The 57,671-nt window shown below is 54.5% G+C and carries 57 protein-coding genes (1 of these 57 running past the window's edge); all 57 read right to left on the reverse strand.

The annotated features are described in order from the left end of the window. Window positions 1–101 precede the first annotated feature (101 nt). Window positions 102–1,409: a competence/damage-inducible protein A gene (locus tag XYCOK13_RS06910; RefSeq protein ID WP_213411159.1), complete on the reverse strand. Its 1,308-nt coding sequence runs from the start codon at window positions 1,407–1,409 to the stop codon at window positions 102–104. A gap of 505 nt (window positions 1,410–1,914) precedes the next feature. Beyond that, complete coding sequence (locus XYCOK13_RS06915) at window positions 1,915–2,121, reverse strand: hypothetical protein (RefSeq protein ID WP_213411160.1); 207 nt, start codon at window positions 2,119–2,121, stop codon at window positions 1,915–1,917. Window positions 2,122–2,335: 214 nt separating this feature from the next. Next, the gene (gene pgsA / locus XYCOK13_RS06920; RefSeq protein ID WP_213411161.1) at window positions 2,336–2,956 is read right to left on the reverse strand and encodes a CDP-diacylglycerol--glycerol-3-phosphate 3-phosphatidyltransferase; all 621 of its coding nucleotides are present in this window, start codon (window positions 2,954–2,956) and stop codon (window positions 2,336–2,338) included. After that, entirely contained in the window at window positions 2,953–4,284 is a 1,332-nt protein-coding gene (gene rimO, locus XYCOK13_RS06925; protein ID WP_213411162.1) for a 30S ribosomal protein S12 methylthiotransferase RimO, read from the reverse strand. Before rimO ends, pgsA begins: the two co-directional genes overlap by 4 nt. A 97-nt stretch (window positions 4,285–4,381) precedes the next feature. Next, on the reverse strand, window positions 4,382–4,873 hold the full coding sequence (locus tag XYCOK13_RS06930) for a YajQ family cyclic di-GMP-binding protein (RefSeq protein WP_213411163.1): 492 nt from the start codon (window positions 4,871–4,873) through the stop codon (window positions 4,382–4,384). A 137-nt stretch (window positions 4,874–5,010) separates the two neighbouring features. Beyond that, a complete protein-coding gene (locus XYCOK13_RS06935; protein ID WP_213411164.1) occupies window positions 5,011–5,178 on the reverse strand; it encodes a hypothetical protein in 168 nt (55 codons plus the stop codon). Between the two features lie 74 nt (window positions 5,179–5,252). Further along, complete coding sequence (locus XYCOK13_RS06940; RefSeq protein WP_213411165.1) at window positions 5,253–6,128, reverse strand: helix-turn-helix domain-containing protein; 876 nt, start codon at window positions 6,126–6,128, stop codon at window positions 5,253–5,255. A gap of 46 nt (window positions 6,129–6,174) precedes the next feature. Next, window positions 6,175–6,918, reverse strand: coding sequence for a DUF3388 domain-containing protein (locus XYCOK13_RS06945; protein ID WP_244865056.1), 744 nt, complete (start codon window positions 6,916–6,918; stop codon window positions 6,175–6,177). Between the two features lie 226 nt (window positions 6,919–7,144). Continuing rightward, window positions 7,145–7,396, reverse strand: coding sequence for a DUF3243 domain-containing protein (locus tag XYCOK13_RS06950; protein WP_213411167.1), 252 nt, complete (start codon window positions 7,394–7,396; stop codon window positions 7,145–7,147). A gap of 80 nt (window positions 7,397–7,476) precedes the next feature. After that, window positions 7,477–8,226: an elongation factor P 5-aminopentanone reductase gene (gene ymfI / locus XYCOK13_RS06955; RefSeq protein ID WP_244865049.1), complete on the reverse strand. Its 750-nt coding sequence runs from the start codon at window positions 8,224–8,226 to the stop codon at window positions 7,477–7,479. After that, window positions 8,223–9,533 carry an EF-P 5-aminopentanol modification-associated protein YfmH gene (gene yfmH / locus XYCOK13_RS06960; RefSeq protein ID WP_213411168.1) on the reverse strand — a complete coding sequence of 437 codons (1,311 nt, stop codon included), beginning with the start codon at window positions 9,531–9,533 and terminating at the stop codon, window positions 8,223–8,225. Before yfmH ends, ymfI begins: the two co-directional genes overlap by 4 nt. Then, on the reverse strand, window positions 9,514–10,824 hold the full coding sequence (gene yfmF, locus XYCOK13_RS06965; RefSeq protein WP_244865050.1) for an EF-P 5-aminopentanol modification-associated protein YfmF: 1,311 nt from the start codon (window positions 10,822–10,824) through the stop codon (window positions 9,514–9,516). The genes yfmH and yfmF overlap by 20 nt, the downstream gene beginning before the upstream one ends. 379 nt (window positions 10,825–11,203) lie before the next feature. After that, on the reverse strand, window positions 11,204–11,971 hold the full coding sequence (gene sleB, locus XYCOK13_RS06970; protein WP_213411170.1) for a spore cortex-lytic enzyme: 768 nt from the start codon (window positions 11,969–11,971) through the stop codon (window positions 11,204–11,206). A gap of 192 nt (window positions 11,972–12,163) precedes the next feature. Further along, a complete protein-coding gene (locus XYCOK13_RS06975) occupies window positions 12,164–14,866 on the reverse strand; it encodes an FtsK/SpoIIIE family DNA translocase (protein WP_213411171.1) in 2,703 nt (900 codons plus the stop codon). Window positions 14,867–14,926: 60 nt separating this feature from the next. Further along, entirely contained in the window at window positions 14,927–15,154 is a 228-nt protein-coding gene (locus tag XYCOK13_RS06980) for a YlzJ-like family protein (RefSeq protein ID WP_213411172.1), read from the reverse strand. Further along, window positions 15,151–15,843 carry a ClpP family protease gene (locus XYCOK13_RS06985; RefSeq protein ID WP_280520882.1) on the reverse strand — a complete coding sequence of 231 codons (693 nt, stop codon included), beginning with the start codon at window positions 15,841–15,843 and terminating at the stop codon, window positions 15,151–15,153. The genes XYCOK13_RS06980 and XYCOK13_RS06985 overlap by 4 nt, the downstream gene beginning before the upstream one ends. A gap of 114 nt (window positions 15,844–15,957) precedes the next feature. Then, complete coding sequence (locus tag XYCOK13_RS06990; RefSeq protein ID WP_213411174.1) at window positions 15,958–16,119, reverse strand: hypothetical protein; 162 nt, start codon at window positions 16,117–16,119, stop codon at window positions 15,958–15,960. 7 nt (window positions 16,120–16,126) lie between these two features. Continuing rightward, window positions 16,127–17,800 carry a ribonuclease J gene (locus XYCOK13_RS06995; protein ID WP_213411175.1) on the reverse strand — a complete coding sequence of 558 codons (1,674 nt, stop codon included), beginning with the start codon at window positions 17,798–17,800 and terminating at the stop codon, window positions 16,127–16,129. A 213-nt stretch (window positions 17,801–18,013) separates the two neighbouring features. Beyond that, window positions 18,014–18,877 (reverse strand): 4-hydroxy-tetrahydrodipicolinate synthase, encoded by an 864-nt coding sequence (gene dapA, locus XYCOK13_RS07000; protein WP_213411176.1) that lies wholly within the window; start codon window positions 18,875–18,877, stop codon window positions 18,014–18,016. A 24-nt stretch (window positions 18,878–18,901) separates the two neighbouring features. Further along, window positions 18,902–20,122, reverse strand: a complete 1,221-nt coding sequence (dapG, locus tag XYCOK13_RS07005; protein ID WP_213411177.1) for an aspartate kinase — start codon at window positions 20,120–20,122, stop codon at window positions 18,902–18,904. Window positions 20,123–20,185: 63 nt separating this feature from the next. After that, window positions 20,186–21,232: an aspartate-semialdehyde dehydrogenase gene (locus XYCOK13_RS07010; RefSeq protein ID WP_213411178.1), complete on the reverse strand. Its 1,047-nt coding sequence runs from the start codon at window positions 21,230–21,232 to the stop codon at window positions 20,186–20,188. A gap of 44 nt (window positions 21,233–21,276) precedes the next feature. After that, the gene (locus XYCOK13_RS07015) at window positions 21,277–21,900 is read right to left on the reverse strand and encodes a dipicolinate synthase subunit B (protein WP_213411179.1); all 624 of its coding nucleotides are present in this window, start codon (window positions 21,898–21,900) and stop codon (window positions 21,277–21,279) included. Continuing rightward, a complete protein-coding gene (gene dpsA / locus XYCOK13_RS07020; protein ID WP_213411180.1) occupies window positions 21,897–22,796 on the reverse strand; it encodes a dipicolinate synthase subunit DpsA in 900 nt (299 codons plus the stop codon). The genes XYCOK13_RS07015 and dpsA overlap by 4 nt, the downstream gene beginning before the upstream one ends. 695 nt (window positions 22,797–23,491) lie before the next feature. Beyond that, on the reverse strand, window positions 23,492–23,890 hold the full coding sequence (gene dut, locus XYCOK13_RS07025; protein ID WP_373314351.1) for a dUTP diphosphatase: 399 nt from the start codon (window positions 23,888–23,890) through the stop codon (window positions 23,492–23,494). A gap of 10 nt (window positions 23,891–23,900) precedes the next feature. Continuing rightward, window positions 23,901–25,184, reverse strand: coding sequence for a M16 family metallopeptidase (locus tag XYCOK13_RS07030; protein WP_213411182.1), 1,284 nt, complete (start codon window positions 25,182–25,184; stop codon window positions 23,901–23,903). A 123-nt stretch (window positions 25,185–25,307) separates the two neighbouring features. After that, the gene (locus XYCOK13_RS07035) at window positions 25,308–26,318 is read right to left on the reverse strand and encodes a polysaccharide deacetylase family protein (RefSeq protein ID WP_244865051.1); all 1,011 of its coding nucleotides are present in this window, start codon (window positions 26,316–26,318) and stop codon (window positions 25,308–25,310) included. Between the two features lie 179 nt (window positions 26,319–26,497). Beyond that, window positions 26,498–28,600, reverse strand: a complete 2,103-nt coding sequence (gene pnp / locus XYCOK13_RS07040; RefSeq protein WP_213411183.1) for a polyribonucleotide nucleotidyltransferase — start codon at window positions 28,598–28,600, stop codon at window positions 26,498–26,500. 227 nt (window positions 28,601–28,827) lie between these two features. Further along, a complete protein-coding gene (gene rpsO, locus XYCOK13_RS07045) occupies window positions 28,828–29,097 on the reverse strand; it encodes a 30S ribosomal protein S15 (protein ID WP_213411184.1) in 270 nt (89 codons plus the stop codon). A 130-nt stretch (window positions 29,098–29,227) separates the two neighbouring features. Next, window positions 29,228–30,172 (reverse strand): bifunctional riboflavin kinase/FAD synthetase, encoded by a 945-nt coding sequence (locus XYCOK13_RS07050; protein WP_213411185.1) that lies wholly within the window; start codon window positions 30,170–30,172, stop codon window positions 29,228–29,230. A gap of 35 nt (window positions 30,173–30,207) precedes the next feature. After that, a complete protein-coding gene (gene truB, locus XYCOK13_RS07055) occupies window positions 30,208–31,155 on the reverse strand; it encodes a tRNA pseudouridine(55) synthase TruB (RefSeq protein WP_213411186.1) in 948 nt (315 codons plus the stop codon). After that, window positions 31,152–32,141 carry a DHH family phosphoesterase gene (locus tag XYCOK13_RS07060; RefSeq protein WP_213411187.1) on the reverse strand — a complete coding sequence of 330 codons (990 nt, stop codon included), beginning with the start codon at window positions 32,139–32,141 and terminating at the stop codon, window positions 31,152–31,154. Before XYCOK13_RS07060 ends, truB begins: the two co-directional genes overlap by 4 nt. Continuing rightward, complete coding sequence (gene rbfA, locus XYCOK13_RS07065) at window positions 32,138–32,494, reverse strand: 30S ribosome-binding factor RbfA (RefSeq protein WP_213411188.1); 357 nt, start codon at window positions 32,492–32,494, stop codon at window positions 32,138–32,140. Before rbfA ends, XYCOK13_RS07060 begins: the two co-directional genes overlap by 4 nt. 7 nt (window positions 32,495–32,501) lie before the next feature. Next, window positions 32,502–35,003 (reverse strand): translation initiation factor IF-2, encoded by a 2,502-nt coding sequence (gene infB / locus XYCOK13_RS07070; RefSeq protein WP_213411189.1) that lies wholly within the window; start codon window positions 35,001–35,003, stop codon window positions 32,502–32,504. Beyond that, window positions 34,978–35,319 carry a L7Ae/L30e/S12e/Gadd45 family ribosomal protein gene (locus XYCOK13_RS07075; RefSeq protein ID WP_213411190.1) on the reverse strand — a complete coding sequence of 114 codons (342 nt, stop codon included), beginning with the start codon at window positions 35,317–35,319 and terminating at the stop codon, window positions 34,978–34,980. The genes infB and XYCOK13_RS07075 overlap by 26 nt, the downstream gene beginning before the upstream one ends. Next, window positions 35,312–35,626, reverse strand: coding sequence for an RNase P modulator RnpM (gene rnpM, locus XYCOK13_RS07080; RefSeq protein ID WP_213411191.1), 315 nt, complete (start codon window positions 35,624–35,626; stop codon window positions 35,312–35,314). Before rnpM ends, XYCOK13_RS07075 begins: the two co-directional genes overlap by 8 nt. A gap of 33 nt (window positions 35,627–35,659) precedes the next feature. Further along, on the reverse strand, window positions 35,660–36,757 hold the full coding sequence (gene nusA, locus XYCOK13_RS07085) for a transcription termination factor NusA (RefSeq protein WP_213411192.1): 1,098 nt from the start codon (window positions 36,755–36,757) through the stop codon (window positions 35,660–35,662). Window positions 36,758–36,798: 41 nt separating this feature from the next. Beyond that, window positions 36,799–37,236, reverse strand: coding sequence for a ribosome maturation factor RimP (rimP, locus tag XYCOK13_RS07090; protein ID WP_213411354.1), 438 nt, complete (start codon window positions 37,234–37,236; stop codon window positions 36,799–36,801). A 167-nt stretch (window positions 37,237–37,403) separates the two neighbouring features. Continuing rightward, window positions 37,404–41,705, reverse strand: a complete 4,302-nt coding sequence (locus XYCOK13_RS07095; RefSeq protein WP_213411193.1) for a PolC-type DNA polymerase III — start codon at window positions 41,703–41,705, stop codon at window positions 37,404–37,406. Between the two features lie 458 nt (window positions 41,706–42,163). Continuing rightward, window positions 42,164–43,612, reverse strand: coding sequence for a proline--tRNA ligase (proS, locus tag XYCOK13_RS07100; RefSeq protein ID WP_213411194.1), 1,449 nt, complete (start codon window positions 43,610–43,612; stop codon window positions 42,164–42,166). A gap of 64 nt (window positions 43,613–43,676) precedes the next feature. Then, the gene (gene rseP, locus XYCOK13_RS07105; RefSeq protein WP_213411355.1) at window positions 43,677–44,915 is read right to left on the reverse strand and encodes an RIP metalloprotease RseP; all 1,239 of its coding nucleotides are present in this window, start codon (window positions 44,913–44,915) and stop codon (window positions 43,677–43,679) included. Between the two features lie 126 nt (window positions 44,916–45,041). Further along, window positions 45,042–46,187: a 1-deoxy-D-xylulose-5-phosphate reductoisomerase gene (locus XYCOK13_RS07110; RefSeq protein WP_213411195.1), complete on the reverse strand. Its 1,146-nt coding sequence runs from the start codon at window positions 46,185–46,187 to the stop codon at window positions 45,042–45,044. Window positions 46,188–46,221: 34 nt separating this feature from the next. Next, window positions 46,222–47,016: a phosphatidate cytidylyltransferase gene (locus tag XYCOK13_RS07115; protein ID WP_213411196.1), complete on the reverse strand. Its 795-nt coding sequence runs from the start codon at window positions 47,014–47,016 to the stop codon at window positions 46,222–46,224. Between the two features lie 27 nt (window positions 47,017–47,043). Continuing rightward, the gene (gene uppS / locus XYCOK13_RS07120; protein ID WP_213411197.1) at window positions 47,044–47,814 is read right to left on the reverse strand and encodes an undecaprenyl pyrophosphate synthase; all 771 of its coding nucleotides are present in this window, start codon (window positions 47,812–47,814) and stop codon (window positions 47,044–47,046) included. A 74-nt stretch (window positions 47,815–47,888) separates the two neighbouring features. After that, window positions 47,889–48,443 carry a ribosome recycling factor gene (frr, locus tag XYCOK13_RS07125; RefSeq protein WP_213411198.1) on the reverse strand — a complete coding sequence of 185 codons (555 nt, stop codon included), beginning with the start codon at window positions 48,441–48,443 and terminating at the stop codon, window positions 47,889–47,891. A 36-nt stretch (window positions 48,444–48,479) separates the two neighbouring features. Then, entirely contained in the window at window positions 48,480–49,202 is a 723-nt protein-coding gene (gene pyrH / locus XYCOK13_RS07130; RefSeq protein ID WP_213411199.1) for a UMP kinase, read from the reverse strand. 202 nt (window positions 49,203–49,404) lie between these two features. Continuing rightward, entirely contained in the window at window positions 49,405–50,055 is a 651-nt protein-coding gene (gene tsf / locus XYCOK13_RS07135) for a translation elongation factor Ts (protein WP_213411200.1), read from the reverse strand. Window positions 50,056–50,169: 114 nt separating this feature from the next. After that, complete coding sequence (rpsB, locus tag XYCOK13_RS07140) at window positions 50,170–50,868, reverse strand: 30S ribosomal protein S2 (RefSeq protein WP_213411201.1); 699 nt, start codon at window positions 50,866–50,868, stop codon at window positions 50,170–50,172. Window positions 50,869–51,109: 241 nt separating this feature from the next. Then, window positions 51,110–51,589 carry a hypothetical protein gene (locus XYCOK13_RS07145; protein WP_213411202.1) on the reverse strand — a complete coding sequence of 160 codons (480 nt, stop codon included), beginning with the start codon at window positions 51,587–51,589 and terminating at the stop codon, window positions 51,110–51,112. Next, window positions 51,576–52,145, reverse strand: coding sequence for a DUF6115 domain-containing protein (locus XYCOK13_RS07150; RefSeq protein WP_213411203.1), 570 nt, complete (start codon window positions 52,143–52,145; stop codon window positions 51,576–51,578). The genes XYCOK13_RS07145 and XYCOK13_RS07150 overlap by 14 nt, the downstream gene beginning before the upstream one ends. Before the next feature lie 46 nt (window positions 52,146–52,191). After that, window positions 52,192–52,518, reverse strand: coding sequence for a hypothetical protein (locus tag XYCOK13_RS07155; protein ID WP_213411205.1), 327 nt, complete (start codon window positions 52,516–52,518; stop codon window positions 52,192–52,194). A gap of 44 nt (window positions 52,519–52,562) precedes the next feature. Next, a complete protein-coding gene (locus XYCOK13_RS07160) occupies window positions 52,563–53,969 on the reverse strand; it encodes a flagellar assembly protein A (protein WP_213411206.1) in 1,407 nt (468 codons plus the stop codon). 22 nt (window positions 53,970–53,991) lie between these two features. After that, window positions 53,992–54,777 carry a FliA/WhiG family RNA polymerase sigma factor gene (locus XYCOK13_RS07165; protein WP_213411208.1) on the reverse strand — a complete coding sequence of 262 codons (786 nt, stop codon included), beginning with the start codon at window positions 54,775–54,777 and terminating at the stop codon, window positions 53,992–53,994. A 15-nt stretch (window positions 54,778–54,792) separates the two neighbouring features. Next, a complete protein-coding gene (locus XYCOK13_RS07170; protein WP_213411210.1) occupies window positions 54,793–55,212 on the reverse strand; it encodes a hypothetical protein in 420 nt (139 codons plus the stop codon). Between the two features lie 3 nt (window positions 55,213–55,215). Further along, a complete protein-coding gene (locus XYCOK13_RS07175; protein WP_213411211.1) occupies window positions 55,216–55,713 on the reverse strand; it encodes a chemotaxis protein CheD in 498 nt (165 codons plus the stop codon). After that, entirely contained in the window at window positions 55,710–56,300 is a 591-nt protein-coding gene (locus XYCOK13_RS07180) for a chemotaxis protein CheC (protein ID WP_213411356.1), read from the reverse strand. The genes XYCOK13_RS07175 and XYCOK13_RS07180 overlap by 4 nt, the downstream gene beginning before the upstream one ends. Before the next feature lie 32 nt (window positions 56,301–56,332). Further along, window positions 56,333–56,794 (reverse strand): chemotaxis protein CheW, encoded by a 462-nt coding sequence (locus tag XYCOK13_RS07185; RefSeq protein WP_213411213.1) that lies wholly within the window; start codon window positions 56,792–56,794, stop codon window positions 56,333–56,335. 46 nt (window positions 56,795–56,840) lie between these two features. Continuing rightward, window positions 56,841–57,671, reverse strand: the 3' portion of a protein-coding gene (locus XYCOK13_RS07190) for a chemotaxis protein CheA (RefSeq protein WP_213411216.1). The gene runs 1,215 nt beyond the window's last position; 831 of the gene's 2,046 nt are visible here — the last part of the coding sequence; the start codon falls outside the window, past its right edge; the stop codon is at window positions 56,841–56,843.

Consider the following 57,671-nt stretch of genomic DNA (forward strand, 5'->3'; position numbering starts at 1 on the left):
TGCATGTACTCACAGCACAACGGCTATTTCGAGGCCTCTTTTTAGACGGCCTCGATCCACACTGAAAGTGACATTTTCTTAGAAAAGTTAAGGTGACATTTTCACAGACTATTGACACCCTTAACCAATCGCTTCCACAGAAAAAAAAGCGCATGCTTGCACGCCTTCAGCTTGATCATGTCGCGATCCCCGGTCAGCAGCAGCTTCTGAGCGCTGGCTCGCTCGCCCCGTCTGGCCAGCGCGATATAGACTGTGCCGGGCGGATGCCCTTCGGCCGGGTCGGGTCCGGCGGCTCCGGTCAGAGCGAGCGCCCAGTCCGCCTCCATTAACGCGGCCGCTTGCTCCGCCAGGCGCTCGGCCGTTCGCGCGCTGACCGCGCCGTACGGCGGCTCAGCCGTATCCGCCTGCTCAGGACCGGGAGCCGGCTCCAGCCAATCGGCCGGCACCTGCAGCAGGCGCTGCTTGACTGCATTCGTGTAACAGACGACGGAACCGGCGAACACACTCGAGCTGCCCGGCACACCGGTGAGCAGATCGCTCAGCTTGCCTCCCGTGCAGCTCTCGGCAGCTGCCAGCCGCTCTCCCCTGGCCAGCAGCAGCTCGGCTACAGCCTGCTCAAGCGGTATGTCCGTCTCTGCGTACAAATGATCGCCTACCCGCTTCCGAATTTCCCGCAGCAGAGGCGCAAGCTTCTCCTCAGCCTCCTGCTCGTTCGCCGCTCTGGTCGTCACGCGGACTGTCACTTCGCCTTCCTTCGCATAAGGAGCAAGCGTCGGGTCCTGCTGCCCTTCAATTAAGTCGAGCAGCTGCTTTTCCAGGCTGGACTCCCCGATGCCGGCGAAGCGGAGCATCCGCGAATAGAGCGGCTGCATGTCGGGAAGCCGCTGCCTGAGCCACGGCACCGCGTAGCGCGCGAACATCGGCCGCAGCTCCCGCGGCGGACCCGGCAGCAGAATTAGCGCGCAGCGCTCCCCTGCGTAGGCGCTGCCTACAGCCATGCCCGTATCGTTCGGCAGCGTATCCGATCTTCGAATCGTCAGCGCCTGGCGGCGGTTGCTCTCGGCCATCGTCAGCCCCCGCTCGCGGAAGAACGCCTCGATCTTCTCCAGCCCCGCGGCATCCATCTCCACCGTCTCGCCGAGAAATTCCGCGGTCACTTCTCTCGTCACATCGTCCTGCGTCGGCCCCAACCCGCCCGTCACGATCAGCAGGTCAGCCCGTTCCGCCGCAGCCTCCAGCGCCTCGCGAATGCGCGCAGGGTTGTCGCCGACAGCAGTATGGCGGAACACATTCAAGCCGAGACCGGCCAGCTCCGTGGACAAATACTGGGCATTCGTATTCGCAATTTGGCCCAGCAGCAATTCCGTGCCAACCGCGATAATCTCTGCTGATTCCAGCGTTTTGTTCATAGCAGTCAAAGCCCCTTCCCTTTATTCAGATGCAATCTGCTATTCATAGTAAATGCGCTGCTTTTTTTATCTAACCGCCAAGCGGTGTAGGCATTGACATGCCACTTTGTCGAGCGCCCCATTTATGTAGAAATCATGCTCCCGTTAAGTCGGCTCGCAACCTGCGCTGGCAAGCGAGAGTGCCGATTTGTCGGAGTACATCCCAGTGCGGAACATATACTGCCGTTGGCGGCCCCTGTACAAGCAGCGACACAGTTCCACTTTCCCCTGCCTAGTCCATCCCGTACTGGCGCTGGCAGTCTCCAACCGGAGCAGGAACGCCGGCTAACGGAACTGACAGACGTTATTTGCTCATTTTTCGCGCACTTCTCATTCTAACGGAACTCCTGGCCCTTAATACCGCAAAACTGGCCACAGCTCGCCCGAAACCTATTGCATAAGGTCTCTCAGTTCCGTTACAATTCCTTTCACTCCGAAATACACCCAATAGCGTCATCTACTTCCGTTAGCGCTCCGAGCTGACAGCAGCTTCCCGCTGTTCCAGCAGCAACGCTCGAACCACCAGCAGCTTCCCCGCCGTTCCAGCAGCAACGCCCGAATCACCAGCAGCTTCCCCGCCATTCCAGCACAGCGCTCGAACCACCAGCAACTTCCCGCCATTCCAGCATAACGCCCGAACCACCAGCAGCTTCCCGCCATTCCAGCACAGCACCCAACCACCAGCAACTTCCCGTCATTCCTGCCCACAACTCCGAACCGGCGCCCCCACATCACAGAAAAAACCCGTGAAAAACACAGGCTGCACTCATCGAGCGCCTCCTGCGCTTTCACAGGCTTTACTGGCCGCAGTCGGCATACAAATACAAACCCGTTGCACTCCTGCACAGCACCGGCAGCCGCGCGCGGAGCACGCTGCATCCCGACACCTATGCCTCGCTTTTTTCCGAGCCGTTGTTCGTCTCGTCCTTCTTGCGCGGCAAGTGGATGACCTGCTTGTTCTTGACGAAATAATCGATGCCCGAATAGATCGTGATGATGGCCGCCAGCCAGCTTGCAATCTGGTCAAACGGCACACCGATAAAAGTGAACGGGAAATTGTTCAACAGCAAAGCAATGATAGCCGTAATCTGGATCGCCGTCTTCCACTTGCCCCACTTGCTCGCGGCCATGACATGACCGTCCAGCAGCGCAATTTGCCGCAAGCCGGTAACCGCAAATTCGCGGCTGATAATGACGATGGCAATCCAAGCGTCAAGCTTGCCCATATCGACAAGCGATATAAGCACCGCTGCGATCAGCAGCTTGTCGGCAAGCGGATCGAGCAGCTTGCCCAAATTGGTCACAATCTTGTTCTTGCGCGCAATATAACCGTCCAACCCATCCGTGCTGGCTGCAAGAATGAAGATCAGCGTGGCGATAATCTGATTATACGTTATCGCAAAATCCGCAAACGTGATCCTCGGCAAATCCAACCGGACCAGCAAAAAAAACATGATGACCGGGACCAAAAAAATGCGTGCCAGCGTGATACGGTTGGCCAAATTCATACCGGTACTCCCTCCCCGGACAAGTCAAATTCGTAGGCGTGCGTAATTTTTACTTTGCGAATTTCGCCTATGTCCGTCTCGACACGGGAAACATACACTTCCCCGTCAATTTCAGGCGCGTCGAATTGGGAGCGTCCAATGTACACATCGTTGCGGCCGTCGTAGCGTTCGATCAAGACATCGATCGTCTTGCCCACATGACGGCTGTTCTGCTCGCTGGAAATGCGGCGCTGGATTTCCATCAGCGTATTCGCCCGCCATTCCTTCACATCCTCCGGCACTTGATCCGGCAAGCGGGAGGCAGGCGTGTCTTCTTCCTTCGAATAAGCGAACACGCCCAACCGGTCGAAGCGCACCTCCTCCACGAAACGGCACAGCTTCTCGAAATCCTCTTCCGTTTCGCCAGGGAAGCCTACAATCAGCGATGTCCGCAACGCGACGCTCGGAATGCGGCTGCGTATCTTCTCGATCAGCTCGCGCACATCGCGCTGTCTGCCCGGTCTGCGCATCTTTTTCAGTATATGATCTTCACTGTGCTGAAGCGGCATATCGATATACTTGCAGATCTTTGGATTGCTCGCAATTACGTCAATCAGCTCGTCGGTGAAAAATCCGGGATACGCATAATGCAAACGAACCCAGGCAATGCCCGGCACTTCCGATACCCGGTTCAACAGCTCGGGAAGCATAAAGGTATCGTACAGATCCGTGCCGTAATTGGTGGAATCCTGCGCGATCAGACTAATCTCGCGCACGCCTTGCTGGGCCAGGTTTTCCGCTTCAGCTACAATCGATTCGATGGAGCGGCTGCGGAACTTGCCCCGCATGATAGGAATACTGCAGAAGGTGCAGGCATTGTCGCAGCCTTCGGCAATTTTAATATAAGCCGTGTAACGCGGCGTAGTCAGCGTGCGGGGGAGCGCCTGCTCATAATTGAAAACCGGATTCCCGACCATCACCGGCTTGCGACCGAGCAGCGCTTCGTCGATAATTTCATTAATCTTATGGAAATCGCCCGTTCCTACAATCCCGTCAATTTCAGGCATTTCCTTCATCAGTTCTTCCTTGTAGCGCTGCGTCAGGCAGCCGGAGACAATCAGCGCCTTCAGATTGCCCGTGCGCTTCAGATCGGCCATATCGAGAATCGTATTGACCGACTCTTCCTTCGCCGCATCGATAAATCCGCATGTATTGACAATCATGACCGTTGCTTCCTCGTTGCTCTCCGCGATCGAGAAGCCGCGCTGCTGCACGAGACCGACCATGATTTCCGAATCTACGAGATTTTTCTCGCAGCCGAGTGTCGTCACTTTCACTTTCTCCGTCATTCGTGTTCCCCCATCGGTCCTATTCGAATTCTTAACAAAGTATAATACAAGCCCGAAAGGGTGTCAAAGACGGTTCCCTCCCGTCATTGCCCGCAATTTAACGATAGTTGACGAACTGCAGCGCAAGCGGCAAATCCGCCTCTCTCAGAATTTGCATAACCCGCTGAAGATCGTCCAGACTTTTTCCGCTGACACGGATTTGATCGCCTTGTATCTGGCTTTTCACCTTCAGCTTGCTGTCCCGGATCATGATGTTGATCTTCTTGGCGTTATCCTGATCAACCCCTTGTCTGAGCTTGATGTGCTGGCGCACAGTTCCCCCGGAGGCCGGCTCTACCTTGCCATAATCCAGACTTTTCACGGAAATGCCACGCTTCACCATCTTCGATTGGAGGATATCCAGCACACTGTTGAGCTTATATTCATCATCCGAGCTGACAACCAGCTGTCCGTCCTCCAGCTTGATTGCGCTCTTGCTGCCCTTGAAATCGTACCGGGTTTCGATTTCTCTTTCGGCCTGCTGCACCGCATTCGTCATTTCCTGCATATCCAGCTTCGATACGATATCAAAAGAGTGTTCGGAGGCCATAGACCATTCCCGCCTTTCCTAGATTTATTTCTTGTGAAAATTATACCAGCCCGCGTCATCAAAAAAAAGCACACAGGGGGAAGCTTTTTGCTTCCCGTTCCTGCGTGCATGTTTCTGTGCTCGAACTCATCGGGCTGCTATTCTGCCCTGCGGCGGGCCGGATCGCGGAACATATCCAGTACGCCCAGCACAATATGCGCCAAGCCGAAACCGAATATCCCATAGCCCCAGGCATCCGGTGTCAAATACCACCCGAGCAGGCTGACGACAACGCCAAGACCCGTTACTACCCAGCTAGCTGTCATGACATATACCCCCAGATTTAAATGGAATCTGATTCTACAGGTAGTATGTCCGATCTACCGGGGTTTATCCGCATTTACACCTCTGGAGTCGTATCAGCTTCCGCTTTGACCAAGTTGATTTGTACATTCCAAGGATTGCTTTCCTTGAGCTTTTCCTCCTCCAGCAGCACCCCGTTCACCCGAATTTCTGCGGAGCTCGGCTTGCCGAACCGTATCCAGACGGAGCCGTCGCTCACAATCCGGTCTGTATCTGCTTGGTGATACATGTTATTCCTGGCTTGCGTCTCGATTGGCGTGCCGTTGCTGTCCCCATGGCGCGCCACTACGTAGCAGTCGCCGTTCGGGAAAGCCAGCTCAATTTCGAGCTGATCCACGTTCGAAACCGAGTAGATGTAATTCGACCCGTCCTGGTTGACGTAAGCTACCTCCGGTTCGGGCTCTGCTTCAATCTCCGGCTCAGTCTCCGGCAGTGGATCCGCGACCGATTCCGCTCCATCGTTCTCCCCTGTGTCCGGCGCCACCTCGTCGGTGATGGGCGGATTCGTAATCTCCTCTTCAGGCTGATCCTTATTGTAGGCAACCGAATAAATCACAATCACGATAAGCAGAAGAAATGAAAACAATAAGAGCGATGTCATCCACTTGGAGATGCGGTCCATATTGGCAACCGAACGCCTGCGCGGCCTCCCTGCTTCCGGCTTCGGTTCAGCCTTGTTGTCAGGAATAACGTTCCGGTACAATCGCATGACTTCCTCTGGGTCCAGACCCACGGCCTCCGCATAGCTTTTGATGAAGGCTCGTGTATAAAAATTGCCCGGAAGCACCTTGAAATCGCCTTCCTCTATCGCTTCCAGGTAACGCTTGCGGATTTTTGTCGATTCTTGCAAATCCTCTAAAGTCAACTTGCGTTCATTGCGCGCTTTCTTGAGCAGCTGACCCAGATCGGACATAAGGCTCACCTCCTGATCCTTATTTTCGCTACGAAACAGCTTCGCATCAGAAGCCTTCTAGCTTGGAAGTAATGGCTTCCATATCGATGACCTCATCCGGGGTATGGCGCAGCTCCACGATGAAATCGAAATCCGCGTAATCATATTCCGATTCATTGACAAACACATCGGGGTGCTCGATCACCTTGGTTGAGGGCATATCCATAATCGTCTTTAACAGTTCGTAGTGCTTCTCGGTAGAGCGGAGCGTGCTGACAATGCCGTCGATAATGAAGATGTTGTCCGGCTTCATTTCTTCTTCGGACAGATGATTGCGTACGGTCTGCCGCAGCAAGGTCGAAGACACAAAGGTCCAGCGCTTGTTCGAACAGACGCTGCCCGCGATAATGGATTCCGTCTTGCCGACTCGCGGCATCCCCCGCAAACCGATAACTTGATTGCCTTCGCGCTTGAAAACTTCGCCAAGAAAGTCAACCAGCAGTCCCAGCTCGTCTCGTGTGAAGCGGAACGTCTTCCGGTCGTCGGAATCCCGTTCAATGTACCTTCCGTGCCGAACGGCCAAAATATCGACGAGGCGGGGCGAACGAAGCGCCGTAACCGTAATATTGCTTACCTTTGCCAACATGCGGCCCATCCATTCAATCTTCTCGTCGTCAGACGATTCCAGCAGCATCCCTCTAGTCCGATCCTCCACCCCGTTAATGGTCAAAATATTAATATTCAGCATACCCATCATTGAGGCAATATCTCCCAGCAAGCCGGGACGATTCTTATGTATGCGATATTCCATATACCATTGCTTCGGCTCTGTTTGTGACGGAGCATTGTGCGTTTCCTGGCTCACTCGATGCACCTCATTCATGCGTACAATTTAACATAGTTTTCTACAAACTTCGCCATTCTCCTGCTCGTTTGTTTGTGTTTTTCTCGAGAATTTCGCACTGGCATGGAAAAAACTTCTGCAAATAGAGAGAGCCCCCCCAGTTAAGAGGGGCACTGCCTTTTTTATTCCAAATTTACTTCTGATCAACCAGTTTCACCATCATGCGGGCCATCGTCTTGCGCTCTTCTTCTGTGCCCACTTGCCACAGCTGCTGCAGCAGGCGCTCCTCGCCGTTTTTCGGATCTACCTTGTCCTCCAGAAACTCGCCGATTTGAAACGCCAATTTGGCAATCATGTCCTCGCCCATACCGGAAGCCTGCGCCTGGTTGACACGCTCAGCCAGGAATGCTTTCCACTTGTCGAAAGTTTCCAAAACCGTTGACATTTTCGCTCCATCTCCTTTGTTTAAAAGTTAATGACGGCAACAGTCTTAATATGCGGAGATTCGGCGAAATTATGCGTATCTTACGTCTGCCAGCCGCCGTTCGGGCTGATGATCTGGCCATTGATGTAGCCCGATTCCGGCAGGGCGAGGAAATAAACCAGGGACGCAATCTCATCCGGCTGGGCAAACCGGCCTGCAGGAATATCCTCCTGCAAGGCCTGCTTCTCAGCTTGGTCAAAGCCAGCCATCATCTCGGTATCGACGACGCCGGGCGCGACAGCATTGACCGTTACCCCCGACGGCGCCAGTTCCTTCGCCAGCGACTTGGTCAAGGCATTCATGCCGCCCTTCGTGGCGGCATACAGCGCTTCGCAAGAGGCGCCCTTCTCTCCCCATACCGAGGAGATGTTGATAATCCGTCCGAACCGCTGGCTGATCATATGCGGCATGAACAGCTGGGAGCAAATGAACGTGCCCCGCAGGTTCAAAGCCATCACATCATCCCATACTTCATCGGTCAAATCGCTGAGCATGCCATAATGGCTGACAGCCGCGTTGTTCACCAAGATGTCCGGCTTGAAACCCTGCATATCCATCCGTTCCTTCAGCCGGATCACTTGCGTGCGATCGCGCAAATCGGCGGAGGCCGTCATTACCTGGCCGCCGAGCTTTATGCAGGCGCGGGCTGTTTCATTGGCCTCCTCATGCGCTTGCAAATAGTGGATGCAGATGTTCATACCGACCATTGCAAATCGTTTGGCAATTGCGGCGCCGATGCCTCTGCTTGCACCCGTGACAAGCACGGTCATTTCGGAAAGCGCTCGGTTCATCCGCGCTCACCGGAGGCAGCATTCTGCTCCTCGCTGGCCACAATCGAAACGGACTGCCTTTCCCATTCAAAGTGCGTTTGCAGGCGGCGCTCGATCCGGTCCAGGGTCATGGCCTCGTACTCATCCAGAATTGTGAAAAAATCAATGCCCTTGAACCGGTATTTTGTGAACTCATTTGCTATCGCTTCCGGTGAATTCAACATGCGCAAGTAAGCGCCGATCTTCTTGCGCTTGCTCCGCTCGAAGTCCTGCTCGGCAATGCCTGCCTGCCGAACCCGCTCCACCTCCTCGCGCACACGCTGCACCAGAAGCTCGGGGTCCCTGGTTTCCCCGCCGATGACGGAGAATGAATAGCCGGAGCCCCAGTTGTACTCGGTTGCGAACTGGTCCGAAATCAAGCGCTCCTCATACAATTTCTGAAAAGCCGCTGAGCTGGGTCCGAACAACAGATCGAGCAAAATCTTCATCTCAAGCTCCTGCCGCAGCGCTTCCGGCCCGCCTTCTGCTCCCGGCGTATCCTTGAAGCCGATCAAGCATTTTGGCAGCGACACCGGCAAGCGCGAGACACGCTTGGCTTCGCGCACATCAGCCGGCTCTTCCTCAAAAAACCGCTTGATCTCCGCCTGAGGCGCCATCTCCCGCTTCGCCTGATTGTCCCTGATCAAGAGCATCATCTCCTCCGGATCGACACCGCCCACTATGAACAGCACCATATTGGAGGGGTGGTAAAACGTGCGGTAGCACGTATAAAGAAGCTCTTTCGTAATTTGTGCGATAGAAGCTTTCGTCCCTGCTATATCGATATGTACCGGGTGCTTCTGGTACAATGCCTCGATCAAGCCGAAATACGCCCGCCAATCCGCATTATCCTGATACATGTCGATCTCCTGGCCGATAATGCCTTTTTCCTTCTCCACGTTCTCGTCGGTGAAATACGGATTCTGCACGAAATGCAAGAGCGTTTCCACATTTTCTGAAATCTGCTCGGTTGCCGAAAATAAGTAGGCGGTTCGGTCGAAGCTCGTGAACGCATTGGCCGATGCGCCCTGCGCTGCAAATTGGGCGAATATGTCGCCAGTCGGCTCTTCGAACATTTTATGCTCCAAAAAGTGGGCAATTCCGTCGGGGACACGCAGTTTTTCCTCGCCGGGAGGCTGAAAGTGATGATCCATCGAGCCATATTTGGCAGTGAAGGTCGCATAGGTCTTTTGAAAACCCGGCTTTGGCAAAATAAACACATCAAGCCCGTTCGGCAATCGATCATGTACAAGCGTCTCCTGCACCCGCTCATAATGCTTCGTCTGCATGGGCGTCCCCCTCCTTTCGGTCGCGCAGGAAATACACCGTGTCCAGTTCAACTTGTTCGGCAACGGCGCGAATCTGATCGCGGCTGACACTCTTCACCGCTTCCAGCAGCTGCTTGGGCGTTCGTGTCTTGCCTGACAAGACAGCATTGAAGTCAAAGCCGATCATCTCATGCGCCGAATCCTGAATTTCCCGCACATGGTTCGCAATCATGGCCTGGGTTTGCGCATATTCCACGTCAGAGATGTCCCCACGCTTCATCGCTTCCAACTGCTCTTTCATAATGGCCAGCGCCTGTTCGTATTTCTCGAACTCGATTCCGGATTGAATGGTCAAGATGCCTTTGTGGCCGTCGAAGCGGGATGAAGCATAGTAAGCCAAACTGGCCTTCTCCCGTACATTGACGAACATTTTCGAGTGCGGATATCCGCCCAATATTCCGTTGTACATCAGAGCGGCCGGATAATCGGCGTGCGCATACGTGATCGGCAGCCGCAGTCCCAGGTTCAACTTGCCCTGCTTGACATCCAGGCGGTCTGTTACGGTTTTCACCGTGCCGCGGCCCGCACGAACAGACACTTCAGGGTAAGCGGCCGGCTCGCCGCCGCTCAGACGGAAATGCTTCGCTACCAATTCCTTCACAGCATCCATCGACACATCGCCGACCACATACAGGTCGAGGGCGGCTTCGCGAATCCAGGCCTGATAGGCAGTGTACAAGTTTTCGGCATCCAGCCCCTTCAATTGATCCCGATTGCCCAGCGGATGGAGGCGATAGGGCTCGCCTTCGCACATTTCTTCTATGCAGCGCTCAGCCGCATAACGGATCTTGTCGTTGACAACAGCATCCAATCGCTTGCGAAGCGTTTCTTTTTCTTCCTCCACATATTTAGACGAGAATCCCCCTTGTTCGGTATGCGGATTTGTAATGGTTTCTCCCAAAAAAGACAGCGTCTCTGCAAGCAACGAACGATCATCCTGCACAAACTTGTCATTGATCACATCCATGCGGAATTGAACGATTTGCGCGTCCCCCCGCTTATAAATATCAAAGCCGAAGCCGGCTCCGTACAAATGATCCAGCGCTTCCCGGAATCGCTTCGTCTCCGGATAAGCAGCATTGCCGCGGCGCAGCACGAACGGCGCGAGCGCAGTCGGCGTCACCGTATCCTCCTCCAGCTTGCGGCCCATGAACATCGAGACAGCAAACGTCTTGAAGCGGTCTGTAGGCAGAACATGCAATCGGATAGGGCCTACTCGGTCCCGAATAAAGGTCAATTCCTGCAAGACCATTCTCCTTTCTTTGAGTGAGGTCAAACGTCCTTTCATCGCCTTATTCTAACCCAACTGGGTATCCAATACAAATAAACAAGACCCACAAAAGTGAAGCAAAGCTCTGAGGCGAATTCCGATTACTTTTGCGGGGCCCGGATTTGAACCCACAAAAGTGAAGCAAAGCTCCGAGGCGCATTCCGATTACTTTTGCAGGGCCCGGATTTGAACCCACAAAAGTGAAGCAAAGCTCCGAGGCGAATTCCGATTACTTTTGCAGGGCCCGTGAAGTGAATCCTTCGCCGCTTACTCCTGGTACCTTCACATTATAAAAAAAGCAACCCGCCAGCTGCCGGACATATGATCCGCTCGGCATCGGCCGGTTGCTAATGGCTATTCTCTACATACAGAAGATATGCTTGCCAATTTGTTTCACTTGTGGCCGGGTCCAAATCCATCCCGATGTAGCCGTGTCAGGGTTGAAGTAATAAATACAGCCGCCAGATGGGTCCCACCCGTTAATGGCATCCATAACCGCTTGCTTGGCCCTCTCATTTGGCGTCAGCCAAATCTGGCCGTCTGCCACAGCGGTGAAGGCTCTTGGCTGGAAGATGACCTCCGATACCGTATTCGGAAAGCTCGCGGATTTGATCCGGTTCAGGATGACGGCCGCCACAGCTACTTGTCCTTCGTAAGGCTCGCCCCTTGCTTCCCCATACACGGCATTAGCCATGAGGTTAAGATCATTGTCACTGAGCCCAAGATGGTTGGACGTCGCAATCTGTTGGCGGGCGCCGCCGCCCCCTCCGCCGCCGCCACCCGGATTGGCACCGAAATTCTCGTCGCCGGGACGCCAGTTTTTGGTCGCTTCCCATAGACGCAGCTTCGTCTTGGAACCGGCGATCCCGTCTACCGTCATGCCGAAAGCACTTTGGAAGTTTTTAACGGCGTTCAGCGTTTGGTAGCCGAAATCCCCATCCACATTTCCATGATAATAACCGAGAAATTTCAATCTCCCTTGCAATTCGCGAACATCGCTGCCCTGCGAGCCATATTTTATCGTGGCCTTACTGAAAGCAGGCTCCGAATCCCGCCAGTCCTTCCACTGGGCCAGAGAGAGCAGGGCAATCATCACGCAGCAAGTCACTAAGAGTAAACGAGTTTTCATCGGGCTTCACCTTTCTCTGTTCGTAGGCTTTTCGCATTGCGCTTCGCTTAGTATGAGAAAGGAATTCCCGTTCTATTCAAAGTTCCCCTAGGCTGGCTCTCGCCGCCACGGATAGTGAACATCACCCAAACATAGGAAAAAACTGCCTCCGGAACATGAGCACATGTTCCAAAGGCAGCTGCGGCGAAGCCATTAGGACGGAATTTGGCTATGGTTGTATTGTTCGAGGCTTACGAGCACCTCTCTGGGCTTGCTCCCTTCATAGGGACCGACTACCCCTTTGGCCTCCATGGCGTCAATCAGTCTTGCTGCGCGCGTATAGCCGATACGCATGCGGCGCTGAAGCAGCGATACCGAGGCCTGCTTGGCCTCCAGCACCACCTGAACAGCCTGATCGTACAGTTCGTCCTCCGCTTCCTGCGGCGCTGCAGAAGCCTCCTCCACGGTAGGCACCAGTTCCTCGCGATATACGGCTTCCTGCTGCGTCCTTACGAAATCGACGACCGCTTCTACCTCCTTGTCCGACAGGAAGGCTCCCTGTATACGGATCGGCTTGGAAGCGCCGACCGGCACGAACAGCATATCGCCGCGGCCCAGCAGCTTCTCTGCCCCGGCCGAATCGAGAATGGTGCGCGAATCGACTTGCGACGACACGCCGAACGCAATGCGCGAAGGGATATTGGCCTTGATTACGCCGGTGATTACATCCACGGAAGGACGCTGTGTCGCGATAATCAAGTGAATGCCGGCCGCACGCGCCATTTGCGCCAGACGGCAAATCGCGTCTTCCACGTCATTGGCGGCCACCATCATCAGATCTGCCAACTCGTCGACGATGACGACGATATAAGGCAGCTTTTTCTCTCCCTGCTGCTCCAGCAGCGCGTTATAGCCCTCAATGTTGCGCGTGCCGGACTTGGAAAATTGCTCATAACGCTGCTCCATTTCCTTCACGACCTTCTTCAGCGCAAGCGAAGCGCGGCGAGGATCGGTAACCACCGGTGCAAGCAGATGCGGAATGCCGTTGTATACATTAAGCTCGACCATTTTCGGGTCGATCATGAGAAACTTGACTTCATCCGGCTTGGCCTTGAACAACACACTCGTGATGATGCCGTTGATGCACACGGATTTCCCCGACCCTGTCGCCCCCGCAACTAGCAAATGCGGCATCTTCGCCAGATTGGCGACAATCGCTTGGCCGGATATGTCGCGCCCGAGCGCAATCGACAGCTTGGCGTCCGATTCGTGGAAGGCGGCGCTCTCCATAACCTCGCGCATCGAGACGATCGCCACCTCGCTGTTGGGCACCTCGATCCCAATTGCCGACTTGCCGGGGATCGGCGCCTCCATGCGGATATCCTTCGCAGCCAGCGCAAGCGCAATGTCGTCCGTCAGGCCGACAACCCGGCTCACCTTCACGCCGACGTCCGGCTGAATCTCATAGCGGGTGACGGACGGACCCCGGACCACCTCCAGAACCTTTGCCCGCACGCCAAAACTCTCCATCGTCTGCTCCAGCTTCCGGGCATTTGCCTGATAATCGAGAGAAGCGCCCGCACGCCCGCCTCCCGCAGGTTTCGCAAGCAGGTGAAAGGACGGAAGCGTATAAGGCTTTTCCTGTACGGGCTCGGCTTCGCCGACACCGAGCGCAAGATCCATCTCTTCTGACGGCTCCGCTTGCTCGCCGCGGCCTGGAGCGGGGGCTGAGGCTCCTGCCGGGACGCTGCCCATTCCCGCAGCGCTCGCCGCCCCCTCTTCCTTCGGAAAGCTGACGGTAAGCGTCCCCGGTCTCGTCTCGCTGATCAACGGCCCGTCCGCGGCGGCAGCAGCCGGATCGGCGCTTTCCTCGAACGGATCAGGCTCGAACGACGGCTCTGTCACAAACGGGTCGCCATCCAATTGGCCGGCGTCCGCGATATCCGCTTGCTCCTGCCACTCCTCCTGGAAATCGCGGAAGCGAATCGTATTGCCCCACTCTTCACTTTCTCCCCGAACGCCTGTCGAAGTCCCAGCCGGATCATAATCCGCTGGCTCCGAATCGCTCGGATAGATGTCGCTCTCCAGCTCCTCCTGGCGCGTTCCGGCTTCGGCGGACGACTTGTCCGACGCACGGAACAGATCGAAGAAGACCGGCTTCTTGCGCTCCTTCTTGCGTTCCTTTTCCGGCCAGTATGTCTCCTCGTCGATGCTTCCCTCCACAGGCTCCTCCAGGCGATCCGTCCCGACCACAAGCCTCGATGCCGTGCGCTTCGCCTGCCATTCCCGAACCTTGCGTCCTGTGTCTTGACCGATGCCGCGCAATGCGCCCCTGAGCTTCGTCCCCATCTCCACGTAGCTCCATCCGGTCAAGCACATGAAACCAATAGCGATCAGCGCAATTTCTATGAAGCGAGCGCCGAGCGTATCAAAGAGCAAGGAGCTGATGCCATAAACGAATGCGCCGACAAACCCGCCTCCGGCGGCCTGCTTGAATGCGGCATCACTGCCGCCGGGCTGAAACTTGTCCGATAAGTTCTGAAAAGGCTGGCTCATAATCTCTCTGGAGGTTGCGCCCCCCTCCGGCCTCAATTCCTGAAACAAACCGATATGTAAGTGCAGCGCATACGCGACCATCAGCAGCAGCAGGCCTGTCTTGCGGTAGGACCAGGACCGAGGCCATTCCCGCTTGACCATCACGTACACGCCTATATAAATCAGCACCAGCGGAAGCACAAAGTAAAGCTTGCCTGCTAAAAAAAAGCATAGGCTGCTTATGGCTCTCCCTACCGGACCAAGCCCAGGCAGTTCCCCTTTGCCGGCTATCGTTATCCAAGAAAGCATAATCAGCACTATGCCGTATATTTCAAATTTGAGGTTAGTTCCAAACGATTTTTTCTTTCGCTTTCTGGCCATGTCCGCACCCCCGCCTGTATTATATCACAACTTCGACGTCGTGCGAACACCCGTTCAGATTTAGCGGCTCAAATCGGAGATCCAATTGAATACGGTCCCCGGCATATAGGCCGGATTCAGATAGTCGTTGGGACGGGGGCTGAAGATGCGCACAATGCGCGCCTGCTGCTCGTCAATCGGCTCAATCTCCATCGTGATGCCGTTGATGACCACTTCTCTTGTGGGAGCGCGCTGGGAGTCCACCGGCTCCTGCATCACCTGCTCCAGCGGCACAATCGTATGGATCACTGCATATAACCCCCTTCCCTTGCTACGCGCCTTTCCTCAATCAAACGGTTCAGTTCCGCGATCGCGTCGCCAATGCCGCCCAAACGGTCAATCAGGCCATACGTGACCGCATCGGTGCCGACAACCGTCGTGCCGATATCGCGTGTCAGTTCGCCCGTCTTGAACATAAGCTCCTTCAGCTTCTCCTCCCCGATACGCGAATGGGCCATAATAAACCGGATGACTCTCTCCTGCATCTTATCCAAATACTCGAACGTCTGCGGTACGCCGATTACAAGTCCGTTCAGACGAATCGGGTGAATCGTCATCGTGGCTGTCTCCGCAATGAACGAGCAGTTCGCCGAAACGGCAATCGGCACGCCAATACTGTGACCACCGCCAAGTACAACCGTTACAGTCGGCTTTGATAGCGAAGCGATCATCTCCGCTATGGCGAGGCCCGCTTCCACATCGCCGCCCACCGTATTGAGGACTACCAAAATTCCTTCAATTTTCGGATTCGTCTCAGCCGCCACCAGCTGCGGAATCAAATGCTCGTACTTCGTTGTTTTGTTTTGCGGCGGCAGCGTCATATGTCCTTCCACCTGCCCGATGATGGTCAAGCAGTATAAATTCGAATCGGCTATGGGCGCTGTTGTTTGCCCCAGCTGTTGAATGGTGTCCGTGACGGTGTTTTTCTTGTCCGGCATTTCACCTACATCTTGTCTCCCTCTGTCTTGCGTCATTAGTCCGTCTCCTTTTCGCAGAACTTGCACGGCGTGGACAGGTCATGCGTCTCCATCCGATGCTTCATTTAGTATCCGCTAGGGAATCCGGCCTTCATGCATGCAAATCCCCCCTGCCGCAGGCAAGCCCGCTCCATTCTCCCCTTCCGCACGCAAAAAAAGCCCGTCACCGCAGCAGACGAGAGATTCCCGTCCGACGATGCCGAGCTTTTCATTTTCTGTTAAGTGACTTCGGTTCACGGATTCGCTATACTTCCATTATGATTGGAAGGATCATCGGTCTTCTTCGTGTTTGTTCGTACAAGAATCGACCCAGCGCTTCTTTGACGTGCGTTTTCAAGGAAGCCCATTCATTGACATTCTCGTTCATTAACTTGTTCAGCGTGTTCATGACGATCTTGTTTGCCTCATCCAGCAAGCCTTCCGATTCGCGCACGTATACGAAGCCGCGCGAAATGATGTCCGGCCCCGACAAGATACGTCCCTCTTGCTTGCTCAGGGTCACGACGACGACCAGAATTCCGTCCTGGGACAGCAGCTTGCGGTCGCGCAGAACGATATTGCCGACATCCCCGACACCCAATCCATCAATCAGCACGTTGCCGAATGGCACCTTGCCCGCTTTGCGCGCCTGTCCATTTTGAATTTCTACGGTATCCCCTATGTCGATCAGAAAAATATTTTCCGGCTCAACGCCCACTGCCTCGCCGAGCAAAGCATGATGGCGCAGCATGCGGAATTCCCCGTGAATCGGAATAAAATATTTAGGCCTCATCAGGTTCAGCATCAGCTTCAGCTCTTCCTGGCTGCCATGACCGGATACGTGTACGCCCGACATGCTTCCGCCATAGATCACCTTGGCGCCAAGGCGGAACAGTTCGTCCACAGTACGGCCAACGTACTTCTCGTTGCCGGGAATCGGCGTAGCAGCAATAACCACCGTATCGCCAGGCAAAATATCCACCTTGCGATGCGTCGATCTGGCCATTCGCGTCAAGGCAGACATCGGCTCGCCTTGACTGCCGGTCGAAAGGATCGCCACGCGATTTCCTGCAAGCTTGTTCACTTCCTCCGGTTCAATCAGCATGCCGTCAGGCACGTTCAAATAGCCCAGTTCAGCGGCAATATTCACCACATTGACCATGCTGCGTCCGACAACAGCGAGCTTGCGGTTCGTCTCGTAAGCCGCTTCAATGACTTGCTGAATGCGATGAATATTGGAAGCGAAGGTGGCAACCACGACGCGCTGCTGCGCTTGTTGGAACACTTCCTTCAGTTCCTTGCCCACGCTTTTCTCCGAAGGAGTGAACCCGGGGCGCTCCGCGTTCGTACTGTCCGAAAGCAGCGCCAACACACCACGGTTTCCGATTTCCGCCATCCTGTGAAGATCCGCGTACTGATCATTAACCGGCGTATGGTCAAACTTGAAGTCGCCCGTGTGCACGACCAGTCCTTCAGGCGTGTCCAGGCAGACCCCGACGGAATCCGGTATGCTGTGGTTCGTCTTGAAGAACGTAGCTGTCATGCTGCCGAGCTTCACTTCCGAATCGGCATTGATCAAGATACGTTTCGTTTCGCCCAGCAAACCGGCTTCCTTCAGCTTGCTTTCTACGAGTCCGAGCGTTAATTTCGTACCGTATACAGGCACATTCAGGTTGCGAAGCACATAGGGCAATCCGCCAATGTGATCTTCGTGGCCATGTGTGAGCAAGATAGCGCGAACCTTGTCGCGATTGTCCAAGAGATAGGAAATATCAGGAATGACAATATCTACCCCAAGCATATCTTCATCCGGGAATTTCAACCCGGCATCAATGACTACAATATCGTTGCCGTATTGCACACAGTACATGTTCTTGCCAATTTCACCCACGCCGCCTAGAGCGAAAATGGTCACTTTATCATTATTCTTTTTTGACACTTGTAAACCTCCTATACATTATTGACGACGATCAAAATAGGAAACCGTTTCTAAAAAAACCGCACTTAGTCACTTAGAAAACATTATACATGAACAGAAAGCGAAAACACAAGGGAACTGCTGTTATGTATTAGAATACCCAAAAAAACAAATCGATGCCGAGACATCGATTTGTCTGCGAAAGATGTTCTTGGATAAAGCCCGCTGTACGTGCTACGCAAACAGCTGGCTGATCAGCTTCTTCTCGTGTTCGTTAGCCTCGACCAACGGCAAGCGCACCGAACCTACAGGCAAGCCCTTCAGTCCAAGCGCATACTTGACGGGAACCGGATTCGGGCAGACGAACAAGCCGTTAAATATCGGCAGCAGCTCGCGATGCAAGCGTCCGGCTTCCTCCGGATTGCCCTGCTCGAATGCGTTGATCATGGCACGAATCTCCTTGCCGATCAAATGCGAGGCAACGCTTACGACCCCATAACCGCCTACTGACAGGATCGGCAGCGTCATGCCGTCATCTCCGCTGTAAATGCGAAAGCCTTCGGCAGCGTGACTGCGTATTTCGGCGATTTGCTCCAGATCGATTGATTCTTTGACCGCAACGACATTGTCCAGGAACGACAAGCGGATCGTCGTCTCCGGATTGATGTTGACCCCCGTACGTTTCGGGATGTTGTACAGCATGACTGGCAGGTCTGTGGATTCGGCAATTGCCTGGAAGTGCTGGTAAAGCCCTTCTTGCGTCGGACGATTGTAATAAGGCGCGACGAGCAGCAAACCGTCGACTCCGAGCTTCTCTGCCTCCTTGCTGAGATGAATCGAATGCGCCGTATTATTGCTGCCTGTTCCGGCCAGGACCGCACAGCGCTTATTTGCTTTTTCTACGGCAAAGGCGAACAGGCGCAGCTTTTCTTCATCCGACAATGTCGGCGACTCGCCCGTCGTGCCGCATACTACCAATCCGTCCGTTTCCTGCTCCACGATGAGATGCTCAATCAGCTCGGCCGTTCGTGCCCAATCGATTTCGCCGTTGGCGTCGAACGGGGTCACCATCGCCGTAATTACTTTTCCAAAATCCACAATGAACTTCCTCCTTCACAACCTTCAACCTGCCAGATGAAGCTGAAATTGATCATGCAGCGACCGCACGGCCGCCTCCATATGTCCGCCCTGCACGAGCACCCAGATCGTCGTATGCGAATCCGCGGATTGCAGGATCGGGATATCCTTCGAAGTCAAGGACTCGACGATGCGCGCCATGATGCCGGGCACTCCCGACATGCCGCCGCCGATTACCGAAACCTTCGCGCAGTTGCGTGTCAGGCGCGCTTCAAGGCCAAGCTTATGCAGAACTTCATGGGCGCGGTCCGCCTCGCTGTCGAAAACCGTATACACCACACCAGAAGGATTTACATTGATAAAATCCACACTAATGCGGTGCTGGGCCATCGATTTGAAGACGGCCAGCTGCAGATCATACTGCCCTTCCGGCGCCGTTATTTGTATTTGCGTAATATGCGGAACGCTGGCGATACCTGTTATAAGGCGATCTTGAACAGGCCGTTCCCCCTGAGCAGCCTCCGGAGCAGTCACGAGCGTGCCCTCCTCGTCGGAAAATGTCGAACGCACGCGCACCGGAATATTGCCCTGCATAGCCATTTCCACGGCCCGCGGATGAATCACCTTGGCGCCGTTTTGCGCGAGGTGGCATATTTCATTGTACGACACGCGCTCCAAAGGCACCGCGTTCTCGACAATTCGCGGGTCGGCCGTCAGAATGCCATTTACATCTGTGAAGATATCGACTCGTTCCGCCTTAAGCGCCGCTCCCAGCGCTGTGGCTGTCGTGTCGCTGCCGCCTCTGCCCAGAGTCGTGATATCGCCTGATTTCGTTCTTCCCTGGAAGCCCGTCACGACGACAACATGCCCGGCATCCAGCAGGGCGCGCACGCGATCAGGCTCGATCATGACAATCTGCGCGTTGCCGAAATCGTCATTGGTCACGATCCCCGCCTGGCCGCCGGTCAACACAACAGCAGGCAGCCCTTCCGATCGCAACAGGCTGCACATCGTTGCAGCCGAAATCAGCTCCCCGCAGTGCAGCAGCAGGTCGGTCTCTCTCTCAGGCAGCCGGTCTCCGTTATCGCGAATCCACTGCAGCAGCGTATCGGTCGCATAAGGATCGCCGCTTCGCCCCATGGCGGAAACAACGACTGCAATGCGATATTGCTGCTCGAGAGCATGCTTCACTTGCCGGATGGCATGCTTTCTCGCTTCAGGCGTGGACAAGGACGTGCCGCCGAATTTTTGAACAAGAATTCGCATGAAGCTCTCTCCACCCATCTTTATTTCTGGAAGCGACGGGCGAGATGCGTCCTGAGTTTAGTTTCAGGCTTTTTCTTGTTTTATGGCAATGTATTCTGCGATTTGCACCGCGTTCCATGCTGCGCCCTTGAGCAAATTATCGGAAACGATCCATAGATTCAACGCACGCGGGTGACTTATATCTTTGCGCACGCGGCCAACGAATACGTCCAGCTTGCCAGCCGCATCGGTTGCCAATGGATATACTTGATTCGCCGGATCGTCCTGCAGCACAACTCCCGGTGCATCGGACAATATTTGTTTCGCTTCTTCTAGATCAAAATCCTTCTTAAACTCGACATAAACCGATTCGGAATGCCCATAGACAACCGGAATCCGGACACATGTCGCCGTAACTTCAATGGATTCGTCATCCATAATTTTTTTCGTCTCGCGAATCATCTTCATCTCTTCCAGGGTATAGCCGTTGTCCTGGAATTTATCAATCTGCGGAATGGCATTGAACGCAATCTGGTGCTTCACCGGCAAGGAACCTACCGGCAGAACATCCGGATTCGCCTCATTGCCGGCAAGCACTTCACGCGATTGGCGCAGCGTTTCTTCGATCGCTTTCGCTCCCGCGCCCGATACAGCCTGATACGTCGACACGATGATGCGGGCGATGCCGTAACGGTCGTGCAGAGGCTTTAATGCGGCGACCATCTGAATGGTCGAGCAGTTCGGGTTGGCGATAATGCCCTTGTGTTCGTTAATCTTGTCAATGTTCACTTCCGGCACTACCAGCGGCGTATCCGGGTCCATGCGGAAGGCATTGGTGTTATCGATACAGATGGCTCCGCGCTCTACAGCCGCCGGAGCCAGCTCGCGGCTCACGTCGCCGCCTGCGCTGAACAGCGCAATTTCCACACCTTCGAAGCTCTCCGGCTTCGCTTCCTCTACCGTCAGCTCCTGGCCCTTGAAGGTCAGCTTCTTGCCAGCCGAGCGTGCAGAAGACAACAACTTCAATGATTTGACGGGGAAATTCCGTTCTTCCAACAGCTTGAGAATTTGCTCACCTACGGCGCCTGTTGCACCTACGATTGCTACTTGAAATTGCTTTTGATTCGACATCTCCTAGCTTCCCCTCTCCTCTATTTTCCTATTTTATATCCGCTTCATGTGTGCGATTCCGGTTGCGGTGCAGACACGTAACGAAATTTCTCGCAAAGCATCGGCTGCAGCTGCTTGCCCTGATAGGCGGCTTCGCACGCTTCCAGTGCAAGCTCCATCCGGGACACAAGCGAGTTCGGCTTCACTTCAGGCGCATCCTGCCCGAACGGCACGAAGTAGATATTTTTGGTATTCATCAATTTCGCAAGATTAGATGCATTCAATCCCAGCGCATCATTGGTAGAAATAGCTAAGACAAGCGGACGCTGATTGCGCAGCTGGGCTTTGGCGGCCATTAGCACCGGACTGTCTGTCATGGCATTCGCCAGCTTGCTCGTCGTATTGCCGGTGCAAGGCGCAATAAGCATAATATCCAGCTTCTTGGAAGGCCCCAACGGCTCTGCGTCTACAATTGAAGAAATGATATCATTCCCTGTCATTTCTTTCAACTGTTTTTGCCAATCCTCCGACTTGCCGAAGCGGGTATCCGTCTGCATAACGGTCTCGGTGGCAATCGGGATCACGTTGGCGCCCGTATCCACAAATTGCTTGATAATCGGCATGATTTCCGGCAGCGTGCAATGGGAACCAGTCAAAGCAAATCCGATCGTAACATCCTTCCAATTCATTCCTCATTCCCCCGTTTCGAAAAATCCTCCATGATCAATCGGGACACGCAGCTCGCGATGATGCGTCCCGCCGTCTTCGGCGCGACAATTCCGGGCAGCCCCGGCGCGAGCATCGCTTTGATCCCCCGTCTTTCGGCATAGCGGAAATCCGTACCGCCGGGCTTGGAGGCCAAATCGATAATGAAGGCATGGTGAGGAAGATTGGCTATGACTTGCGCTGTGACTATCATAGATGGAATTGTATTAAAAAGCAAGTCAACTTCCTTCGCCTTTTCACTGACCGAATGCGTGTAGAACGGCTCAAATCCCATCTCCAATGCCCTGGCGAAATGATCCTCCCGTCTTACGCCAACCATCGCCTTCGCGCCCAATCCCTGCAGCGTTCTGGCCATCGTAACGCCGGTTCTGCCGAAACCGAGCACCATCGCCCGGGAACCATGTATCGTGAAATCCGTATTTTGAATCGCAATCATCAACGCCCCTTCAGCGGTGGGAATTGAATTGTAGATGGCCACATCATCCCGTTCCAATAACTCCACCAGGCGCACCTGATAATCCTGGCACAGCTGCTTCAACTTAGGTTTGGCCATGCCTGTATACATGACAGCGTGGGCATTGATGCTCTTGAAGTGCTTTTCTTCCAATTGAATGGGTTCTGCAGCAAACACCGAATCGATCTTGCCGTCGTCATCCATGCCGACAACCGGCAGCAAAATCGCGTCCGCCTCGCACAGTAGCGATTCGGACAGCTCCGCCTTGCTCACGCCGCCATATTGATTTTGCAAATTATCGAATCCGACCAAAGTCACGCTTGCGTCCAATTCAGCCAGTCTGTGAATCACTTCCAGCTGTCTGGCATCGCCGCCAATCAATACAGCGTTCAGACCTGTCAGCATAACGGATAGGTTCACTCCTTTCTGCGCCCTTTTCCAATACCTCATCGTATGCATGCGCCCAAATAGTGGTGACTGCTTTCCCGTCTGCCGCTCCAACTGGCTCGAATGCTTGCCGCAGTACATGCATTTCGTTCGCTATCCCCTTCGCTCAGCTTTGCAGCCACGTCGCTGCAATTGCCGCAGATACGATTTATTGCAGCGCTGACCGAGTGTAAAATAAATCGTAGTTTGCCGATGGGATACTATATGCTTCGATTTCAAGAAAGGCGAATGGCGATGTGTGTTTGGGGTGATCAATACGTGGTCTGGCGAGATCGATGCCTAAACCGGGTGAGAGCTCTGAGAGGAGAGGAGTGGCGATCGTTTGCGCAAAATTGCCTGCGAGTTGTTGCCGATTAAGTTTCGCTGAATGAGAAAAGCTGATGTTCCCGAACCACTAAAAGTTTAGCTGAGCGAAAGGGATAGCGACCAATAGAAGTTGAAATCAACTCCAGCTGCCCACAGCATTCGCCTGAACTCTATCTTTGACAGGAACACAAATAAAACGCCGATAACGGCGTTTCAGAAAAGCATATTGGCCTGAAGCGACATTCCCATTCCCGCAAAATGCCGATTAGATCGTTGAGCTCGCTCGCGCCGGGCGCAAAACCACAAACGAATGCGCCCGGCACTCTTCCGAATTAAATGAAAGGCTATTAGCTGCGGCCGGTATGGCCGAACCCGCCTTCCCCCCGAACACTTGCGGGGAGCTCATCCGTTTCTACAAATGTCGTCACCGGTACGGTCTGGAAGACCATCTGTGCAATGCGCTCGCCGCGTTCGATGCGGAACGCCTCCTGCCCCAGATTGATCAGGATCACTTTGATCTCTCCCCGGTAATCAGCATCGATCGTACCCGGGGTGTTCAAGCAGGTAATGCCGTGCTTGGCTGCCAGACCGCTGCGCGGCCGAATTTGCGCTTCCAATCCGGGAGGCATGGCCATGGCGATGCCGGTCGGAATCAGGGCGCGCTCGCCCGGAGCCAGCTCTACCGGCTCTCCGACAGCGGCAAACAAGTCGTAACCGCTGGCAAGCTCGGACATCTTGCGAGGCATCGGTACATCTTCATTTCCCGGCAATTTTTTGAGCAGAATTTGATAAGACAAGACAATCATTCCTCCAATTCGATATGTCCTTATCCGATTGGCCTACCATCGATAAGGCGACCGGATGATTCAAGATTCGCCCGGCCAACTGCTGCACCGTGTCCATTGTAACGTTCTCAATACGCTGGATCATTTCGTCCAGGCTTGGGTGGTCGCCGGTAACCAGTTCATTTTTCCCGAGACGGTTCATCCGGCTGCCTGTGCTTTCCAAGCTCAGGATGAGGCTGCCCTTCAACTGCTCCTTGCCTTTGTTCAGTTCGTTCTCCGTCAATCCTTGATCCCGCAAGTCGCCCAGGATGTCCAGCGTCAGATCCATCACCTTCTTCGTCTGCTTCGGGGCTGTGCCTATATAGATGGTCAACAGCCCGCTGTCTGTATGGGCGGAATGATAGGAGTAGACGGAATACGCCATCCCGCGGCTTTCCCGAATTTCCTGGAACAGCCTGGAGCTCATGCCTCCCCCAAGCGCATTGTTCAGCAGCACCATGGCGTACAGATCCCGATCGTTGTGCGAGCAGCCCGGGAAAGACAAGCATATATGATTTTGCTCTGTCGGCTTTTCGTGGAAGATCGTTTCTCCGACGAATTCGGGTTTGGCAGCGGGCGGATGTGCGCCGGGCAGCGGCAAACTGCCGAAGTGCCGTTCCAGCAAATCCTCCATGCCGTCCACCAAGTGACCGGCCACACTGATCACAATTTCATCTGCTACATAATAATCCTGCAGATACTTGCGCAGATCCGCTGCCGTAAAGCCCTCCAGATTTTCCTGCGTGCCAAGAATCGGATAGCCGAGCGCATGCGAGCCGTAAGCGGCCTTGGCTACCAAATCGTGGACCAGATCATCCGGCGTATCCTCATACATGGCGATTTCTTCATAAATGACGTTCTTCTCCTTGTCCATCTCGGTATCCGCGTAGACAGACCGGTAAAACATGTCGGCCATCACTTCGACCGCCATCGGCAGGTGCTCATCAAGCACCTTGGCATAATAGCAAGTATATTCCTTTGCCGTAAAAGCGTTGACATTGCCGCCAATGCCATCAAAGATTTCTGCTATATCCTTGGCAGAGTATTTGTCCGTACCCTTAAACAGCATATGTTCTATGAAATGGGAAATGCCGTTCGTCTCCGGCTTTTCATTTCTTGAGCCGGTCTTAACCCATATCCCGAAAGAGACAGAACGAAAGGAAGCAAGCGGTTCCTCCACCACCCGTATTCCATTAGACAATCGATATCGCTTCAAAATATACATCCCCCTCACTCGAGTCGGCCGATGCAATCGGGCAAACCTAATTATGAATTCTATCAGAAGTCGAAACAACACTCAACAAAATCCGACAGCCCGCATGGTTTCGTCCGCGGCTCATTACCTGGGCAAACGCTTGCTGGACAAGAGATCGCTGACGGTGCCGAGCGACAAGTCCTTGCTATGTACCTCCTTGATCAGCTGATCCAGCGCTTGGCTGGACGATGATGTCGGATGCATCAGTATCATCGCCCCCGGCTCCAGACGCGGGGAGATTCTGCGTATAATCCACTCCGGTGTCGGTTTTTTCCAGTCCACCGTGTCGAGGGTCCATAATACCGTCGTCAATCCAAATTCCGCGGCGATGTCCACAGTCTGCTGATTGTAGTCACCGGATGGGGGAGCGAACAGCTTGTTCGTTACCCCCATCCGGGCAAGCAACTGTTCGGTTTTCTGTATTTGCTCGCGTGCCTGCTGTCTGTTCAGCTGGCTCATATTCGGGTGAGAATACGCATGATTGCTGAGCTCATGGCCTGCTTCGAGAATTTGCTTGGCCAACGCTTCATTTTTCTCCAGCCAGGAACCGTCCAGGAAGAAGGTAGCCGTCACATTGTGCTCGCGCAACGTATCCAGCATATCCGGCACATACTCATTGCCCCACGCTACATTGATCATAAATGCGGCCATCTTTTTGCGCGGGTTTCCTTTATATACCGGGTGAGGCCCGATATCCTCCAATTGGATGGCGGGCTCCGTCTCTCTGAATACCCACTCGATCTCTCCCCCGTTCGTCTTTGACCGCTTGTATGTTTGCTCAACGTCTACTTCCCTGCCGTTATAGCCGGGTATAGCCTTCCAGACGGGATCCAGCTTGGCATCGACAGCCGGCTCGTTGTACTGCTCCGCCTGCTGCATGATCTTCTCCATCAGAAGCCGATCCGCGTCATTTGCCTTGCCGCTCATATAGAGACCCTCCGCGTTGCGCGAACGGTCTTGATAGTATGCATACCGGCTTTCCGGTTCTTGTTGCTTGACAGACTGGATGTAGGCATCAATCGGGCCAGACCAGGTCAACACGCCCGCAACCATCACGAAGCAGAGGACCACAACCCAGCCTTTGGAATGTCCCAATCCGCATCACACCCTTCTTTCATCAGGTTTGTCCTTAATTTATGCGGGGAATTTCCTGATTATGCCGGGCGCTAGCAGTCAAGCGTTCCCTGTTCGTCCGCGCAACCAAACAAAAAAAGAGTCAGATCTCACTCTGGCTCTTTTGCTTCGTGCTATGCGATTGTGACGATAGGCTGCTTCTAGCTTTTTGCCGGCACTTCCGCCTGCAGAATAGCCTTGCGCGACAAGTTGATGCGTCCTTGCTGGTCGATCTCCGTAACCTTGACCGTAATCGTGTCGCCAATTTGCACGACGTCCTCGACCTTGGCTACGCGTTCCGTCGACAGCTGCGAAATATGAACCAAACCGTCTTTGCCCGGCAAAATTTCCACGAACGCTCCGAACTTCTCGATGCGCTTGACCGTGCCGAGGTAGGTCTCGCCAACGACAACTTCCTTGACCAAATTTTCGATGATTTGCTTCGCCTTGTTGTTCATCTCGCTGTTGGCCGAAGCGATGTAGACTCGTCCATCCTGTTCGATATCAATTTTCACGCCGGTTTCATCAATGATCTTGTTGATGATCTTGCCGCCTGCGCCGATCACATCGCGGATTTTGTCCGGATTGATCTGCATGGTCAAAATCTTAGGCGCATACGGGGACAGCTCCGTGCGCGGCTTGTCAATCCGTTCCATCATCTTGCCCAGAATAAACATCCGTCCCGTGCGCGCTTGCTCCAGCGCCTCAGTCAGGATCTGGCGATCTATGCCGGCGATCTTGATGTCCATCTGAATAGCGGTCACACCCTGCGCGGTACCGGCAACCTTGAAGTCCATGTCGCCGAGATGATCCTCCATGCCTTGGATGTCGGTCAGCACGGATACATGCTCGCCGTCTTTCACCAAGCCCATGGCAATCCCCGCGACTGGCGCCTTGATCGGCACGCCTGCATCCATCATGGCCAATGTGCTGGCACAGATGCTTGCCTGCGAGGTCGATCCATTCGATTCAAGCACTTCCGATACGAGACGAATCGTGTAAGGGAATTCCGCTTCGCTTGGAATGACCTTCTCCAATGCCCGTTCGCCCAATGCGCCATGACCAATTTCACGACGTCCCGGCGGGCGCAGCGGTCTTGCTTCGCCAACGCTGAACGGCGGGAAGTTGTAATGATGCATGAAGCGCTTCTCTTCCTCGAGCGATATGCCGTCAAGAATTTGAACATCGCCCAAAGCTCCCAAAGTACAGACGCTGAGCGCCTGGGTTTGTCCGCGTGTGAACAAGCCGGAGCCATGTGTGCGCGGCAGCTGCGCGATATCGCATTCGATTGGGCGAATTTCATCCAGTGCCCGTCCATCGGGACGAATTTTCTCATGCGTGATCAATCTCCGCACTTCGTTTTTCACGATCAGGTACAGCGTTTCCTTCACATCGCTCATCAACTCTGGCGTCTCTGCATACACTTCGGTGAAATGATCAATCGTCTCTTGGTTGATGGCATCGATTGCGTCCTGGCGCTCATGCTTCTCCTTGATGCGCACGGCCTGCTTCAAGCGTTCGCCTGCATATGTATGCACTGCCTGTTCGACTGCCTCGTCAACCTTGTGCAGCTTCACTTCCATCTTAGGCTTGCCTGCGATCTCTACGAAGCTTTCCTGAATCGCCACCATCTTCTTAATTTCTTCATGACCGAACATAATGGCTTCGAGCATGACTTCCTCCGGTACCTCGTCGGCTTCGGCCTCCACCATCATAATGGCATCCTTCGTTCCGGCAACGACCAGGAAAATATCGCTCTTTTCCTTCTGTTCCACTGTCGGATTCACGACAAACTGGCCGTCTACTCTTCCGACAATGACGCCGCCAATCGGTCCGTCAAACGGTACGTCGGAAATGCTGAGCGCGGCAGATGTGCCAATCATCGCGGTAATTTCCGGCGAGCAGTCTTGATCGACGCTCATCACCAGATTGACAATTTGAACATCATTGCGAAAGCCGTCCGGGAACAAGGGACGAATCGGTCGGTCGGTCAGGCGGCTGGCCAAGATCGCCTTCTCGCTCGGACGACCTTCCCGCTTAATAAATCCGCCGGGAATTTTGCCAACCGCGTAAAGACGTTCCTCATAATTGACGGTCAGCGGGAAAAAATCCAAATCCTTCGGTTCGCTGGAGGCGGTTACGGTACACAGCACCACGGTATCTCCGTACCGCGCTGTTACTGCAGCATTCGCCTGTTTGGCCAGTCTTCCTGTTTCCAGGACAAGCTTGCGGCCAGCCAGCATCATTTCCACTGTCTGAAGCATACTGTTCCTCCTGTTCTTCCTGCGTTGGGCATTCGGCAGCCCCATAATCCATTCTGCATATTAACCAGTATTTCCTTCTCTGAAGAAAAAAATGAGTCCTATGGAAAAAAGCAACCGGTGTTCCTCCCTGCCCCCCTCGCGTCCACATTCGCGCAGGCAAGCGCGAACGTGCGGCGCGGGAGACGAAAGCGGCGACACGGGTTGCTTTTGGCTTAGGTATCCTGTGATTAACGGCGCAGACCGAGACGCTCGATCAAAGCACCATAACGTTTAACATCCTTGTTCTTCAGATATGCCAACAGCTTGCGGCGCTGGCCTACCATCTTCAACAGACCGCGGCGGGAGTGATGATCCTTCTTATGCTCGCGCAAATGCTCGGTCAAGTTTTGGATGTTTTCCGTAAGGATAGCGATTTGTACTTCCGGAGATCCTGTATCGGATTCATGAACCTTGTACTCCGAAATCAACTGCTGCTTGCGTTCTTGAGTTAATGCCATCCTTTTCACCTCCTTCTCTTCATCTATCCCCTGCAGCCCAGAGCGCGCCGGTGATTACGCAGCTCCATGCCGAGGTTCACAACGCATCCTAGTATAGCATAAGGAATGTACAGAAGTAAACCTTTGCCGCCTAGATGCCGCTGATTTCGGACAAAACCGTGCGGGCCGTCCCGATGTCGCGGCGAATTTGGGCGACCAGCTCCTCGACGGAACCGAAGCGGACTTCGCCGCGCAAATAGCGAACGAACTCCACCTCCAGCTCCTCGCCGTACAGATCGCCACGGAAATCCAGCAGATGCACCTCGAGCACATCCGGACCAGTACCGCCGAAGGTCGGCTTGACGCCGATATTCATCACGCCCGGATGCAGCTCCCCGTTCACATGCGCGCGCACGGCGTACACACCGCTTGTCGGAATGACATACGGCATGGCCACTTCCACATTGGCCGTCGGCACCCCAATCGTCGTCCCTCTGCCTTCTCCGTGCACGACCTTGCCGCGGATAGCATAGTACCGGCCAAGGAAGCGTTCCGCTCTCGCCAAGTTGCCCATATGCAAACTTTCGCGAATAAGCGTGCTGCTGACTTTGTCGCCTTCCATATGATAAGGCTCAACAACCTCGACGCGCATCCGGTCTCGGCCCAGTTCGCGCAGCGTGTCTACCGTACCCTTGCCCTTATGGCCGAAGGTGAAATCGAAACCGACGATTACCGCATGTATGCGAAGCGGCAGCAGCATCTCCTCCACGAACCGCTCCGGCGACACCTTGGCAAACGCTTCGTCGAAATGGACGATATAGGTGCGGTCTACCCCCATGGCGGCGAACCGCTCCAATCGCTCCGGCAGAGGCGCCAGATAACGGGAATACCCTGCCAATCCCAATACTTCACGCGGATGCGGATCAAAGGTCATAATCGCCGAAGCGATCCCTTCCTGTCGCGCGATCGACAGGGCGCGGCGAATGACGTCTTGATGGCCCAAGTGCACCCCGTCGAAATCGCCAATCGCCACAGCCTGCGCCTCAGGCATGTTCGCCGTCGCGCCTAGCGGAAAGGATAAATGAATCGTCTGCATGGCCTCTCGTCTCCCATCCTTCTATCGTGTTTAATCTAATCCGAAGCCGCCATGATCTTTTTCGGCTTGAGCAATCGCCCGTTCTTATCCCAGAGAAACATGCCCAGGAAGCGTCCGTCGCTGCTGTAGGCCCGGAACAGGATTTCATCCTTCTCTGCATCCCCGCTTTCCGGAGCGCTCGGCAGACGCAGCTTCTGTCCATGCAGCGCGCGCTCGGCCAAATCGGCGGACAACGTCAGCTGCGGGATATGGCGCAACGGATAATCCGGCGGCAAAATCGCCTCTTCCTCCCGACCGTCTCGTACAAGCGCCTCCAACTGCTCCAAGGTCACGCAGCGTTCCTCGCCAATATGGCCGGTAGAGGTCCGCACGAGCCGGCTCATGACCGACGGATAGCCGAGCGCCGCTCCGATATCCTTGCACAGCGTTCGAATATAAGTGCCCTTCGAGCAGGTCACGCGGAAGGACAGCTCGGGATATCCGTCATCACGGATTCGCCAATCGGTCAGCGTCAGGCTGTACAGGATGGCCTCACGCGCCTGGCGCTCCAGTTCCACACCTTGTCTCGCCCATTCGTACAGACGCTTGCCGTCGACCTTCAGTGCCGAATACATCGGCGGAATTTGCCGAATGACTCCCTCAAACCCTGCCAATGCCGATAACGCCTGATCCTTTGTCAACTTGACTTCGTCGACCCGTTCCACGACGGTCCCTTCCAGATCTTCCGTGTCGGTGGCATAGCCTATGATCATGGTGGCTGCATATTCCTTCGGGGCTTCCTGAATATACTCGACCAATCGGGTCGTTCGTCCCAGACAAAGAGGAAGCACGCCCGTCACTTGCGGATCGAGCGTGCCGGTATGGCCGATTCGCTTCATGTGAAGCAGTCGGCGGGCTTTTGCTACGACATCATGCGAGGTGAGGCCGGCCGGCTTCCAAATCGGCAGCACGCCAACTCTTTCGGCGCCCCCAGTACCGGTCATGTCAACGCCTCCTCGGCAGCGGCAAGCACACGTTCGGCCACTTCCTCCAGATTGCCCGCAACCGTCGCGCCCGATGCCCGAATATGGCCGCCTCCGCCGAATTGCTGCGCTACCTTGGCCACATCAGCGCTGCCGCCGGAACGAAAGCTGACTTTATAGCGGTCGGTCTCCACCTGCTTGAACAGAATGCCGACCTCCACCCCTTCGATATTGCGCGGATAGTTCACCAGGCCGTCCAAGTCCTCGGGCGAAGCGCCGGTATCGACAAGATCCTGGATACTCACCGCGATCCAGGCAATTTTGCCGTTGCGGCGGAAGCTCAGCGTGGACAGAGCCTTGCGCAGCAAGTCGAGCTGCGACAGAGTGACCTTCTCCAGCAAATGCGCCGCGAGCTCATCTGCGCTGCAGCCCAGCTCCAGCAAATGTGCGGCCTGCCGCAGCACCTTCGCCGAGGTGTTGGAGTAGCGGAAGCCGCCTGTATCCGTCAACAGCCCCGTATAAAGGCTTTCGGCAACCGATTGCTCCCACTTGAGCTCCAAGCTCTCCAACAAATCGAACAATATTTCCGCAGTTGCCGCAGCATGCGGAACAATCCATGCATGCGTGCCGAACCGGTCATTCGTCGGATGATGGTCAATGTTCAGCATGGCGCAATTTTCGGCAAGCAGATGCGAGACATCGCCCAAGCGGGAATAGTCGGCGCAATCCACAGCAATCACGCAGGCAAACGGCGCCTCCGCCGACAAATCTGCGAGCCGGCGAATCTCGTCTGCCCCCTTCAAATAAGCGAACTTGCCGGGCACAGGATCCGCATTCGCGAGCACATAGCTCTTGCCAAGCTGCTTCAGCATCCAGCCGATCGCACAGGTTGAGCTGATCGCATCGCCGTCCGGACTTACGTGAGACAGGACCAGAAAGCGGTCATGCTCGCGCATGAACCGCTTGGCCGCTTCCAGCTCTGCGACGTAAGCCGCTGCTCCGCTCATCGGGAAGAATCTCCCTTGTTCAGGTTCTGCAGGAGCTCCTCAATCCGGCTGCCATAATCAATGGAGGAGTCGAATTTGAACAGCAGCTCCGGCGTATGCCGCATCCGAACGCGCTTGCCCAGTTCCGAACGGATAAACCCGACCGCTTTCTCGAGCGCCTTCAGCGTATCCGCCTTCTCCTCGTCACTGCCCATCACGCTCAAGTACACCTTCGCCTGAGACAGGTCATTCGTTACATCAACGCCCGTGACCGTAATAAATCCTACGCGAGGGTCCTTCAGTTCGTTTTGGATAATGTGACTCAGCTCTTTTTTGATCTGCTCGCCTACACGGCCTACGCGAATTTTGGCCATAAGCCTATCACCTCTCTATAGCTTCCATGACGAAAGCCTCGATAATGTCCCCTTCTTTAAGGTCGTTATAATTGTCGAAGGATATACCGCACTCGTATCCTTGCGCCACTTCTTTCGCGTCGTCCTTAAATCGCTTGAGGCTGTCCAGCTTTCCTTCGTAAACGACGATGCCGTTCCGTACCAAGCGGACCTCCGCGTTCCGGGTCATCTTGCCGTCCAGGACCATGCAGCCGGCGATCGTGCCGACACGGGACACCTTGAAGATATTGCGGACTTCAGCGTGGCCGATCACATTTTCCCGGTACTCCGGATCGAGCATGCCTTTCATGGCCGATTCGATCTCTTCAATGACCTTGTAGATGATCCGATGCAGACGAATGTCAACCTTCTCCTGCTCTGCCGCAGCTTTGGCTAGCGGCTCCGGACGAACATTGAAGCCGATCACGATCGCATTGGATGCCGAAGCCAGAATAATATCCGATTCCGTAATCGCACCCGCACCCGTATGAATAATCCTCACGCGAACGCCCTCGATATCGATTTTCTCCAACGAGCCGCGCAGCGCCTCAACCGAGCCTTGCACGTCGCCCTTGATAATGACGGGCAGCTCCTTGACATCGCCCTCTTGAATGTGTTTGTACAGATCGTCCAGCGTAACCCTCTTGTTGGCGCCGAGCTCGCTTTCACGTTGGGTATTGGCACGCTTCTCCGCGATCTCGCGGGCTTTGCGCTCATCCTCAAACACGATGAAACGGTCGCCTGCTTGCGGCACGTCGTTCAAACCTGTCAATTCCACCGGAGTTGACGGTCCGGCATCCTTCAGGCGGCGACCCTTGTCGTTGACCATGGCGCGCACCCGTCCGAAGCTGACGCCGGCGACGAATGCATCGCCCACCTTCAGCGTGCCCGTCTGCACCAGGATGCGGGCAACCGGTCCGCGGCCCTTATCCAGCTCCGCCTCGATAACCGTCCCTTGCGCAAGTCGATTCGGATTGGCTTTGTATTCCTGCACCTCTGCGACAAGCAAAATCATTTCGAGCAGCTCGTCAAGACCTTGGCGCTGCTTGGCCGAGACGTTGACGAAGATCGTGTCTCCGCCCCATTCTTCCGGCACGAGCCCGTACTCTGTCAGGCTTTGCTTGATCTTATCCGGATTTGCTTCCGGCTTGTCGATTTTGTTCACGGCTACAATGATCGGCACATTTGCAGCCTTCGCATGATTGATCGCCTCTACCGTTTGCGGCATGACGCCGTCATCAGCGGCAACCACCAAGATCGTAATATCGGTTACCTTCGCGCCGCGCGCACGCATCGTCGTAAACGCTTCGTGGCCTGGCGTATCGAGGAAGGTGATCTTCTTGTTCTTGATTTCCACCTGGTATGCGCCAATATGCTGGGTAATGCCGCCTGCTTCTCCTTCGGTAACGCGGGTTTCCCGAATGGCGTCAAGCAGCGTAGTCTTGCCGTGGTCGACGTGACCCATGATCGTGACTACCGGCGGACGCTCCTCCAGGTTTTCCGGATCTTCCGCTTCCTCTGTCATCTCGAACGGATCTTCCTCTACCGGAAGCTTCAGCTCAACCTCTACCTTGAACTCGTCGGCAACAAGCTGGATCGCTTCCAGGTCAAGCTCCTGGTTAATCGTCGCCATGACGCCAAGGAAGAGCAGCTTCTTGATTACTTCGGATGCATCTTTATGCAGCAGTTTGGCTAATTCGCCAACCGTCATATTGCCGCGGACAATAATCTTTTTAGGCGTGTTGTCGACTTTCTCCTTGCGGGGCTGCTGCTGCTGGCGTCCGCGGTTGTTTTTGCCGCCGCGGCCGCTGCGAAGCCCGCTCGCTTTATTATCGTCGAACCGGCGCTGATTGGACTTCGTCTTTTTGGTTGTCTTGCCCTTGCTCGCCGTATGATCCTCCGAATCCCGCCCAAATCGGAGGTTTTCTACATCCTGCGGGCCTTGATTTACATTGCCGGCGCTGCGCTGCTGCGGCTGTGACGCCTGCTGCTGGGGCTGCGGACGGTTATTGTTGTCCGGTCTGTTGTCCGGTCTGTTGTCCGGTCGGCGCTGCGGACGGTCACCGCCGCTGTTTGCAGGCCGCTGGCCGCTGCGTTCGGCGCGGCCTTGACGGTTGCCTTCGCTGCGAGGCTGCTCGCTTCGGCCGCCTTGCTGGCCGCGGCCTTCCTGTCTCGGCTTCGCCTGCGCCTGGCCGCCTCCTTGCTGCTTGTTCTGTTGGCCATCCTGCTTGCGCTCCGGACGCCGTTCCTGCTGCGGCGCTGCTGCGGCCGGTTCCTTGTCGCCGTCCTGACGCTTGGCCGCCGCATTCGCCTTAATATCACGGAAAAATCTTTCCACCGCATCGACCATTTCGTTCTCCATCACGCTCATATGGTTGTTCACAGGGATATCCAATCTTTTGAGAATCGTAATGATCTCTTTGCTGCTCATATTTAACGATTTCGCATATTCATACACACGCAGTTTATCTTTGTTTTCTTGTTTGCTCAATACCAGTCACCTCCGCTGAGTTTTCCAAATGCCGTCTGATCAGGCCTGCCAGCCCGTCATCAGTAACGGCCAACAGCACACGTTCGCCTTTGCCGGTGCCCGCTCCAAGCTGTTCCCGGCTGAATGAGCGGACAATCGGCACTTCGTAGTACCTGCATTTGTCCTCTGCCTTCTTCGCCGTATTCGCAGACGCGTCGGACGCCAGCAGCACCAGTTTGGCCTTGCCGGAGCGAACGGCCTTCATCACGCCTTCCTCTCCCAACGCCAGGGCGCCTGCACGCATAGCCAGGCCGACGGCTTGCAACGCCTTATTCATCCTCATCACCTGAAGCGGACTTCCAAGCCTCGAATTCCTCTTCCATCTCAATGAAGTCCTGTTCCAGCCGGTCATAGATTTCCGGCTGCACAGCAGCCTTAAGCGCACGCTCAAAGGCACGGCTCTTCTTCGCCAGCCTGAAGCATGCCGCCTTGCCGCACAAGTATGCGCCCCTGCCCGGCTTCTTGCCGGTCAAATCTATCTCAATTTCGCCCTCGGGGGAGCGAACCACCCGAATGAGCTCACGCTTGGTCTGCATTTCCTGACAGGCGACACATTTGCGCAAAGGCACCCGCCGTTTCCGCATCGGAGTTCCTCCTTCCCTGACAAGCGAATTCAATTAATCGAACGAGACGAAATCCTGCGGCATCTCCTCAGTGTCTGTACGCGGACGACCGAGCTCCTCCTCCGCCTGGGTTTCGCTCTTGATGTCAATCTTCCAGCCGGTCAGCTTCGCTGCCAGGCGCGCATTCTGCCCCTTGATGCCGATAGCCAGAGACAATTGGTAGTCCGGCACGATGACGCGCGCCAGCTTCTCTTCCTCGAACACATTTACTTCCAGCACCTTCGACGGGCTAAGCGCGTTGGCCACGTATTCCTCAACATCCTCCGACCAGCGAACGATATCGATCTTCTCGCCGCGCAGCTCGTTGACAATCGTCTGCACCCGTGCGCCCTTCTGTCCGACGCAAGAGCCGACCGGATCTACCTCGGGATTGCGGGAATAGACGGCAATCTTCGAGCGGTGTCCGGCCTCGCGGGCCACCGAGCGGATTTCCACCACGCCGTCATAAATTTCCGGCACCTCAAGCTCGAACAGCCGCTTGAGCAAGCCCGGATGCGTTCGGGACAGCATAATTTGCGGTCCCTTCGTCGTGTTTTCGACCTTCGTGATATAAGCCTTCACCCGATCGTTGTGGGTCAGCTTGTCGGTCGGCATCAGCTCGTTCTGCGGGAGCACCGCCTCCACCTTCCCGAGGTCCACATACACATTGCGGGGATCAATGCGCTGCACGATGCCGGTCACAATATCCTCTTCCTTGTCGATGAACGCATGATAAATCAATCCGCGCTCCGCCTCGCGGATGCGCTGCGTCACGACCTGCTTCGCCGTCTGTGCGGCAATTCGGCCGAAGTCGCGGGGCGTCACTTCCAGCTCCACAATATCATCCAACTGATAATTTCCATTCAAGTCGCGCGCGGCTTCCAGCGAAATCTCCATGCGCGGGTCAAGCGCTTCTTCGACTACCGTCTTGCGGGCGAACACTTTGATGACGCCGGTATGGCGGTTAATATCCACCCGCACATTTTGCGCGGTATTGAAGTTTCGCTTGTAGCTGGAAATCAATGCTGCTTCAATCGCTTCCAGCAGCACATCCTTGCTGATCCCCTTTTCTCTTTCAATCTCCTGCAAAGCTTCAATAAAATCGGTATTCATCTACCCTTTATCCTCCTTTCAAATCCAAGCAGCTTGCATGGTCAAAATGCGATCGCGAGTCTGGCGCCGGCTGCTTTCTCTACGGGAATCGCATAGATTTTCTTGGGCGTGCGCACCGATAAGGTAACGCCGTCGTAAGCCTCAAGCGTTCCTTCAAACTCCTTCAAGCCGTCCAGCGGCTCGTAAGTCGTAATAAGCACGTGCTTCCCGACCGCACGCTCGAAATCCTCCGGCTTCTTCAGCGGACGTTCTGCACCCGGCGAGGAAACTTCAAGGAAATAGGCCTCTTCGATGGGATCGGTTTCGTCCAGCTTGCTGCTTAAATATTCGCTGATTCGGCCGCACTCATCAATGTCAATGCCGCCTTCTTTATCAACAAACACGCGCAAGAAACGGTTGCTGCCTTCCTTGACGTATTCAACATCCACCAATTCGAAGCCGTTATCCCGCAAAAAAGGCGACAGCATTTCTTCCACCATACTTGGTATGCCTTTCTTCACTTGGGGATTGCTCCTTTCTGCGATAATATGTACACCGTTTCCCGGGCAAAAAGTTAAGAGTGGGTTTCCCCACTCTTAACGGACCGTGACTTATCGGAATGTACCATTTACTAGTATATCATGATTGCGATTATCTTACAAGCAGGTCAGAACAGGGATAATTGGTTCGATTCCGGCAGGCCGCGGAAGCAGCCAAGTCCGGTCAGGATTTCCACGACCGTCTTCGTCGCCTTTGAGCGCTGCTGGAAGTCCTCAATCGACAGGAACTCCCCGCCTTCGCGAGCGGCCGCAATATTGCGCGCTGCGTTCTCCCCTACCCCTTGAATGGCCGAGAACGGCGGAATCAAGGCATCGCCGTCGACCTGGAAGCGAACCGCATCGGAGCGATACAGGTCGATGCCCTTGAACGAAAAGCCGCGGGCCGTCATCTCCAGCCCCATCTCCAAAATCGAGATCATGCTCTTCTCCTTGGCCGTCGCCTGAAAACCTTTCGCTTCGATTTCCTGCAGCTGCTTCAGAATCGCGTCATAACCGCGGCAGAACAGGTCCACATCGAAGTCCTCCGCCCGAACGGAGAAGTACGTCGCATAGTAGGCAATCGGATAATACAATTTGAAATAGGCGGTCCGCACCGCAGAGATTACATAAGCGGAAGCATGTGCCTTCGGGAACATGTATTCGATGCGCAGGCAAGAGTCGATATACCACTTCGGCACCTTATGCTCCTTCATGATCTCAATCCATTCGTCCTTCAAGCCCTTGCCCTTGCGCACACTCTCCGTAATTTGGAAGGCTAGTCCCGCTTCAAGCCCCGCTTTGTATATCAGATACAGCATAATGTCGTCCCGGCAGCCGATAACGGTCTTGATCGTGCAGGTGCCGTTCTTGATCAGCTCCTGCGCGTTGCCAAGCCAGACGCCCGTCCCGTGCGAGAGACCGGAGATTTGCAGCAAGTCGGCGAACGTCGAAGGCTGCGTCTCCTCCAGCATCTGGCGCACGAACTTCGTCCCCATCTCGGGAATGCCGTAAGTTGCGACCGGCGTGCGAATTTGTTCCGGCGTAACCCCAAGGGCATCGGTCGAGTTGAACAAGCTCATCACCTTGGGATCGTTCATCGGGATCGTCGTCGGATCGACTCCGGTCAAGTCCTGGAGCATCCGCATCATGGTCGGGTCATCGTGCCCAAGAATATCGAGCTTCAACAGATTGGCGTCGAAGGCGTGATAATCGAAGTGCGTCGTCTTCCAATCCGCGCTCGTATCGTCCGCCGGATACTGCACAGGCGTAATATCCTCCACCTCAATATAATCCGGGACTACGACGATGCCGCCGGGATGCTGGCCGGTGCTGCGCTTGACGCCGGTGCATCCCCCTGCCAGTCGCAGCACCTCGGCCGTACGCCACGATTGCCCCTTGTCCTCTTCATACTTTTTCACGTACCCGTAAGCCGTTTTTTCGGCAACTGTTCCGATCGTACCGGCACGGAACACGTTCTTCTCGCCGAAGAGCACCTTCGTATAGTTATGCGCATGCGGCTGGTATTCGCCGGAAAAGTTCAAGTCAATATCCGGCACCTTGTCCCCCTTGAAGCCAAGGAACGTCTCGAACGGGATGTCCTGGCCGTCGCCCCTCATCTCAGCGCCGCATTTCGGGCATTCCTTGTTCGGCAGGTCGAAGCCGCTCGGGATGCTGCCGTCGGTGAACCACTCGGAATGCTGGCAGGAGCGGCACAAGTAATGAGGCGGCAGCGGGTTGACCTCGGAGATGCCCAGCATCATCGCAACAACGGATGAACCGACGGAGCCCCGCGATCCAACCAGATAACCGTCCTCGTTCGATTTTTTGACCAGCCGCTGGGAAATCAGATACAGCGCGGCAAAGCCGGCTTTCGTAATCGGCACCAGCTCGCGCTCCAATCGATCGGTGACCACCTCCGGTATCGGGTCGCCATACAGCTCGCGCGCTGTGCGGTAGCAAGTCTCGCGCATCTCCTCATCCGCTCCCTCGATCACCGGGAAGAACGGCGTGCTCGGGAACATTTCGATCACTTCAATCTGATCGGCGAACGCGTTCGTATTCCGTACGACAACTTCGTATGCTTTGTCCTCGCCCAGATGGCGGAATTCATGCAGCATCTCTTGTGTCGTGCGGAAATGCACATCCGGCTTCTGGATATCCTTCAGCGGGCTGAAGCCGGTAATGCCGTGTATCGTAATGTCGCGGCATATCTTGTCGCGCGGATGCAAGTAATGGACATTGCCTGTCGCCACAACGGGCTTGCCCAGCCGCTCTCCGATCGCGCACACTTTGCGATTGGCTTCTTCCAGATGCGCCATGCTGCCGACAAGGCCTTTTTCTACCAGATGCGCATTGTTGCCCGCAGGCTGAATTTCCAGCACATCGTAGAATTGCGCGATTTCTTCTGCTTCTTCCTCGGATTTGTTCAGCACTGTCTCGAAAAATTCGCCCTTCTCGCACCCGGAAGCGATCAGCAAGCCGTCTCGCAGCTCTACCAGCTTGCTCTTCGGTATGCAGGGCACCCTGTGAAAGTATTCAGTATGCGACAGCGACACAAGCTTGAACAAATTTTTCTTGCCTGTTTGATTGGACGCATAGATCGTGCAGTGGAACGGACGGGTGTTGCGCCAATTCCGTCCGACCCGGTCGTTCAGGCGGGCGAGATCGGCAAAGCCTTCCTCGGCGGCGTCCTTGAGCATCTGCACGAGGATCAGTCCAAGCGCAACCGAATCGTCTACCGCACGGTGGTGATTCTCCAGATTCACCTTGCACTTGTCCGCCAGCGTATTCAATCGGTGATTTTTCAAGGTCGGATACAGCATCCGCGCCAGCTCCAGCGTATCCAGCACGGGATTCTCCAGCAGCGGCATGCCGAGCCGCTTCAAATTTTCCTGAATAAAGCCCATATCGAAATTGGCGTTGTGGGCTACCAGCACCGCATCGCCGCAAAAGGCGACGAACTTTTCCATCACCGGCTTCAATTCAGGCGCGTCCCGCACCATATCATCGGTAATATTGGTCAACTGCGAGATATGATAAGGGATGCTCTCATGCGGATTGACGAACGACTCGAACCGCTCGATCTCCTGGCCCCCCTGCATCTTTACGCCGGCCACCTCGATAATCTTGTTCGCCGTAACCGAGAGCCCTGTCGTCTCAATATCGAAGACAACATATACGGCTTCCTCCAGCGATTGCGGACGAGGCCGGGTTACAATCGGCACGGCGTCATTCACGACGTTCGCCTCGACGCCATATATCACTTTGATGTCATGCTTTTTTTGAGCTTTGTACGCTTCCGGGAACGACTGCACGCCGCCGTGATCGGTCACGGCAATCGCCTTGTGTCCCCATTTCTTCGCCTGCTTAACGTACTCGCCGATCGGCGTAATGGCATCCATCGTGCTCATGTTCGTATGCAGATGCAGCTCGACGCGCTTTTCTTCTGCCTCATCTTTCCGTTCCGGCGGCGCCATCATCTCTTGCAGATCATTCGGGATCATGCCGAGCTCCGGCGGATTCTGGAAGCGGTCGTACTCCACCTTCCCCTTCGCCTTCACCCACATGCCGTTCGCCAGCTTGGACAGCACCTTCACATCTTCCTTGCTCTTGGCGAACACCTTGCAAGCGAGCGAATCCGTGAAATCGGTCAAGTAAAAGGTAAACAGCGTGCTGCCATTCCGCAATTCCTTGCGGTCCAGCTGGAAGACAGTTCCCTGAATCACTGCCTTCTTCTCCTCGTCGCGGATTTGGGCAATCGGCACGGCAGGGTCTTTGATCTCATAGCCGAAGGAGAGCTTGGCGTCCGGATCACCCGAATCTTCCGGCTCGGGCTCGGTTGCCACGAGCGCTTGTTCGACGTAGGCCCGGTCCTCTTCCACGATTTTCTGCGCATGCTTGTCGAACTCTTCTCGACCGGCATCATTCAGCTCGAAGACGACCGTTACTTTGCGGCCGAAATATTGGGCAAAGTACTGTTTCACCAAGATGTCTACCTGCTTTTTTCTAGCCATCTCAATGCCAGTCTCGTTCAGCATCTGCAGATGAATGACTGCGCCTTTCACTTCCAGCTTGGCCTTCGTCATCCAGCCGTTGACACTGACTACTTCACGCTGCAGCCACTGAAGAAACATCGGCCAGTACTCTTCTATCAAGGTGCGGTCATCGACGTGCGCAGCAAAAGCGATTTGCCAATCTACCGCAGCAACCGGCGAAAAACGATCCTTCAGCCTCTGGTCGAATTCCATCAGCACATCGGCGGGTATAAGACCCGGAAGTTGGAATATAAACGTCCAGGATCGATTTTTCCGGCTGACCTCGACGCGTTCCAGACGGGCTTCCTGGAAGTAGCTCATCTTCATCTCAGCCGACAGCTGCACTTGATCGAGCAATTGCTCGAACCGTTCGCGCTTTCCGGATGATCGGTCCATAGCAAAGTCCCCCAAACTGTTGGATTCTCTTTGTCCTCTCCCAAGGACCGAAATAGCAAGGGCGAACCGCACTCGTGCTTGCACACGGGGTTCGCCCCTAACGTTTCCTTCGGCCCCCGCGAAAGAATCGGATGATAGAGCCGGAACAATTGAAAGTAAGGCGAGGCAGCCATTGGCAGCCGTGTGAAATGTTCTTCCGATCGCAGTTGTTTCCAGATTTCCTAGATGAATCATATGGGTTGAAATCCGGAAACATGGTCTTTTCGGGCCCCGCGAAAGTACCTGCATCCGCTTCAAAGATGCGCATCACTTTCGTGGGTATTCTGACGCTCCGCTTCCCCAGAATCATTTCACACTCTTGCCTATGCCTCACATACTATTCGTTCCACCAATATCGTTCCGAAGCTATTCTTACTTTCGTGGGTTACATACTTCTATATAAATCGACATTCTCCTGCTTAATAAGCGCGAGCGAATACGACCGTATGCTTCGCATTCTCTTCGCAAACGAGGCACTGACTCTTATGCTCGCTTACTTCAAACGGGATGTTGCGGCTCGTTGCCCCAGTCTCTTCCTTCACCGTATGCTCGCAGGCATCCGAACCGCACCAGCCAGCCAGCACGAATCCGCGCTTTTGTTCCATCATGCCGCGCATCTCGTCCAAAGTGTCCACCGACTTGAAGTTGTCCTGCATGAAGGACTTGGCATCTTCGTACATCTGCTTCTGGATGTCGTCCAGCATCGTCCGGACTTCCTCGATCAGCCTGTCCTGCTGGACAATCCGCTTCTCACCGGAATGGCGGGAGACTAGCACAACTTGTCCGTTCTCCATGTCGCGCGGACCGATTTCCAGACGAAGCGGCACACCGCGCATTTCATACTCATTGAATTTCCAACCCGGACTTTGATCCGTACGGTCGTCTATCCGCACCCGAATGCCTGCTGCCTTCAACTCGGCATACAGCTCGTCCGCTTTGGCCACAACCTGTTCTCTTGTTTTCGCCGGGCCAATCGGAATCATGATCAGTTGGGTCGGCGCCACCTTCGGCGGCAGATTCAAGCCCCGGTCATCGCCATGCACCATAATGAGCGCCCCGATCAGCCGGGTGCTGACGCCCCATGACGTTGTATGGGCGAACTGCAGCTGGTTGTCGCGGTCCAGAAACTTGATGTCGAACGCTTCTGCAAAGTTCGTGCCCATATAATGCGAGGTGCCTGCCTGCACAGCGCGGCCATCCTTCATCATCGCCTCGATTGAATACGTATCGCGGGCGCCGGCAAACTTCTCGGAAGGCGTCTTCTGGCCGACGATAACTGGAATGCTCAGGAAATCCTCGACGAACGCCCGGTAGATGTCCAGCATGCGCATTGTCTCTTCCCGCGCTTCTTCTTCCGTCTCGTGAGCGGTATGGCCTTCCTGCCAGAGAAACTCGCTCGTGCGCAGGAAAGGCAGCGTACGTTTCTCCCAACGGACCACGTTCGCCCACTGGTTGACCAGCAGCGGCAGATCCCTATACGACTGAATCCACTTGGCATACATATGACCGATCATTGTCTCGGACGTCGGACGAATCGCCAGCCGCTCTTCCAGCTTTTCGCCGGCCGCCTCCGTTACCCAGGGAAGCTCTGGATTAAAGCCTTCGACGTGCTCCTTCTCCTTCTGGAAGAAGCTTTCCGGTATGAACAGCGGAAAATAGGCATTGCGATGGCCGGTTTCCTTGAACTTCGCATCCAGCTCGCGCTGCATCAGCTCCCAGATCTCATAGCCTTCAGGCTTGAATACGATACAGCCGCGCACTGGCGAGTAATCCATCAGATCGGCCTTCTTGATCACATCTATGTACCAGCGGGAGAAGTCCTCTCCCTGCGGCGTAATCTCCTTGACGAATTGCTTATCCTTCGACATAACCTATCTCCTCCAAAGCATCGGCAGCGCTCCGCTAGCGCAACAAGCCCGATGCAAACGGTGATTAACTGCGGAACAACCGCAAAATATCGTTATACGTGACCGCGATCATCAGCAGCATAAGCAAAGCGAAACCGATGAAGTGCACCATGCTTTCGCGATTCGGGTCGACCGGCCTGCCCCTGACCGCCTCCAGCCCGAGAAACAGCAGCCGGCTGCCGTCCAGCGCAGGAAAAGGAAGCAGATTGAAAATCCCCAAATATAAGCTGAGCATGCCGGCCCAGAATACGTAGACGTCCATGCCTCTGCTGACCGCATCGCCCGTTACTTCCGTAATGCGCACAGGCCCGCCGAGGTCATCCAGCTTCAATTGCAGCGTGACGAGCTGCTTCAGCCCATCGAATATGACAACGGTCGAATCCTTCATAATGACAGCTGAGCGCTCCAGCGCTTCCCATACGTTCGGCGTTCGGGTCGGTACATTCGAGCCAATGCCGATGCCAACCTTGCCCACGCCGCCTTCATTGGCGGGTGTCACCTGCAGCGTCACGCTCTCCCCGTCACGCGAGACCGTCCATTCCATCGTCTGCTCGGGATTTTGCTCGATCAGATTGATCAGCCGTTCCCGGTCGATGCCGATTTCTTCGCCATTGACGCTTACAATAACATCTCCTTGGACGAGTCCCCCGCGATCCGCAGGCGAATTTTGCTCCACGCTCATAACTTCCGTTGTGGTGGGTTCCCCGTTCGGAATGCCTGTCATATAAACGACGGTGAGAAAGAGGATGAACGCAAGCACAAAGTTCATCATCGGTCCGGCGAAGATCGCCATCGAGCGCTGACCGACGGTTTTTCCGCCGAATTGGCGATCAAGCGGCGCAATCTGCATGTCCATGCCCTTCGAGACAATCGAGGCCTGCTCATGCACCGGCCATATCTGGCGCTCGCCGTCAACCTCCCATTCCATAACCAGCTCTTTCTCCAGGTCGATTCGCTCGACCGTACCGACCAGACAATCCGCCCTTCCTTCCACGCCGTCCGTATAGAAGCGGGTTACCTTTCCGTCTTCAATGCGGACAGCCACTCTATGTCCCGGATTAATCTGCACAATTTCCGGATCTTCGCCTGCCATGCGAACAAAGCCGCCAATCGGCAGCAAGCGCAGCGTATACCGGGTTTCCTTGCGCTTGTAGCTGAACACCTTCGGACCGAAGCCAATCGCAAATTCCCGAACCAGAATGCCCGCCCGCTTGGCAAAGTAGAAATGCCCGAATTCGTGGATGCCGACGAGCAGGAAAAACATCACCACAGTCAACAAAATGCCTTCAGCCGTCAAGCTGTCACTTCCTTTGCGCAAAAAATCGATGATAATAGCTTAACATGGACCCCTACTATTATACAAGCAAACCGGCTTGTTCATGAGTGAATGTCAAAAAGAGACGGCTTCCGCCTGCCTTCTCGCCCAGGCATCAATTTCCAGTATCGCTTCCAGCCCGGGTTCAGCTTGCGGCTGATGCTTCGCCAGCACTTGTTCGATAATGGTTTCAATGTGCAAAAACTCGATTTCTCCGCGCAAAAACCGCGCCACCGCCGCTTCGTTCGCGGCATTGAACACAGTCGGCATGCTGCCGCCCGCACGTCCGCTCTCATAGGCCATCCGCAGACAAGGGAAGCGGGCGAAGTCCATCTCTTTGAACTGAAGCTTGCCCAGTGCGGCCAAGTCCAATTGCTCCGCGGCCAGCGGCAAGCGGTCCGGATAACTGAGCGCATATTGGATCGGCACACGCATATCCGGCAAGCCAAGCTGCGCAATGACACTCGTATCCGCAAATTGCACGAAGGAGTGTATGATGCTCTCCGGATGAATCAATACCTTGATTTGCTCGTAAGGCATCTGAAACAACCAATGGGCCTCGATGACTTCAAGCCCCTTATTGACCATAGTCGCAGAATCGATCGTAATTTTCGCCCCCATTGACCAATTCGGATGATTCAGCGCTTCCTCTACCGTGACACCCTTCAGCTCATCCCTCGTACGGTCACGGAAGGAGCCGCCGGAAGCTGTCAGCGTAATCGCCGCAACGCTGCTGCGCGCTTCCCCTTGCAAGCATTGATAGATGGCCGAGTGCTCGCTATCGATTGGCAGCATCGTCACGCCGCAAGCGCGCAGCCTTTCGGTTACGATATGGCCTGCCGTTACCAGCGTTTCCTTGTTGGCCAGGCCAATGGTGCGGCCAGCCTCGATAGCGGCCAGCGTCGGCTTCAAGCCGATGCTGCCTACCATGGCGCTTACGACATAGTCGGCATCTCCTCCTGCCGCTGCTTCCAACAGCGCCTCTTCCCCATAGGAAACCTGCACAGGCTGACGCACTTCAGAGCGCAGCCGGTCTGCGGCGGCCTTATCCGCGACAACTACCCGCTTGGGACAGAACTCCTCTATCTGCTCCGCCAACCGTTCTGTATTGTGTCCGGCTGCAAGCGCCTCAATCTGGAAGAGCTCGGGATGCTGACGCACCACATCCAGTGTCTGGGTCCCGATGGAACCGGTAGATCCAAGTATAACTAGACGACTCATGCTGCATGCTCTCTCCTTCCTTCATCTGCTGCGGCTATACGGCGGGAAGGATTTGCAGCACATGGACAATTGGGAACACAAGCAGCCAGCTGTCCACGCGATCCAGCACCCCGCCATGCCCCGGCAGCAGCGTGCCGGAGTCCTTCACATCACGCACCCGTTTCAGGGCGGATTCGATTAAATCTCCGCTCTGCCCTGCTATCGCAGCTGCCAAGCCAAGCAGCAGCGCTGTACTCGGCGCAAGATCATCCGGTCTCGCCAGCGACCAGCAAACAGCGAACACTATCGCCATCGCCATGCCGCCAATGGCTCCTTCTATCGTCTTGTTCGGGCTGATGGACGGCCACAATTTCGTACGGCCGAAGGCGCGTCCAGCGAAATAAGCGCCAATGTCAGACAGCCATACGCATCCAAAGACGAGAATCGTCAACGCCAATCCATATTCCAATCGGGTCACCATCATATAATGAAATCCGAAGCCTATGTACAACACGCCAAGGAATCCCAAGGCGGCGTGATCAATCGTTTCGCGATTTTTCGTTGCAACGGTAATGAACAGCATAACCGCAAGCAGAATCCATACGACCGCAATCCAGTCATAGCTCGGCAGAAAGGCAAACGGAAACCCTTGCAGGATAATGACCGACATGCCGACAAAGCCTGTAATTGCGGTAGGACCGAAGCGACGAATGCGATTGATTGTCAAAAATTCATAATACCCGATCAAGGAGAGCCCAGCCATTAACAGGGCAAACCACAGGTTTCCCAACACTAGCACGGCCAGGAAGCCGACAGCTGCCGGTATTCCCGTAACAAATCGCTGTTTCATGACCATTCCCCCTGTCTCCGGCTGACTCTACAATCCGCCGTATCTCCGAACGCGCTTCTGATAATCGTGTATGGCACGTTGAAAATGCTCTTCCGTAAAGTCAGGCCAAAATACATCCGTAAACCAGAGCTCGGCATAAGCGAGCTGCCACAGCATGAAATTGCTCAAGCGAATTTCGCCGCTTGTGCGAATAAGCAAATCCGGGTCCGGCAAATCGCCGCTGAGCAAATATTGGCGAAACAAGCTTTCATCCAGCTGGTCCGCACGCACAGCGCCTGATGCCGCTTCCTCCATCAGCCGCTGCACACTGTGCAAGATCTCCTTGCGGCCGCCGTAGTTGAAGGCGAAGTTTAGAACAAGCCCTGTATTGCTTTCCGTACGCTTGACTGCTTCTTCCACTGTTTGCAGCGTTTGCTCCGGCAGCAGCTCGCGATGGCCCATCATGCGCACCTGCACATTTTTCTCCTCAAGCTCCCCGATCATCTTTGGGAAAAATTCTTGCGGCAGGCTCATCAAGTAGTCGACTTCATCCTTCGGGCGCTTCCAGTTTTCCGTGGAGAACGCATATAACGTCAATACCTTGACACCCAGACGATCCGCAGCCATCGTTATCTCCCGGACGTTGTTCATGCCGGTATGGTGGCCTGCCACCCGAGGCAGGCCGTGCTCTCTGGCCCAACGGCCGTTGCCATCCATGATGATCGCCACGTGCTTCGGTACACCCTCCGCCTCGACGGATGTGCCTGCCGGTTCCTTTGCGTCCGGTCTCCCTTTTGATTGAAACAGACGTTTGATCATCCCGCGTCCCCCATCTTTCGGATGATAGCAAAGCATAAACCCCCGCTAACAGCAGGGGATTTATCGAACAAGCATTATACTTCCAAAATTTCCTTTTCCTTGGCAGCGAGCACTTTATCCACTTCTGCCGTGTATTTATCTGTCAGCTTCTGAACATCGTCCTGGTGGCGGCGGGACTCGTCTTCCGAAATCTCGCTTTTCTCCAGCTTTTTGATATCATCGTTGGCGTCACGGCGAATGTTGCGGATCGCTACCTTTGCTTCCTCGCCGTATTTGCGGGTCAGCTTGACGAGCTCCGCACGACGTTCTTCCGTCAGTGCCGGTATCGTAAGGCGAATGACAGAGCCGTCGTTCGTTGGCGTCAACCCGAGATCAGACTTCATAATCGCCTTCTCAATATCCCCTAGCGAAGACTTATCCCACGGCTGAATCATCAGCGTGCGAGCGTCCGGCGTCGTAATGCTGCCCACCTGGTTCAAAGGCGTCTGCGTACCGTAGTAGTCCACCTGGATGCGGTCCAGCAACGCAGGTGTTGCCCGTCCGGCACGCAATGAAGTCAACTCTCTCTTCAAAGCCTGAATCGCTTTATCCATCCGTTCTTCCGCATTTTTCTTGATCGCTTGTGGCATATTACATTCACTCCCTGCGTATAAAATTTGATCGTATCAGGCGTCAGCAATCAGCGTTCCGATCGTTTCGCCAAGGACGACGCGCTTAATGTTACCTTTTTCCGTTATGGAGAATACAATTAATGGAATATGATTATCCTTGCACAGCGAGGAAGCAGTTGCATCCATGACGCCAAGGTTTTGGTTCAATACGTCCATATAGGTAAGCGTATCAAACTTCTTCGCTTCCGGATCTTTGAACGGATCGGCCGTGTAGACGCCATCCACTTTGTTTTTGGCCATCAGAATGACCTCTGCTTCGATTTCCGCTGCTCGCAAAGCTGCCGTCGTATCCGTCGAAAAGAACGGATTGCCTGTGCCTGCAGCGAAGATCACCACTCGTCCCTTCTCGAGATGGCGGATCGCCCGTCTGCGTATGTAAGGCTCGGCCACTTGCTGCATCTCGATGGAAGTTTGCACACGTGTAGGGACATCCATATTTTCCAAGGCATCCTGCAAAGCCAGCGAGTTCATAACCGTTGCCAACATTCCCATATAGTCTGCTGTTGCACGGTCAATGCCTTGCGAGCTGCCCGCTATGCCTCTCCAGATGTTTCCGCCGCCTACCACTATGGCCACCTCTATGCCAAGCGCATGGACTTCCTTCACTTGCCCGGCGATAGAATGTATGGTATCCGCTTCGATGCCGTAGCCGAGATTTCCCGCTAACGCTTCCCCGCTTAATTTCAGCACAATGCGTTTGTATTTCGGCTGTTCCAAATTCCCTACCTCCATGTCTCGTATTCATTGCTTTCGGCTCCCGCGCACATGGTATCCCGCAAGGCCAGGACAATCCCGATGCGCGAGGGCGCGAAGGCCGCGCAACACCCAACAATCGGCCTTCTCCGTTTAAAAAAGAAGGAACACGGTCGGTGTTCCGAAAAAAGAGGCGCAAGGCTGCGCCTCGTTCTTAGCCTGTATTTTATCTTTTCGCTTGCGCCATAACCTCTTCAACAAAGTTGTCTTCTTTCTTTTCCAGGCCTTCTCCAAGCTCGAAGCGAACAAACCGACGGATCGAGATGTTTTCCCCGATTGTGCTGATTTTTTCGTTCACCAGCTGAGCGATTGTTTTGTCCGGGTCCTTGATGTAGGATTGCTCCAGCAAGCAGTACTCCTCGTAATATTTGCCGAGACGTCCTTCCACCATCTTCTCGACAATCTTCTCCGGTTTGCCTTCATTCAAGGCTTGCGCACGAAGAATTTCACGCTCTTTGTCGAGATCCTCTTGCGGAACGTCTTCCTTGCGTACATAGCGCGGGCTTGCCGCTGCAATCTGCATCGCTACATCGCGAACAAATTCCTTGAATTGATCCGTCTTGGCAACAAAGTCCGTTTCGCAGTTTACTTCTACCAACACGCCGATTCTGCCGCCCGCATGTATGTAAGATTCAACCACGCCTTCTGTCGCTGCACGTCCAGCCTTGCTGGCTGCTGCAGCCAAGCCTTTCTCGCGAAGAATCTCCGATGCCTTTGTAAGGTCTCCATTTGCTTCTTCAAGCGCTTTTTTGCAATCCAGCATGCCGGCGCCAGTCTTCTCGCGCAATTCTTTCACCATCTGAGCAGTTACTGCCATGAGTATCGTTTCCTCCTTCAAGGTTATCAAGATCTTTTTTTCGCACAACCCGGTAAAAAAAGGGTGGTGATAGGTTAATTAACCTGCCGACCACCCTTTCACCTTTGTCACCGATTAAGCTGTAGTTTGTTCTCCTTGATGAGCTTCCACAACAGCGTCCGCCATTTTGGAAGTCAGCAGCTTGACAGCGCGAATTGCGTCGTCGTTGCCTGGGATTACATAATCGATCTCGTCCGGATCACAGTTGGTATCTACAATCCCTACAATCGGAATGCCCAACTTGCGCGCTTCTGCCACGGCAATGCGTTCTTTCCGCGGATCAATAACGAACAGCGCATCCGGCAAGCGTTCCATGCCTTTGATGCCGCCAAGGAATTTCTCCAGACGGGCTTTTTCCTTGTTCAGCAGAATAACTTCCTTCTTCGGAAGCACATCGAAAGTGCCGTCTTCTGCCCAACGCTCCAGCTCTTTCAAGCGGTTGATCCGTTTGCGGATCGTCTCGAAGTTCGTAAGCGTACCGCCCAGCCAGCGCTGGTTGATATAGAACATGCCGCAGCGTTCTGCTTCCTCTGCTACAGAATCCTGCGCCTGCTTCTTCGTTCCTACGAACATGATCGTGCCGTTGTTCTCGGCGACCGATTTCACGAAGTTGTATGCTTCGTCTACTTTCTTAACGGTTTTCTGCAGGTCAATAATGTAAATCCCGTTACGTTCGGTGAAGATGTATTTGTCCATTTTCGGATTCCAGCGACGGGTCTGATGCCCGAAGTGTACCCCAGCTTCGAGAAGCTGTTTCATGGAGATGACTGCCATCTTCACACACCTCCTTTAATTTGGTTTTTGTTTTCCTCCGCCCCTCGCATCTCCCAAAGGCGAAACTTCCGTCCGAGAGGAAGCACCATCGCCGGGATTGATGGGCGTGTGTGTTTACACCGCTAATTAATATACCATAAGTCCACCATGCTTGCAACTGGGCGATATAACCCTGATGCATGAACGAAAAACAAAGCCTGAGACTTATCGAAAAAAACGCCGTACCCTAAGGGTCCGACGTTTAGGAATCGTGCGTAATTTCCCGAATGATTTCATCGAGATCCGGCTTGCCTTCGAACGTATACAAGCCGCTTAAGATATTAGTCGTTAAACGGCGCTCCCTGAGCTCGTTCAAAAACTGATTCTTGTCCTCGATCAGGCCCAGCGTCAGCAGCATGTCTGCCACGTTGGCCGGACGCGTGCCCGCGACAATGACGAATGACTTTCTTTCCACGACGGTCTGCTCCGCTTGCGCGATCGCTTCCTGGCGGGCTTCTTCCACACGCGCCGCAAGCTGGTCCTCCGAATAATAGACCGCATCCTTCACAACCAAAGAGAATCCCAGACGATCCGCCGCTTGCTCAAGCTGCTCCTCATCCAACATTTGCGGTTCCGGTTCCCGGTTTTCCAGCCTCTCCGCAACGGTCATCGTCTGCAGCAGAAGCGTGCCGACAATGAGCCCGATACCAAGCCCTGCAAGCAATGATTTATTTTTGAACACCGGCCTGCTCCTCCTGACCAGCCAAAGTCACAATCAACTGCACCTCGCCCTTATTCATCCCGAGCTTCTTCGCAATGGCCTCAATCGATTTTCCGCTTTCGTACAAGGCGAACAGCTCTGCATAACGGGTCCGCATCGGGGAATGACCTTCCTTCGCGGCCGGACTCGCAGAGAAAGCAGCGCCTGTCTTTGTCTCGTCAGCGGAAGCAGCGGGCAGAGTCGGAGCCGTTGAAATCGACAGGAAGCGTCGCTCCACCTCTGCCAGACGTTCCTCCGCCTTCCTCAATTCCCGCTCTGTTTCGATCGTCCGCTGTTCTTGCAAAGCCAACCGTTCCCGCAATTCGTTCATGCGCGCATCTTGCGTGCGTTTGATTTCTGTCATCGCTTCTACCAGCTTGCTGTTGCTGTCTTCCAATTCAGCAGCGAATGCGTCAAGCGATCCTTCAAGCTGCCTGCTGATCTCCTGTGTCTGTTCCGCATTGCTGCGCCTGGGCAGCAGCGCGGCGTACACGATGCACAACAAGCCTAGTACTACAATATAATGCCAAGCCTCCATGCCATTCCACCTTCATTTCTTCCAAACTTGATGTTTGGATGCCTGTTCATAACGTGATGTCCAAACGACGCCCTTTGTAAGGATGCGGTGCAGGCACTTCCATGCTGCCCGCAGGATCCCCTTCGGATTGCTGTTTGCCCTTTCTGGCATGGTCTCCCTGTCCACCGCTTCCTTTGCTTTGATCGCGTATCCTGCTCTCGGCCGTTTCGTCCGGCCGTGCCGCTCTTGTACGGTCCTTCTCCGCTTCCCGCTGCGCCTGAGTGCCAAGCATCGTTTGGTCTGCGACCGGTTTGTTCGACAGTTGCTGCTGCTGTTGCCCGGCATCGGTCGTGCGCGGCATAGATATTTGCAGTTCAATCGGTTTGAAATTCACTGCCTATCACCCGCTTTGCATATTGCTGAATTACCGGCTCACCACTAAAGATTGACGATGGAAATGTCGCCCTCCGACAATCGAAACACAACACGCGAGTACGTCTCCTTGACAAATCGCGTATAACGGCCAATGACAACCTTCGATCCGTTGAAGATCGTGCCAGTGACAATGACCTTCGCATTTTCCGTATCCTCCAGAGAATGCTCGATTTCAAGCATGCGCTCCTTCTTAGCCTGCAAATCAAGCTGCGCCTGCTTCTTCGTATTGTTCAGCTTGATGCGCATGGCCAGCTTGTCTGAAGAAAGCTGCCCCTGCAAAGCCATCGTATCCAGCAGACCGAGCGCCTTTTCCGTCTTATCCAAATTCTCTTTAATGGCGCGCGTTTCATTTCGAAGCTGCAGCAATTCGTTTCGCAACTCCGGCAGAACCCCTACCTCCAGGACGGTGGGCGTGGAGGTGGAATTGCCGATTGTGCGGGCATTGACGGTTTCGCCTGCCTGGACGACGCCTCCCACAATCAAGCCCTTGCTGCCCTGGCATACCACATTTTTTCCCGCCTTGACCTGGGCATGCATAATGCTTTGCGATACTAAGATATCTTCTGCTGCAGACAAGTTCGCATCCTGAACGAAGGAGCACTTGATCGACTTGCCTGCCTGGACATATCCTTTATTATGGCCCATGATCCCGGCTGTCACCTCAATGGAACCTCCCGCTTCGATTTCCGCTCCTTCCACTCCGCCGATGATGCGAATGTCGCCAGATGCTTTGACGCGAAAACCGGTAAGCACGTTGCCGCGGATCACGACGGTGCCGACGAAATCAATGTTGCCGACGCTATAATCGATATCGCCGTTGACCTCGTACACCGGAAATACATTGATTTTATCTCCATCCGTTTTGGAGACGACTCCGTCTATGACAGCGAACAGGCGCTTGTTCTCTTCATCGGCTACGACATTTTTGCCCATTTTGAAAAACGCTTCCTTGCCGTTCTTCGCAAACAATTCCTCGCCGGTCACGCTTCTTCCGGCTTTTCCTTCCTCGGCGCTCACGCGCGTTGCAATCAATTCCCCCTTCCGGACATTGTTAATTTGCCTCACCTGCTTGAAGTCGACTTTTCCGTCCTCCTGTTTGCCGGGACCGCCCTTCTCCTCGTGATAGACGCCCTCGGCCATCTGAATCCATCCGTCTGCCCCGTCGCGAGGACGGTCTCCTTCTGCAATGAGCGTACGCTTGTAGAGGTATTCAGGCAGCTTCTCTACAATTTCGGTCAGAGCCTCATGCCGTATCCCATACACAATGTGATGCGCTTTCAACACAGACAGCAGCTCCTCCTTCGTAAGGGTGAACTGCTCGTCGATGTTGGTAAACTGCACGTAAGCCTTCAGTTTGTCCTCTTCCAGCACGATGCTCACATAGTGGTCAATCGGATATGGGTTTGCCATGTCGCCACCTCCTGCTCAAGCTTTATTGTTCATGAAACAATAAGGTCTTGGCTCGATTTAAGGTGCCCCTGAGCCGCATCATTGCTTTGGAGTGGAGTTGTGAAATGCGCGACGGCGTCAAGGACATTACTTCTGCAATTTCGGTTAAGGACAAATCCTCGTAATAGAGTAGGGAGACCACCGTACGTTCTTTCTCCGTCAATTTGTCGATGGCCTTGGCCAGTTCCTCCCTTAAAAAAACATGGTGTACGGCGTCTTCCGGCTTTTTTGCCTTATCGTCAATCAATAGCTGAATGCGGGTTTCGGCTTCCTCATCCTTGATGGGATCCTCCAGCGAGCAAATCGTGGTCACCGAGACATCCTGCAGCATTTGCTGCAATTCCTGCTCATTCAAGCCGAGATGAGCGCAAATCTCCGCATCCGTTACGGATCGCAAATAGGTCTGCTCCAAAGTCTGGTAAGCTTCCTCCAGTTTTTTGGCCTTTTCCCGCACCGAGCGCGGCACCCAATCGTTCTGCCGCAGCCCGTCTATAATAGAACCCCGGATTCGCCAAGAGGCGTACGTCTCGAATTGCAAACCTCTGCCGGGATCGAATTTTTCTATCGCATCAATCAAACCCATGACACCATGGCTCGACAGATCGTCCCGTGACACATTACGCGGAAGACCAACTGCCAAACGATTCACCACATAGTCTACGAGCGGCAAATACTGCTCGATCAACATTTTCTTGGCATCGATATCGCCCTCTTCCTTCCATGCTTTCCATTCGGGAAGGTGGGAGAGGCGCGTTTCCTGCTGCGGCATGGGATTTCACCGTCCTTACTCTTCTGTCATACGTCGAACCGCATTTGCCATTTCCGCTGGCGTCTGCTCAGGCTTGCTCACCAGTTTGGGAGGATTTAAGGGCTGAAACGGATCTTCCCCTTCACTCTGCCCGCTTCCTCCTTCTGATTGCCGCGAAGCAGGAGGAAATTCCGCTTCCTCTGGCGTCTGCAAGTCAATCTGTCTGCCTACGCCGGAATAATGGGCTTCCCCATCTGCAGCGGCAGCGGCGTTCGCTGCCGCTGCAATGAACCCCAGCCACCACCGGATGAGAAAGGTGAGCAGAAAGAAAATGACAAATGCATATACACTTCGAGTCATTGCTGTAAACCAGACATTATGAGGCATGGAGATGAGCAATGTCAGCACCGCGCCTGCCCCGCCAAATGCAAAATTCCATCTTATCGTTCCATGCATATCCTACAATTCCTTTATGTGTTGATTCACGCTACGGATAATAAGAATCCCCGTATCGCCCAATAACTCAATGGTTCTGCCGTAATTGCCCCCCGTGTCTTCGCCCTTCAAGGGAATGCCGTACTCAGCCAAAATGGCTTTGCAGCTTTCAACATTTCTCGGACCGATGCGCATCGATTCGCTCGTTGCGGCAAAAGCAAACATCTGCGCGCCGCCGGCCATCTTGCCCACCATGCGGGACGTCATCGCCCCTGACTTCTGCATGCGATCAATCAATTCCGGAATTGCCGTATCGGCATACTTTGCTTTGTTCAGATTGCTGCCCTCGCGTGCAATGCTTGAAGTCGGCAGCATAATGTGCGCCATGCCGGAAACACGAGCGACCGGATCATGCAAGGTAAGTCCGACGCAAGAACCGAGTCCTGTCGTCTTCAGACTGCCCGCCCCAACTAATACGCCCAAATCAGCCATGCCAACTTTTACTGTACTTAAACTGGTCATTCAACAGGTACTCCCAAGGCAGCGAACATTTTGCCGAATGATTCGGGATCTGGAATAAGGAAAAAATGTCCTTCCACAGCATCCTGCCCTTCCAAAAATTTCGTATCAATAAGAAGCGCGCGGTCTCCCATCGCCCCGTACTCCATCAAACCAAAGCTCAGGATGGCGCCTGCCATATCGACAGCCAACGAGGGCACAGTTGGCTGAAGCGACAGTTTGGTAAAGTCGGCGAGGGAAGACAAGTAGGAACCCGCAAGGATATTGCCGATTTCGTGCAAAGCCGAATACTCCATCTCCGAGAAGCGGTCCTCTTCCTCCTCTATCTCCAGACCGGCGATCCGCTCCAGCAGTTTCTTCGCGGAGGCAGGCTGAATGACGAAAAACATATTGCCGGGCGCATCGCCGACGACGCGCAGGAAGATGGCAATCACAACTTGTTCCGATCCGCCGACAATATTCGTAATCGCCTCGAAGGGCAGCAGGTTGACCTTCGGAACCTGCATATCGACCGGCTTGTCCAGCAGCTTGGACAATGCCGTCGCCGCATTGCCTGCGCCGATATTGCCCACTTCCTTCAATACATCCATCTGAAAATCGGCCAAATGTTCGAACACGTGCGCTACTCCTCCAGCTGCTCGAGCTGAATGATTTCGCTTTTGTTCAGAACCTCTTCCAAATTCAAGAGAATCAACAGGCGATCTTCTCCCACCTTCGCAACGCCGCGCAAATATTTCGCCTTGATGCCGCCTACAACCTCTGGCGGATCTTCAATGTTGTCGGTGTTGACATCCAGCACATCGTTGGCCGCATCTACAATCATCCCGACTTCCAACTCTCCATAGGCCACGATCACAATGCGGGTGCTCTCGGTGTAAGCCGCCTCTTCTATCCCGAATCGGCCCCGCAAATCGATTACCGGGGTGACCACACCTCTTAGATTAATGACGCCCTTCACGAAATCGGGCGTTTTGGGCACGCGTGTCATCGGCACCATTCGCTCAATTGTCCGCACTTTGTCAACCTCTACGCCGTACTCCTCTTGCCCTAATGAAAATACAATGACCTTCAATTCTTCTCCCATGGTATGTACCTCCTCGCATTGGATCGTGTAGCTTGTACACGGAAGCTTACTTGAACAGAGCGTTCGGATCAATAATCAGCGATACTTGCCCGTCTCCCAAAATGGTAGCGCCGGATATGCCAAACAAATTCGTCAAATACTTGCCGATCGATTTCAACACAATTTCCTGCTGTCCGATGAACTCGTCCACTTCAAGCGAAATGACCTTGTCTCCTTTGCGTACGATCACGAGATTCAGATCTTCCGGTTTGTCCGCAGCGGAGTCTGGACATTCGAACACTTCCTTTAGCGACACGAGCGGAATCACGCCTTCCCGATAATCGATCATCGGGTTGCCGTGAACTCGGCGGACCTTGTCCGGAGCGATGGCCATAGTCTCCACGATGGAAGAAAGCGGGACCGCATATTTCTCATCGCCGACCCGAATCAGCATAGCTGATATGATGGACAGCGTAAGAGGCAGCTGAATGGAAAATTTGGTGCCGACACCAAGCTTGGATTCGACTGATACTTGACCGCCTAGCTGCTCAATTTTCGATTTGACAACGTCCAGACCGACCCCGCGTCCTGAAATATCGGAGATTTTGTCCGCCGTGCTGAAGCCCGAAGCGAACAAAAGCTGGTAAACCTCCGTATCCTCCATCGATTGCGCCTGCTGCTCGGTAACGACATTGTTCTTGATCGCCGTCTTCAGCACCTTATGGCGATCGATGCCCTTTCCGTCATCCTCAATCTCAATAAACACATGATTGCCGGAATGAAAAGCGCGAAGGTGAATCGTTCCCGTCTCCGGCTTCCCATTGCTCACCCGCTCGTTCGGCAGTTCAACACCGTGGTCGACGGAGTTGCGCAGCAGGTGCACCAGCGGGTCGCCAAT

The organism is Xylanibacillus composti (assembly GCF_018403685.1).
Classification (GTDB): Bacteria; Bacillota; Bacilli; order Paenibacillales; family K13; genus Xylanibacillus; species Xylanibacillus composti.

What these genes read in the sequence shown, in the direction of transcription:
- rimP (WP_213411354.1), bottom strand. Translation starts at nt 37,236, where the DNA reads ATGGTGGAAGAAATGCTGTCGCCTTTTTTGCGGGATAACGGCTTCGAA.
- rpsB (WP_213411201.1), bottom strand. Translation starts at nt 50,868, where the DNA reads ATGGCAGTCATCTCCATGAAACAGCTTCTCGAAGCTGGGGTACACTTC.
- rpsO (WP_213411184.1), bottom strand. Translation starts at nt 29,097, where the DNA reads ATGGCATTAACTCAAGAACGCAAGCAGCAGTTGATTTCGGAGTACAAG.
- rseP (WP_213411355.1), bottom strand. Translation starts at nt 44,915, where the DNA reads ATGTTTTTCCTGCTCGTCGGCATCCACGAATTCGGGCATTTCTACTTT.
- pnp (WP_213411183.1), bottom strand. Translation starts at nt 28,600, where the DNA reads ATGCTTCAGACAGTGGAAATGATGCTGGCTGGCCGCAAGCTTGTCCTG.
- pgsA (WP_213411161.1), bottom strand. Translation starts at nt 2,956, where the DNA reads ATGAATTTGGCCAACCGTATCACGCTGGCACGCATTTTTTTGGTCCCG.
- XYCOK13_RS06975 (WP_213411171.1), bottom strand. Translation starts at nt 14,866, where the DNA reads ATGGCCAGAAAGCGAAAGAAAAAATCGTTTGGAACTAACCTCAAATTT.
- dpsA (WP_213411180.1), bottom strand. Translation starts at nt 22,796, where the DNA reads ATGCTGACAGGTCTGAACGCTGTATTGATTGGCGGCGATGCCAGACAG.
- XYCOK13_RS07180 (WP_213411356.1), bottom strand. Translation starts at nt 56,300, where the DNA reads ATGGATGTATTGAAGGAAGTGGGCAATATCGGCGCAGGCAATGCGGCG.
- nusA (WP_213411192.1), bottom strand. Translation starts at nt 36,757, where the DNA reads ATGAATACCGATTTTATTGAAGCTTTGCAGGAGATTGAAAGAGAAAAG.
- XYCOK13_RS06950 (WP_213411167.1), bottom strand. Translation starts at nt 7,396, where the DNA reads ATGTCAACGGTTTTGGAAACTTTCGACAAGTGGAAAGCATTCCTGGCT.
- dut (WP_373314351.1), bottom strand. Translation starts at nt 23,890, where the DNA reads ATGCCTCGCAAGATGTCCGAGCTTGCCAGCGGTTACGACTTGTTTGCC.
- XYCOK13_RS06945 (WP_244865056.1), bottom strand. Translation starts at nt 6,918, where the DNA reads ATGGAATATCGCATACATAAGAATCGTCCCGGCTTGCTGGGAGATATT.
- XYCOK13_RS07150 (WP_213411203.1), bottom strand. Translation starts at nt 52,145, where the DNA reads ATGGAGGCTTGGCATTATATTGTAGTACTAGGCTTGTTGTGCATCGTG.
- XYCOK13_RS07050 (WP_213411185.1), bottom strand. Translation starts at nt 30,172, where the DNA reads ATGCAGACGATTCATTTATCCTTTCCGCTAGGCGCGACGGCGAACATG.
- tsf (WP_213411200.1), bottom strand. Translation starts at nt 50,055, where the DNA reads ATGGCAGTAACTGCTCAGATGGTGAAAGAATTGCGCGAGAAGACTGGC.
- XYCOK13_RS06985 (WP_280520882.1), bottom strand. Translation starts at nt 15,843, where the DNA reads ATGCCGGACAAGAAAAACACCGTCACGGACACCATTCAACAGCTGGGG.
- truB (WP_213411186.1), bottom strand. Translation starts at nt 31,155, where the DNA reads ATGACCGGTACTGGGGGCGCCGAAAGAGTTGGCGTGCTGCCGATTTGG.
- XYCOK13_RS06910 (WP_213411159.1), bottom strand. Translation starts at nt 1,409, where the DNA reads ATGAACAAAACGCTGGAATCAGCAGAGATTATCGCGGTTGGCACGGAA.
- XYCOK13_RS07095 (WP_213411193.1), bottom strand. Translation starts at nt 41,705, where the DNA reads ATGGACCGATCATCCGGAAAGCGCGAACGGTTCGAGCAATTGCTCGAT.
- yfmF (WP_244865050.1), bottom strand. Translation starts at nt 10,824, where the DNA reads ATGGTCTTGCAGGAATTGACCTTTATTCGGGACCGAGTAGGCCCTATC.
- XYCOK13_RS07010 (WP_213411178.1), bottom strand. Translation starts at nt 21,232, where the DNA reads ATGTCGAATCAAAAGCAATTTCAAGTAGCAATCGTAGGTGCAACAGGC.
- ymfI (WP_244865049.1), bottom strand. Translation starts at nt 8,226, where the DNA reads ATGAACCGAGCGCTTTCCGAAATGACCGTGCTTGTCACGGGTGCAAGC.
- frr (WP_213411198.1), bottom strand. Translation starts at nt 48,443, where the DNA reads ATGCCACAAGCGATCAAGAAAAATGCGGAAGAACGGATGGATAAAGCG.
- XYCOK13_RS06940 (WP_213411165.1), bottom strand. Translation starts at nt 6,128, where the DNA reads ATGTCCGATCTGGGTCAGCTGCTCAAGAAAGCGCGCAATGAACGCAAG.
- XYCOK13_RS07175 (WP_213411211.1), bottom strand. Translation starts at nt 55,713, where the DNA reads ATGACCAGTTTAAGTACAGTAAAAGTTGGCATGGCTGATTTGGGCGTA.
- proS (WP_213411194.1), bottom strand. Translation starts at nt 43,612, where the DNA reads ATGTCGAAGGATAAGCAATTCGTCAAGGAGATTACGCCGCAGGGAGAG.
- rnpM (WP_213411191.1), bottom strand. Translation starts at nt 35,626, where the DNA reads ATGCGGAAACGGCGGGTGCCTTTGCGCAAATGTGTCGCCTGTCAGGAA.
- XYCOK13_RS07115 (WP_213411196.1), bottom strand. Translation starts at nt 47,016, where the DNA reads ATGAAACAGCGATTTGTTACGGGAATACCGGCAGCTGTCGGCTTCCTG.
- rbfA (WP_213411188.1), bottom strand. Translation starts at nt 32,494, where the DNA reads ATGGCCAAAATTCGCGTAGGCCGTGTAGGCGAGCAGATCAAAAAAGAG.
- XYCOK13_RS06930 (WP_213411163.1), bottom strand. Translation starts at nt 4,873, where the DNA reads ATGGCCTCCGAACACTCTTTTGATATCGTATCGAAGCTGGATATGCAG.
- XYCOK13_RS07075 (WP_213411190.1), bottom strand. Translation starts at nt 35,319, where the DNA reads ATGAATAAGGCGTTGCAAGCCGTCGGCCTGGCTATGCGTGCAGGCGCC.
- yfmH (WP_213411168.1), bottom strand. Translation starts at nt 9,533, where the DNA reads ATGCAGACGAAGCATTATGAGCGGGTGCAGGAGACGCTTGTACATGAT.
- XYCOK13_RS07015 (WP_213411179.1), bottom strand. Translation starts at nt 21,900, where the DNA reads ATGAATTGGAAGGATGTTACGATCGGATTTGCTTTGACTGGTTCCCAT.
- XYCOK13_RS07060 (WP_213411187.1), bottom strand. Translation starts at nt 32,141, where the DNA reads ATGAGCGGAGCAGCGGCTTACGTCGCAGAGCTGGAAGCGGCCAAGCGG.
- XYCOK13_RS07165 (WP_213411208.1), bottom strand. Translation starts at nt 54,777, where the DNA reads ATGCCGCAGCAGGAAACGCGCCTCTCCCACCTTCCCGAATGGAAAGCA.
- sleB (WP_213411170.1), bottom strand. Translation starts at nt 11,971, where the DNA reads ATGAAAACTCGTTTACTCTTAGTGACTTGCTGCGTGATGATTGCCCTG.
- uppS (WP_213411197.1), bottom strand. Translation starts at nt 47,814, where the DNA reads ATGATCAAACGTCTGTTTCAATCAAAAGGGAGACCGGACGCAAAGGAA.
- XYCOK13_RS07110 (WP_213411195.1), bottom strand. Translation starts at nt 46,187, where the DNA reads ATGAGTCGTCTAGTTATACTTGGATCTACCGGTTCCATCGGGACCCAG.
- XYCOK13_RS07160 (WP_213411206.1), bottom strand. Translation starts at nt 53,969, where the DNA reads ATGGCAAACCCATATCCGATTGACCACTATGTGAGCATCGTGCTGGAA.
- XYCOK13_RS06935 (WP_213411164.1), bottom strand. Translation starts at nt 5,178, where the DNA reads ATGACAGCTAGCTGGGTAGTAACGGGTCTTGGCGTTGTCGTCAGCCTG.
- rimO (WP_213411162.1), bottom strand. Translation starts at nt 4,284, where the DNA reads ATGACGGAGAAAGTGAAAGTGACGACACTCGGCTGCGAGAAAAATCTC.
- dapG (WP_213411177.1), bottom strand. Translation starts at nt 20,122, where the DNA reads ATGCGAATTCTTGTTCAAAAATTCGGCGGCACGTCCTTGTCCACGCCT.
- XYCOK13_RS07170 (WP_213411210.1), bottom strand. Translation starts at nt 55,212, where the DNA reads ATGCATGGAACGATAAGATGGAATTTTGCATTTGGCGGGGCAGGCGCG.
- XYCOK13_RS07185 (WP_213411213.1), bottom strand. Translation starts at nt 56,794, where the DNA reads ATGGGAGAAGAATTGAAGGTCATTGTATTTTCATTAGGGCAAGAGGAG.